Raw genomic sequence first — 55,750 nt, 5'->3', positions numbered from 1 at the left:
GTTATCGGTACAGTTGCTGGTGTAGATCCAGCCCCTCTTATTGATCCCCCGCACCTGTTCTCCCAGTCCGTAGACAGGAGCGCCCTTTTCCAGAGTAAGAACAAGGCTTTCCTCTGTGTTTGTAAAATAGGGGAGTGTTCCTTCCTGGGCAGGATATGTTTTTACCACTGCGTCTGTAGGGAAGGGACGTCCGAACGTAAATTTGCGTACCATAAGATTTCTCCTTTTCTAATGATTTGTAATGTGATACGATGATGCTGTAATACCAATCTAAGGACAGACTGGAAATTTACAGCTTTGATTCTAACGATATTTTACTTTGGAAGGAAAAGAAAGTCTTGTATATTTCCAACTTATTTTGACACAATCCTGCGGTTGTGGAGGAAAAGTGAACAATGAAGGAAAAGAAAATGTATCGGGAAGAGAACCAGCATGGAAGCCCTCTTTTTCCCATTGAATATTATAATTGTGTGTACCCGGCAAGGCTTCCCGGCCTGCCGGTCCACTGGCATGAAGAGTTTGAGATCACCTGTGTCCGGAGAGGGCAGGGGACGTATCTGATCGATCTGGAGCCTTGTCCGGTAAAGGAAGGAGATGTGCTCTTCCTTACGTCTGGCATCTTACATGGAATCCCGGCGGGAGGCACAGATTTCCTGGAGACGGACAGTTTCGTGTTTCATCCTTCCCTGCTGGGCGGTCCACTGGATCTGTGCAGCGTGAAATATCTGGCTCCTCTGGAACAGGGGGAAGTCCGGTTTCCGGCGGTGATCTCTGGTGAGAGAGAACCTCGTCTGGCTGCAGAACTTGCCGGGATGTTTGCACGTCTGAAAAAGGAGTTTGATTCAGAAGAAGAAGGCCATGAACTGGCGGTTAAGGGAGAACTTCTGAAGGCGCTGGCGGCCTTATACCGGGAAGCACCGTTTGAACGAAAAGAGAAGCAGAATCAGGAAGTATTGGAGAAATTAAAGACGGTAACCGGATATATCAAGGAAAATTACCAGCGCCCCGTCAGTGTGGCGGAACTTGCGGATCTCTGCCATTTCAGCGAGTATTATTTCATGCGTTTCTTTAAACAGTACATGAATATGACCTGTGTAGAGTATATCAATCAGTGCCGGATGGAGGAGGCGGCAGCCAGACTGGCATCCGGAAGAGAGAGCGTAACAGAAGTGGCGCTGGATACAGGGTTTGGCAATCTTTCGTATTTCAACCGGGTATTTAAAAAGCGGTTCGGCATGACGCCGGGAGCCTACCGGAAAGATGGCAGATATGAGGGGGAGAAATAAAAGAACAGGTGGATAATATTGGGTCATGAAGAAAAGTGTAAAAGTTGTAATTATGATTGCCATGATACTGGTAAGCCTGGCAATTGCGTTTATTTGTGTTTTGAAAATCACGGAAAAAAAGAAAGGACAGTTGACGGGGGATCCGATGAGGGCAGTCTATCTGGAAAAGGATGACGGGGAGGGTATTTTTGTGAATCTGGAAGCGGAATATCCTTTTTACGGGACAGTACCAGAGGATGCAGTTTATGATGAATCAGGGAAGAAGATGGCCGCAGATAATCTGGATAACGGGGATGTGGTGGATATCTACGGAAACGGAATGATCGCGGAATCATACCCCGCACAGTATCATGGAATCACAGAGATCAGGCGGACAGAGCAGGCAAATCAGGAATACATCGGACAGTATGGACATTATCTTGATGAATTTTTTGTAGAAAAAGATCCATCTGAACGCCCGTATCTGAATGTATGCTATACGGATGAGCTGGCGGCAGCTTCGGTCATGATTTCGGAACCGCTAAGCTATACATGGACGTATGAAGAGAATGGAGAAAGCAACACGGTTACTACGGATGCGCCGCATATTCTGCAGACAAGTCCCGTGGAAGTCAGAAAGCTCTCTGCGCCCATGCAGATGGAGCTGCAGTTTGATGAGATGCCGGAGCGTATACAGATCCTTTCATGGGAGGATGCACTTCTGGGGCAGGAACAGAATGAAGCAGAGCAGATGCCGGAAGGAGAGGCAGTTGCTGTGCAAACGAATGATAAGGGCAACCCGGAATTCGTTGCACGGCCAGGCCGGGTATATCTGGCGTGCGGCGAATGGGAGAATGGAACGGTAAGTTATGCGTTTTGGACACCGGATAAATAATAAATCCAGGATGTGAAATGCAGGCTCTGATGAAAGAGTGAGACTTATGAACAGACAGAAAATACAGGCATGGCTGAAGGAAAGAAATATGCATCTGATCACGAAAGATGATGACGCTGTGATCGCCGCGATTATCCGTGCGAATCTGGAACGATACCATCTGGATATCCCCGGGACGGCGTATTTCGATCCGGAACTGGATCATCTGAGCAGGTATTATGACAGCGGGTCAGAGGCGAGGACATACTTTATCCTGACGGAAGAGAGCGGCCGGGTGATCGGCGGGGTTGGGATGGAGAAGTTTTCAGGGTTTGATCGGTGTGCGGAAGTGCAGAAGCTTTATGTGGCAGAGGGCTGGAAAGGCCGGGGATATGGGAAACTCTTAATGAAAACGATAGAGGAATATGCCAGGGCCGCAGGTTTTCGTAGATTGTACCTTGAGACGCATTCCAACCTGGAAGTGGCCATGAGGATGTATGAAAAGTATGGATTTCATTTGATCGGGCGGCCTGAGAGCGTAGTGCACAGCACCATGGACCGGTTTTACATGAAGGAACTATAATAATGAATGAAAAGGAGAGGAAGGCATATGATCAATTATTCAGAAGATCAGGAAAAGCTGTATCATCTGCAGGTGGGAAAGGGAGATGTGGGGCGCTATGTAATCCTACCCGGCGACCCGAAGCGGTGTGCAAAGATCGCAAAGTATCTGGATGATGCCAGATTGATAGCGGACAGCCGGGAATTCGTTACATATACGGGGACACTGGATGGTGAAAAAGTCAGTGTTACCTCCACCGGAATCGGCGGACCATCGGCGTCCATTGCCATGGAAGAACTGGTGATGGCCGGGGCAGACACTTTTGTGCGGATCGGCACCTGTGGCGGAATGCAGCTGGATGTTATGGGCGGCGACCTGGTGATCGCGACCGGAGCCATCCGTATGGAAGGAACCAGCCGGGAGTATGCGCCGGTGGAGTTTCCGGCAGTGGCGGATATCCAGGTTACGAATGCACTCATTCGAGCAGCAAAAGAAATGGGACATACTTATCACACCGGAGTGGTGCAGTGCAAGGACTCTTTCTATGGACAACACTCTCCGGAGACAAAACCGGTGAGTTATGAGCTTTTGAATAAATGGGAGGCATGGAAAAGACTGGGATGCCTGGCATCAGAAATGGAATCGGCCGCGCTGTTTGTTGTGGCAAGCAGTCTGCATGTCCGCGCCGGCTCTTGTTTCCTTGTGATGGCCAATCAGGAACGGGCGGCAAAGGGGCTTGACAATCCGGTTGTTCACGATACAGATGCGGCAGTGCGGACAGCGGTAGAGGCCGTAAGGAATCTGATCCGGGAAGATCGGAGAAATTAAGGTTTTGGAAAATAACAGGACGGAGAGGATACAATATGACAGGAAGTGATTCTGTGAATATTTGGATTGGCAAAGAAAGGATTCAGGAACTGATCCGGGAGGCAAAAGAGCAGATGACCCGTGCCTATGCGCCATATTCTCATTTTAAGGTGGGGGCTGCGCTACTGACAAAAACAGGAAAAATTTACACCGGATGTAATATCGAGAATGCGGCATATACGCCGACAAACTGTGCGGAACGGACGGCATTTTTCAAAGCAGTCAGCGAGGGGGAACGAGAATTTGCAGCAATCTGCATTGCAGGAGGTATGGACGGAAAGATTACGGATTATGTGGCTCCTTGCGGAGTATGCAGACAGGTAATGACAGAGTTCTGCTCACCAGAAGAATTTCAGATCATTCTGGCGAAAAGCGAAAAAGACTATCAGATCTATACATTGAAGGAATTGTTCCCGGCAGGATTCGGACCAGAAAATCTAACAAAGGGGACGGGGGATTTCTAGAAATCCCCCGTCCCCTTTGCAGGCGGCAAGAGGAATAATCCCCGAAATGTGGATAACCAGTGTGAATTACACATGGATAAAATGTGGAAAAAATGATATGAATCAATAGGGGACGGGGGATTTTCAGAAATCCCCCGTCCCCTATTGATTATGAATTTAAATCTTCTGTTACAGATTTGAGATTCAGGAAGTTGGTCAGGTAATCGCTGGTTCCTGTCTTGGCGTCTGTTCCGGACATGTTGAATCCGCCGAAGGGGTGCTGCAGGACAACGGCTGCAGTGGATTTGCGGTTGAAGTAGAGGTTTCCTACCTGGAATTCTACTTTTGCCTTCTGGATATGTTCTCTGGTCTCACTGTATACAGAGCCGGTCAGCCCGTATTCTGTCTGGTTGGCGATAGCCAGAGCTTCGTCAAAGGAATCTACTTTTACAACAGCAAGCACAGGCCCGAAGATCTCCTCGTTGGCAATCCTTGCGTCTTTGTCCACATCACGGATTACGGTCGGGTCAATGTAGAAGCCTTCGGTATCGCTGTAGGTTCCGCCGTAGACGATCTTGCCTTCTTTGCGGCCTACTTCTATGTAGCCGGTGATGCTGTCATATGCGGCCTGATTGATGACCGGACCCATAGGAGCGTTGCTTGCGCCGCTTCCCTGATGTTCTTTTAAGTCTTTGGCGCATTTTACGACTTCTTCTACAAATTCATCATAGACATCGCTCATTACTAATGCGCGGGAGCATGCGGAGCATTTCTGTCCCTGGAAGGTAAATGCAGAGCTTGCCACACCTGCGGCTGCTTTTTTGATGTTTGCAGTGGAGTCAACGATGATAGCGTTCTTTCCGCCCATCTCTGCAACCACGCGTTTCAGCCAGATCTGGCCGTCAGCTACTTTGGCTGCTTTTTCGTTGATCCTGCATCCTACGGCTTTGGAACCGGTGAAGTTGATAAAACGGGTGCGTGGATGCTCTACAATATAATCGCCGATCTCTGAGCCGGAGCCGGGGATGTAGTTGATGGTTCCTGCCGGGAATCCTGCTTTCAGACAGAGCTCAACGAATTTGTATGCTACGATCGGTGTGTCAGAAGACGGTTTGCAGATCACGCTGTTGCCGGTAACCAGAGCGGCGGTGACCATGCCTCCGCAGATAGACAGCGGGAAGTTCCACGGCGGGATGATAGCGCCTACACCGATAGGGATGTAGATACATTTGGTCAGTTCATCGGTAGGAACCAGTTCCAGTCCTTTGTCCAGGTTGGCCATATGCATAGCGTAGGAGTTAAAGAAGTCCAGCGCTTCGCAGAGTTCTCCGTCTGCTTCGCCCCAGTTCTTGCCGCTTTCTTCCACATTCCATGCGTCCAGGATGAAACGGTTTTCTTCGATCAGTCTGGTCAGGCGGCGCAGGCACCGGATCCGTTCTTCAGCCGGTGTGCGGCTCCAGGTTTTAAAAGCTTCGTCTGCAGTCTGGATCGCTTTATCTGCAAGCTCGCGGCTGCAGGAGCAGGCATATCCAAGGACTTCTTTTGTAGCGGGAGAAAGAGAAGTGATCTTTTTCTCGGTCTCAATCTTTTCACCGCCGATGATCAGAGGATAAGTTTTTCCCTTTTCTGCATTTACCTGCTGGAAAGCTTCTTCCAGTTTCCGGCGGTTTTCTTCTACAGAAAAATCAAGTTCCACTGCATTTTTAAATCCTTTTATCATTGCATTGTACCTCCTAAATATAATTTCAAAACGAATCCTAACAGGGGGATCCTGATAGAAGTCTGTTCCAAGTATAGCAAAAAAGCCGCTTTAACACAATAAAAAATTAAAATATTAAAGTTGTGCCGGAATCTCTGATCTGTGACAGGAACTTTTCCGCGATCGGAGAGAAGACCTGATATTTCTTCCATATAAGATACATTTTGTTCTCAAGCGGCGGATCAAACGGAAGAAAAACGAGACTTGCTGAGAAATAGGAGTATCTGTTTTTCTAAGTTTTTGCTATAATAGGGGAAAGGCTTTTTGAGCCGGAAAATGTAGGAATTCTTATCAAAGAGTAGAAGTCAGGAGGGGAGAAAGATGGACAGATGTCCCTGGTGTACCTGCAATGAAAAAATGATCCGTTACCATGATGAAGAATGGGGCGTTCCGGTGTATGACGACCAGAAACAGTTTGAGTTTCTTATGATGGAGGTCATGCAGTGCGGACTAAACTGGAACATGATGATTCAGAAAAGAGAAATTTTCCGGGAGTGTTTTGACCGGTTTGATTACAATAAAGTGGCCGAATATCAGGAGGCAGAGATAGAAAGAATCCTGAACACAGAAGGAATGATCCGTTCCAGAAGAAAAATTGAAGCCGTGATCCACAATGCCAGGTGCTTTCAGAAGATCCGGGAAAAATTTGGATCTTTCAGCGACTATATCTGGGGATTTACCGGGGGAAAAACCTATCTCTATACCGGACATCAGAAAGGAGAGATCCCTGCAAGAAACGGGTTGTCAGACCAGATCAGCAAGGATCTGAAAAAAAGAGGCCTGAAATACATGGGATCGATCACTGTATATTCCCATCTGCAGGCCTGCGGCATCATCAACGATCATCTGGAAAGCTGCGGGCGCTACCGGGAACTTCTGGCTGTTACCGATGCGGTAAAGAAGCGAAGAGACAAGGAGTGAGGAATATGAAAGTAGAATTAAGAAAATGGACGATGGACGACTGTGCAAGAATGGCTGAGATCTGCACTTTGCTGGACCGGTCTTATCTGTCGGATCAGCTTCCTGATCCCTATACAGAAGACAGCGCGGCCTGGTGGATCAATATGGCGTTGGAAAAAGAAGGAAAGGAAGGAGTCTTCCGTGCGATCCTGGCAGATGGAACGGTGGTAGGAAACATTTCCGTAGAACGGAAACAGGATGTATACCGGCAGGATGCGGAGATAGGATATTTCCTGCTGACAGAACGCTGGTCAAAAGGAATCATGACAGAGGCTGTGCGAAAGATCTGTCAGGAAGCGTTTGAACAGCTGGATATTATCCGTATCACAGGACTGGTATATGCTCCCAATATTGCTTCCCGGAGAGTATTGGAAAAGAACGGATTTGAACTGGAAGGGGTGCTGAAAAACGGAGTTCTGAAAAATGGAGCCGTTTATGATCTGTGCATTTACGGGAAACAGAAGGAGCCGGCATAATATTTAGATTTAGTAAAAGGATGAAAAAGATGACAGAACGAGAGAAAATGCTTGCCGGAATGTTATATGACTGCGGCGATCCGGAACTTTTAGAACAATGGCATAAAGCCAAAAATCTGGTGCGGATTTATAACAATCTTCCATCTGAAGATCTGGAAGGAAAAGACAAGATCCTTGGAAGCCTTCTGGGCGGGAAAGGAAAAAATCTTTGGATCACACCGCCTTTTTATGTAGATTATGGGAACAATATTTATTTTGGCAACAATTGCGAAGTGAATATGAACTGCATCTTTCTGGATGACAACAAGATCCATATCGGTGAAAATGCACTGATCGCTCCGAATGTTCAGATATATACGGCGTTTCATCCGACGAATGCTGTCGATCGTTTTGGAGAGCCAAAGGAGGACGGATCCTTTGAATTCTGCAAGACACAGACGGCACCGGTTCATATCGGAGACAATGTGTGGATCGGAGGAGGCGTCATCATTCTTCCCGGCGTGACGATCGGCAATAATGTAGTGATCGGAGCGGGCAGCGTTGTGACCAGAGATATTCCGGATGATGTGGTTGCTTTTGGAAATCCTTGCAGAGTTGTGCGGGAGAATAAGAAACATGTGCAAGGAGGAGACCAGCTATGACAGAGACGACTCTATTTATGGATCATTTTTATATTCTGGATGACGGGCGGGTGCGGCAGTTTCTGATCGCCGGAGAACGAGGAGGATTATAATGGGTATGGACGAGAAGGCAAGACTGGATGCGTTTGAAAAAATGTTGCATGCGATCCGGGAAAATTATCAGAATACGGACCAGAAAATGAAACGTCTGAAAGAAGAGGGAAAAGAAAAAACTGCGACTTACCGCCAGCTTATGGGAAATAAAATGCAATATCAGAATATGCTCTCTTTGTATCAGATATACGGATTGACAGACGAAGAATAACAGTATCTGGAAGGGGAAAAATGAGGTATCAGGAGAACGAATTAAAAGATATTTGGAAAACAGAAGAGGAAATGGCACATATCAAAGGTTGGGATTTTTCTCATATCCATGGCAGATATGAAGAAGAGAATGACCTGCCCTGGAATTATAAAGATGTTTTGAGGCAATATCTCAGGGAAGATGCGGATATTCTGGATTATGACACTGGTGGTGGAGAATTTTTACTATCGCTGAATCATCCATTTCATCGAACAGCGGCAACAGAAGGGTATCAGCCTAATGTAGAATTGTGTCGGGAAAAATTGCTGCCACTGGGAATCCAATTTAGGGAATGCAGTGACCCCTCTGCGATTCCGTTTGAAAAGGAATCCTTTGATCTGATTATCAACCGTCATGGGGATTATGATGCGTCGGAAATTTACAGACTTTTACGCAAAGGCGGGATATTTGTGACGGAACAGGTTGGTGGAGACAATGACAGGGATCTGGTGGAAATGGTTTTGCCGGGGACGCCTGTGCCATTTCCCCTCCACCATTTGGAGGAACAAAGTAGAGTGTTTGAAAAAGCGGGTTTTGAGATTTTGAGGGCTGAAGAAGCATATCGGCCGATCATTTTCAATGATATCGGAGCTTTCGTCTGGTTTGCTCACGTCATCGAGTGGGAATTTCCGGGGTTTTCTGTAGACAAGTGCTTTCAAAGGTTACTGAAAATGCAAGAGTCCATTGAACGGGAAGGGAAAATAGAGGGGACGATCCATAGATTTTTGCTGGTTGTCAGAAAATAGACGAGGGAGAATGAGCATGAAGAAAGTGATGGTGATCGGATGTCCCGGAGCGGGAAAGAGCACTTTTGCCAGAAAACTTCAGGAACTGACAGGGCTTCCACTGTATTATCTGGATATGATCTGGCATAAACCGGATCGCACCAACATTTCCAGAGAAGAATTTGACCGACGTATCCGTGAGATCGTCAGCCAGGATGCCTGGATTATCGATGGTAATTACAACCGGACGCTGGAACTGAGGATGCGGGAATGTGACACCGTGTTTTTTCTGGATTATCCGCTGGAGGTCTGCCTGGAAGGGGCAACTTCCCGCATCGGAAAGGAACGGGTGGACATCCCCTGGAAGGAAGAAGAATTTGACGAAGAGTTCCGGCAGTGGATCCTGGATTTTCCGAAAGATCAGCTGCCGGAAATCTATGCGCTGTTGGAGAAATACAGGGGCAGCCGGGACATTTATACTTTTCGGAGCCGGGATGAGGCAGAACAGTATCTGGAGAGAGAAAGAAAAAGGAAAATGGGATAAAAATGGATGTTTTACAGTTATGTGAGAGGATTGGTATACAGCCTGAAGTAAAGCTTCGGATAGAAAAAATACTTTCAGAGACGGATTTTGCCTTCCTGGAGGATATCAGGCAGGATTTCTTTGAGTATGAAAAAATGAAAAGCGTACACACCAGGCTGGAACAGAAGCTTTCGGACGACAAAGACCATATGAAAATGCTGGTCTGCATGCTGAAGGTTGCAGCGGATTCTTATGAGGTTTACAGCAGGAAGGGGATCGAGCCTTCCGTTTACACTGCTACGATGAAATGTTTTCCCAGGTTTCTCAAGGAGACATATGAGAGGACAGGAAGATATGAATTCGACAGATACTGGTGGACGGCCCGACAGGCCGGATGTCATGAGTTCCGGATCGGAGCCCTGGAGTATGAACGAAAGCTCTTTGATGACGGCCCTGGAATAGCGGTTCATATCCCGTCAGATGCGGATTTTTCTCCGGAATCTGTGGAAAAATCTTTAAAAGAAGCGAAAGATTTTTTCGGGAAATATGAGCCGGAGATGGAAGGATGCGAATATCGCTGTCATTCCTGGCTTTTGGATCCGCAGTTAAAGAACATGCTGCCGGAGGACTCGAATATCCGGAAGTTTCAGGAGCGATTTGAAATCTATGATCCGGGAGAACCGGGACGTGATTTCCTGGAATGGCTCTTTCAATGCCAGGATGTCCCGGAGACAGAGTATAGGAATCTGCCGGAGAAAACATCCCTGCAAAGGAACGTAAAACAGCATATCCTGGCGGGCGGAAAGATATATATTGCCTGCGGGAGATTAAAGTAAGAAGGTGTGCGAATGAAAAAAGAGAAAAACTGCCGGATCAGGGCCATGACAGAAGAAGATCTTGATTCGGTAGCGAAAATCTGGCTGGATACCAATGTGGAAGTCCATTCTTTTATTCCGTCAGAGTATTGGAAGGGAAATCTTACCTCGGTAAAAGGAATGTTTTTACAGGCTGAGATGTATGTCTATGAGGAAAACGGAGAAATTCTGGGATTTATTGGACTGGATCAAAGCTATGTTGCAGGGATTTTTGTAAAAAGCCAGTACAGATCTTTGGGAATCGGCAAAGCTCTGCTGGATTTTGTGAAAGAACAGAATGAAGAGCTGACACTTCATGTCTACCAGAAAAATGAAAAAGCAGTTCATTTTTATAAGCGAGAAGGATTTCGGATTCAGCGGAAAATGACAGATAAAGATACCAGAGAAGAAGAGTATCTAATGGAGTGGTCAAAAGGATCAGGAGTGGAAGATCATGCACAGATTCTGCTTCGTACCGCCAACCTTTCGGATGCACCACGCCTTCTGGAAATCTATGCGCCTTATGTGACGGATACCGCCATTACATTTGAATATGACGTGCCCACAGTGGAAGAATTTCGGGAAAGGATGGAAAGAACCCTGGAAAAATATCCTTACATTGTGGCTGTCAGAGACGGTCGGATCATTGGTTATGCCTATGCGTCTGCCTTTGCAGAGCGCGCTGCATATGGATGGTCCGTGGAATTGTCCATCTATGTGGATATGGAGGAACGCCGCAGCGGAGCCGGAAGAAAGCTTTACGACGCACTGGAGACGATCCTGAAGGAGATGCACATTCTGAACGTGAATGCCTGCATTGCCTGCCCGAAGGAAGAAGATGAGTATCTGGACCGGAACAGCGTGCAGTTCCATGAACATATGGGATTTCGCCTGGCAGGTGAGTTCCATGACAGCGGCTACAAATTCGGATGCTGGTATAACATGGTCTGGATGGAAAAAATGATCGGGGAACATACGGATCAGCCCTTGCCGGTTCTGACATTTTCACAGGTGAAAGATAAAGTTACAGGAAGAATTCTGGCAGAATAAGATCAGGAGCAGAAGTATAGACGGAAGGGAGAAAAAAGCATGGGTCTTACAGAAGCATTGAAACAGGTGTTATATGAGCAGGGCGCAGACCTGGCCGGAGCCGGTGATATGACAGGTATCGGGAACTGCAGGTATCCGGTAGGAGTCGCGGTGGCGGTTGCCCTTCCGAAAAAAGTGGTCCGCGATCTGAAAGATGGACCTACGGTGGAATATTATCATTTGTACGATGAGTTAAACAAGAAATTAAATCAGATCGTCCTGGCAGGGGAGGCGTTTTTAAAAGAACGGGGATTTCAGGCTTACGCACAGACCACAGACCGGGTAAAGGTAAATGACGACTATGTCTCGCCGGTTCCCCACAAGACCGTGGCGGCAAGAGCAGGCCTTGGCTGGATTGGGAAGAATTGTCTGCTGGTCACGCCGGAGTACGGACCGGCAGTCAGGATCTCTTCTTTATTCACAGATGCTCCCCTGGAAACGGAGGAGCCCTACACAAAGTCCAGGTGCGGGAAGTGTACAGCGTGTGTTCAGAACTGTCCGGCAGGAGCGTTAAGAGGAACCTTCTGGGAGGCCGGAATGACAAGAAATGAGATCGTAGACGTAAAAAGCTGTTATGAAAAACAGCTGGAGATTATGTATGAACGGACCGGGATCCGCACAGATCTTTGCGGGAAGTGTTTTGCAGTGTGCAGGTATACCCGAACACAGGATTGAACATCCTGTCCGGCCGTGGTAAGATGAAGACAGTATGAGGAAAGGACATAACATACATGAAAGCTGATAAGAAAGAGACTTTAAACAAACTGAGAACATCACAGAATCTTTACCTGGTATTTTCTCTGTGTTCCCGGATGCCGTTTGTCTATTGCGATCCGGAAACCTTTGATGATCAGGTGCTCTTATATTTTGATAAGGAGACGGCGGAGAAAGAGATCCAGACATTGTCGGATGCAGGGGAGCGGGTCCAGCTCATCGAGATGAAAAATCAAATGTTTCTGCCCTTCTATACGGGACTTTTTCCTATGGGCGTTAATGCGCTTCTGGTGGATCGTGGGACGGATAGCGAGATCTGTGTCCAGCTTACGGAACTGGTGCGCCGTCAGGATGAGGAGAAGCTGCCCGAGGGACAGATGCGGATTGAGAATCCGCAGATGCATTTGACAGCTTTGTATTTCGTACAGGAATTTCGCAAAAAAGACGGCGGGAAAATGACGGAAAAACTGCAGGAACTGAATGATGAGATGCTGGCGCATTTCCAGAAAGGGCGCTATATCGTAGCTATGCATGAAAAAGAGGGAATCCCGGTGCTCAAGCAGAAAGATGGCAAGACATATCAGCCGGTGTTTACCGATATCCCGGAGTTTCGTAAGTTTGATAAGGAGAAAAAATTCAAGGCTTCCGTGGTTGAGGCGTCCAAGATCCCGGATATTATCCTGAACGGAGTATCCGGTGTAGCGGTCAACCCGCTGGGAGTGAATATCATTTTAAACATCAGGAAAAGTCCGGCAAGACAGCAAAAGGAGGATACTCATGAGGAAACAGTTTAGCGAGGAAGAGGAACGCCGCCGTATGATGGAAGGGAAACTCTATCTTCCCACAGGAGAGGAGCTGCTTGCGGATCAGGCAGTCTGCCTGGAACGCCTGTATGAGTATAATCATACCAGACCTTCCCAGAACGAGGAAAGGGAAGCGCTTTTAAAAGAAATGTTTGCAGAGATCGGCGAGGGCGTCTATCTGGAACCGCCGTTTCATGCGAACTGGGCAGGGCATCACGTACATATGGGGAAAAACGTGTACGCGAATTTTAACCTGACTCTGGTGGATGATGGAGAAATCTATATCGGAGACTATACTATGATCGGCCCCAATGTGACGATTGCGACAGCGGAGCATCCGGTCCTGCCGGAACTCCGGCAGGAAGCCTATCAGTTTAATATACCGGTGCATATCGGGAAAAATGTATGGATCGGCGCCGGAGTGATCATCCTTCCGGGCGTGACGGTGGGCGATAACACTGTGATCGGAGCCGGAAGCGTCGTGACAAAAGACATTCCGTCAGATGTAGTGGCAGTGGGAAATCCCTGCCGGGTATTAAGACCTATCGGAGAAAAAGACAGGATCTACTATTATAAAGATCAGAAGATCGATCTGTAAAGATGAAAAAAGGAGATGTTCGCCAATGGCAAAACGTGTATTTTTGATCGTTCTGGACAGCGTAGGGGCAGGAGCCGCGCCGGATGCTGACAGATTCGGTGACAGCGGATGCGATACACTGGGCACCTGTGTCAGAAGCGGGAAGCTGCAAGTTCCCACACTGGCTGAACTCGGCCTTTATCAGATTGAGGGGACTTCTTTTCAAAAAACGAAAGAAGAAACGATCGGATGTTATATGAAACTTCAGGAACAGTCGGCCGGAAAAGATACCACAGTGGGACACTGGGAGATTGCAGGTGTAATCTCGCCAAAGCCGCTGCCTGTTTATCCGGAAGGATTTCCGGATGAGGTCATCCGGGAGTTTGAAAAAGAGACCGGCAGAGGAGTGCTTTGCAACCGACCTTATTCCGGTACGGAAGTCATCCGCGATTATGGAAGGGAACATCTTAAGACCGGGAAGCTGATCGTGTATACATCGGCAGACAGTGTCTTTCAGATCGCAGCTCATGAAGAAAAGGTTCCGCTGGAAGAACTTTATGCGGACTGCCGGATCGCCAGAAAGATCATGACAGGAGAACACGGAGTCGGCCGGGTGATCGCCAGACCTTTTGTGGGAGAATATCCTGATTTTACGCGGACGGTAAACCGCCATGATTTTTCCGTGGAACCCCCGAAGGAAACACTTCTGGATGCGCTGAAAAAAGCCGGAAAATCTGTGATCGGCGTAGGGAAGATCCATGATATTTTTGCCGGACGCGGGATCACGGAGACATTTCCCAATAAAGGAAATACCCGGAATATGGAGCAGACGCTGGAACTGATGGATAAAGAGTTTGAAGGCCTTTGCTTTGTAAATCTTGTGGATTTTGATATGATCTACGGGCACCGCAACGACATTGACGGATATGTGAATGCGTTGAATGAGGTGGATCCGAAGATCCGGCAGCTGATGGGAAAGATGCGCCGGGAAGATGTGCTGATCCTTACAGCGGATCATGGATGCGACCCCGGATTCCCGGGAACAGATCATACCAGGGAGTATGTGCCCTGTCTGTGTTTCGGCGAACATTTGAAAAAGGGATGCGGTCTGGGCATTCGGCACAGTTATGCAGACATAGCAGCCACGATTGCCGACATATTTAACATAAGTTTTCAGGGTGACGGAAAAAGCTTTTGGTCAGATATCACAGAAAATGTTGACGATTCCTACAGGTATCTGTTATAATTTCCTAAGAACAATGAAAACAGACCGAGTATTTTTAATGAATTGTGTGATTAATACAGGGCGTAGGCTTTTTAAGGCCTGCGTCCTGTGTTGGTTAGAGAGGTTTGTCAATGATTTGTCATAAGAGAGTGAAAAGGAGTGAAGATGTATGAGCAGATTGGAAATCGATTTGCCGAAAAGAGCGGAAGTCGTGATGGAAGGTCTCTATAAGGATCTGGAACGAAGAATCGAATCCAGCCCTCCGGGATTATGTCCCGTGGACATGGCCCGTGCGTTCCTGGAGCTCTGCCATGCCCAGACCTGCGGAAAATGTGTACCCTGCAGGATTGGTCTTGGCCAGCTCAACCAGTTTATCAAGGATGTTCTGGACGGAAATGCTACGATGGAGACGCTGGATGTGATGGAGCAGACAGCCAAGTCTATTATGGAGTCCGCAGACTGTGCCATTGGCTATGAAGCTGCAAGGATGGTTTATAAGGGTCTGATCGGCTACAGAGATGATTATGTGGAGCATATCCAGAACGGCCGGTGTACCTGTGCATACAGCCAGCCGGTACCCTGCGTATCCTTATGTCCGGCACATGTGGATATTCCGGGATATGTGGCTTTGGTGGGCGCCGGAAGATATGCAGACGCGATCCGCCTGATCCGCAAGGACAATCCGTTCCCCACAACCTGCGGCTTTATCTGCGAGCATCCCTGCGAAGCAAGATGCCGCCGGAATATGGTGGACGATTCCGTAAATATCCGCGGCTTAAAGCGGATGGCTGCAGATTATGCAGGCGAGGTGGATCCTCCGGCATGTGCGCCGTCTACAGGTAAGAAGATCGCGGTTCTCGGCGGAGGCCCGGGAGGACTTAGCGCGGCTTATTATCTGCAGCTGATGGGACATCAGACGACCGTGTATGAGATGCTTCCGGAGCTGGGCGGAATGTTGAGATACGGTATCCCGAATTACCGGCTTCCCAAGGACCGGCTGGATGATGACATCAAAGCAATCCTGAAGACAGGCGTGGAAGTAAAATACGGATTAAAGATCGGACAGGATATTTCAATCCAGGAACTGAGAGATCAGTATGACGCGGTACTGATCACCATCGGAGCCAGCACGGATAAAAAGCTGGGGCTGGAAGGGGAAGATGCGGACGGCATCCTTTCTGCGGTACAGTTCCTGCGTAATGTAGGAAAGAAACAGATTATGGATCTTTCCGGTAAACATGTGGCAGTTATCGGAGGCGGAAACGTTTCCATGGATGCGGTCCGCACAGCGAAGAGACTGGGCGCGGAGAAAGTCAGCATCGTATATCGCAGAAGAGTGGCGGATATGACAGCGCTTCCGGCAGAGATTGAAGGAGCGGTGGCAGAAGGTATTGAACTTCAGACTCTGAAAGCACCGGCTTCCCTGGATGTAGACGAAAACCATCATATCAGAGGTATTTATGTGACTCCGCAGATGGTCAGCGCTATCAAGGACGGACGTGCGAGCATCCGGCCTACCGGAGAAAAGGATATTTACATACCATGCGACGTACTGATCGTGGCGATCGGACAGAATATTGAGACCAAACACTTTGAAGAGGCCGGCATCCCGGTAGCCCGCGGCAAGATCGTAACCCAGAGCTCAGGCACCTTTGAGAACATGCCGGGTGTATTTGCAGGCGGCGACTGTGCCAGCGGACCGGCATCCGTGATCAAGGCGATCGCGGCGGCCAAAGTCGTAGCGGCAAACATCGATGAATATCTGGGATATCATCATCAGATTTCCTGTGATGTAGAGATTCCGGAGCCAAGTCTCCATGACCGCACACCTTGCGGAAGAGTAAACCTTACAGAACGCGAGGCCTGTGAGAGAGTCTGTGACTTCGACGGCGTGGAAAACTGCATGACAGAAAAAGAAGCAAAACAGGAGGCATCCAGATGTCTGCGCTGTGATCACTTCGGATTCGGAATATTTAAAGGAGGCAGAGAAACATTATGGTAAATCTTACAATAGATGGAAAACAAATATCTGTAGAAGAAAACACCACCATTATGGAGGCTGCCAAACAGAATGGCATTCCGATCCCCAATCTTTGTTATCTGAAAGGGATCAATGAGATCGCAGCCTGTCGTGTGTGTGTGGTAGAAGTAGAAGGAAAAGACAGACTGGTTACGTCCTGTAACAATGTGGCACAGGAAGGCATGGTGATCCATACCAACAGCCCCAGAGTGCGTCGCGACAGGAAGACCAATGTGGAACTGATCCTGTCCCAGCATGACTGTCAGTGTGTGACCTGTGCAAGAAGCGGAAACTGCAGTCTCCAGACAATAGCCAATGACTTGAATATTATTGACATTCCTTTTAAAAAAGAGCCTAAAAAGATGCCCTGGAATAAAGACTTCCCGCTGATCCGGGATTCTTCCAAATGTATCCAGTGCATGCGCTGTATCCAGATCTGTGAAAAGGTACAGAGTATGTGCGTATGGGATGTGGAGGGCACCGGTTCCAGAACGAATGTGAATGTGGCAGGACATAAGACTATTGAAGAAGCAAACTGCGTACTTTGCGGCCAGTGTATTACCCACTGTCCGGTAGGCGCGTTGAGAGAGCGGGACGATACAGAGCAGGTATGGGAAGCAATCGAGGATCCGGAAAAGATCGTAGTAGCCCAGGTAGCTCCTGCAGTGCGTACCGCATGGGCAGAAGAACTGGGGCTGACTCCGGATGAGGCTCCAGTAGGAAAGATCCTGGATGCATTAAAGAAGATGGGCGCAGATTATGTATTTGACACCACCTTCTCTGCAGACCTGACGATCATGGAAGAGGCCAATGAATTCGTGCAGCGTTTTGTTACAGGCGAGTTTAAAGAGCGTCCCATGTTTACCTCCTGCTGTCCGGGCTGGCTCCGGTTTATCAAGTCCCAGTATCCGCATCTGGTGAAACAGCTGTCTACGGCGAAATCGCCGCAGCAGATGTTTGGAGCGGTGATGAAGACCTATTTTGCAGATAAGCTGGGAGTTGCGCCGGAGAAGATCTATACGCTGTCCATCATGCCCTGCGTGGCAAAGAAGGGCGAGCGTGAGATGGAGATGTTTTATGAAGAATACGCGGGCCATGATATTGACGCGGTACTGACGACCAGAGAACTGGCGAAAATGATCCGTTCCGCTCATATCAGTCCGGAGACACTGGAAGATATCGAAAGTGACCGACCGATGCAGGAAGGCACCGGCGCAGGCGTGATCTTTGGAGCGACCGGAGGCGTAATGGAAGCAGCGCTTCGTACAGCTTACTATATCCTGAAAAAGGAAAATCCTCCGGCAGATGCCTTTAAGATGGTCAGAAGCCCTGGATTCCAGGAAAACCACGGGGTTATGGAAGCAGAACTTGCTATTGATGATATCACTGTACGGATCGCTGTAGTCAGCGGACTGGGAAATACCAGGAGACTGCTGGATATGATCGAGCGCGGAGAAGTGCACTATGATTTCGTAGAAGTGATGGCCTGTCCCGGCGGCTGCGTAGGCGGCGGCGGACAGCCAATCCACGACGGCGAAGAGTGGGCCTTTGACCGGGGCAAAAAGCTGTACTGCCTGGATGAAAATGCAGATCTTCGGTTCTCTCATGAGAATCCGGATATCAATCAGTTATATGCGGAATATTTTGGAGAGCCCAATTCTCATAAAGCGCATATGCTTCTGCATACCGATCATCTGGAAGCTATGGCAAAGACCGGTATCGGATATAAATAACAGTTAGAAATTAGAGCAGGAAAGAAGGGCGTTCCCCATGACAGGGGAGCGCCCTTTTCGCATATATTTTTTTATGCCTGTTTTTTCCTGATGTAAATGCGGAAGCTTTCGTATTCTTCCGTTGCCTTTGGAAGCGGAATGCCGGCGCGCATCAATACATCACCGGGATATTCCTTTCCATCAATCTCATAGATACCATCCGGATCCAGTCCGCGAAGTCTGGTCCAGCATCCGGGGCCGTTGGGACGGATCTGTAAAGCTACGATACAAAGAAGCGCTTCGCTCCTGTCCTCAGCAGCAAACTGCCAGCAGTGATAGTCCTTGGTTTTCAGAGGATCTGTCAGGCGGTAATAGTTGCCATACTGGATCAGGTCATAGTATTTTTTGAATTCAAAGATCTGAGCCTTTACCACTTCTTTTTCTACAGGCGTCATATGGTTGACATCCAGTTCATATCCAAAGGTGCCGGACATGGCTACCGTTGCCCGGGTATTGATAGGAGCGTAGCGACCGGTCTGCTCGTTGGGGCATTGAGATACATGGGAGCCCACAGCGGAAATCGGATAGCAGAAGGAAGATCCGTACTGGATCGACAGCCGTTCGATGGCATCGGTGTTGTCGCTTGCCCAGATCTGGGGCGAATAGTACAGCATGCCGGCGTCAAAGCGTCCGCCTCCTCCGCAGCAGCCTTCGATCAGCATGTCCGGATAGCGTCTGCCCAGTTTGTCCAGCATATCATAAAGGCCGAGAATATACCGGTGTGTGACTTCTCCCTGCTGATCTGCAGGCAGAAGAGCACTGTAAATATCGGTAATACTGCGGTTAAAATCCCATTTCAGGTATTCAATCTTTGCAGAGTCCAGAACCTGGCACATCTGGCCGAAGATATAGTCGCGCACATCCTGTCTGGAGAAATCCAGAACTAACTGATACCGGGACCGGGTGGGAGCTTTCCCGGGAATCTGCAGCGCCCAGTCGGGATGCGCCCGGTAAAGGTCACTGTCTTCACTGATGCCTTCCGGCTCAAACCAGATGCCAAACTGCATGCCGAGTGCATGGATCTGGTCGGAAAGTTCTTCCAGCGTACAGCCAAGTTTTTTCTCATTTACGACCCAGTCGCCCAGGCCGGATACATCTTTATCCCGCTTGCCGAACCAGCCGTCGTCCATGACAAAGAGTTCAATGCCCATGGAAGCGGCGTCCCTTGCCATCTGCACCAGCTTTTCTCCGTTAAAATCAAAGTATACACCTTCCCAGCTGTTTAAGAGTACCGGTCTGCGGGCCTTTTTAAATTTCCCTCTGCACAGGTTGTTGCGGAAGGCTCTGTGGAAAATGTGGGAGAGATGTTCCAGTCCCTCTCCGGAGTAGGCCATGGCTACTTCCGGAGAACAGAAGGTTTTTCCCGGGTCCAGGCGGTAGTTGAAATTGCCGGGGTTGATGCCAAGAAGCAGCCGGGTCTGATTATAGGTATCATATTCGGCGCTTCCCAGGAAATCTCCGCTGTACAGGAAAGAGAAGCCATAGCAGTTTCCAAAGGTCTCCGTGGTTCTTTTATCGGAAAGGATCAGGAAAGGATTGTACTGATGGCTGGACATTCCGCGTGTGCTCCCGACAGATTGTACTCCGTGATGGATTGGAGCGCGCTGATAATTGCGCTCTTTGATGTGGCGCCCGTAAAAGGTGTGCAGATCAAATTCTCCGTGCAGATAGTCAACACAGGTACTTTGCACATTTTCCAGAAAAACAGGTTTGTCACTGTGGTTTTCAATGCGGACAGACCGGGTAATGATATCCAGGTCTTCCATAACTCCATAGTATAAATGCACATAAAAGGTTTTCCGGGTGTCCTCCAAAGTGATCACCAGAGTGTCGGCCTTGTTTTCTTCCATCTGGTAGATGGCCGGCAGTCCGGGGATGCTGTATTTTCCCTCCAGGACCTCATAACCCACATAGCGCAGTTCGCAGGAAGTGGTGCCGTCCGGATAGCATACTTTCAGGGCGCTGCCCCGGTAATCGCCGCTTCCGTAGGTGGGATACTCCTGCGGCAGAGCGTCCAGAGAATAGGTGCGCTCGTCGTCCACATCATAAGGGTTGCCGGAGAACCCGCGGTCCGCGTAAGTGATCAGATAGGAGTAATCAAAAACGGATCCCTTTTCGCCAAACAAGGTATGGAGTAATACTCCATACCTGTCTGCTTTCATCTGGTACATACTATGGTTTGTCTGTAATGTAAATACACGATTTTTAGTGTCAAGTAAGATTGCCATAAGTTTGCCCTCGTTTCAATGTTGATTCTGGTTATTTGACTGCACCGTTTACAACACCGTTCAGAATCTGTTTCTGGCAGATCACGTAGAAGATCAGGATCGGGATCAGCGCCAGCAGATAAGAGGCAAATGCCAGGTTGTAGTTGGTACCGAACTGTGTCTGGAAATTCAGCTGTGCCAGAGGCAGTGTGTTCTGTCCGGTACCGGCCATAATGATCAGAGGCGTCATTACGTCGTTCCATACGGCCAGTGCAGTGATGATCGCGACTGTCGCATGCATGGGCTTCATGATCGGGAAGATGATCTTCCAGTAGGTGCTCCATGTGGTGGCTCCGTCAACCTCGGCAGCTTCTTCCAGCGCGATCGGAATATTTACCAGGTATCCAGAGTACAACAGTACGTTCATCGGCATATAGAATACCACATAAAGGATGATTACGCCAGCCCAATTTGCAAGTTCCATCTCAGCGGTCTGTTTTGCCAGAGGCATCATCAGGATCGCGAACGGAACAAACATGCCGCTTACGATAAATAAGTATACGAATTTGTAAAATTTACTGTGCGCCCGGTTTCTTCCGATGGCATATCCCATCAGGGAGTGGATCAGTACGGAGAGAACTACGGTTACTACAGTGATCAGGATACTGTTAGTCAGGGAGCGCCAGAAATCTGTCACTTCCATGGCCTGTGAGAAATTGCTTAAACTGAAGCTTGCCGGAAGTGAGAGGATACCGGAAATGCTGTTTGTCATTTCGGACGGCTGCTTAAACGCAATTACAACAGCCATGTATAATGGAAAAACTACAGTGCTTAATCCCAGGATCAATAAGATCACAACAGTCCAGTTGGTCTGATTTCCAATTCTTGCTTTTTTCATTATAACTGCTCCTCCTTCCTGCTGGATATGGTCATCTGTGCGCCGGAAAGTACGACGATCACGATGAAGAAGATGACGGCGTTAGCGCTCTGGAATCCGAACTGTCCGCCTGACATACCATTGTTGTAGATCAGGTAGGAGATGGATTCGGTACTCTGTGCAGGACCGCCTTTTGTCATGGCCATGATCTGGTCGAATACCATCAGGAAGTTCTTGACACACAGAACCATGTTGATGGTAAAGAACGGGATGATCAGGGGGAAGGTCAGGTGGCGGAAGCGCTTCCATCCGGTGGCGCCGTCCAGGTCGCCTGCTTCGTACACATCTTCCGGTACGGTCTGAAGGCCGGAGATATAGATGATCGTGTTCATGGCAACTGCCTGCCAGCAGCAGACGATCACGATGGCGAACCATGCCAGGTTTTCATTGGAAAGCATACTCTGGCTTAAGGTCGGGCTTCCGATCATCTCGCCCAGCGCCGGGATGATGTAGGTAAACAGATACTGGAAAATGTAACCTACAACCAGCGCGCCCAGAACATTCGGCAGGAAATATGCCGCGCGGAAAAAGCTTTTTGCACGGATCTTGCCGTTCAGGCCAAGAGCCAGGATCAGGCTAATCACGTTGGTCAGAACTGTGGCGCAGATGGCCAGCTTAAAGGTAAACAGGTAAGAACCGCCAACGCGGGAATCACCAAACAGGTCAATATAGTTACGGAGGCCTACCCAGTCGTAGGAACCAAAACCTCTGAAGTTTGTGAAACTGTAGATCACACCACGGATCAGAGGGATGGTGTTAAAACATACGAACAATGCCAGGATCGGTATTGTGATCAACAGATACGTCCGTTTTTTATCATTTTTCATTCTATCCCCACTCCTTTCCTACTCGGCACTGCCGTTTTCTTCTTCATATTCCTGTACAGTACGGATGATGTCGCGGTTGTAACGCTGCCAGTCTGTATCGAATCTGGACAGGAACTGTTCGATGTCGCCATTTACCACATAGGTCTGCAGGATCGCGTCAACAGCCATCTCAGACGGATAGTAGTGATCCTGGTAGTCGGTCATGTTGCCGGATTCGATGTACTCGCTCATGCCGTCCAGCATGGAACCCAGCTGATAGTCTCCTTCCTTGCAGGAGATTGCGTTCTGGTCGTCAATGTATGCCTGGATGTTGTCATCTTCATACAGGAAGTCCAGAACCTCGTAAGCAGCCTCCTTGTTTTCGCAGGCAGCAGTAACTGAGAATCCAAGGTCAATACCGGAGTTCAGAGTATTTCCATCAGAGCTGTCGCTTGCGGGCATGACGAAGGAATCAATGTTCATGTCCGGATTTACGGACTGGATCTGAGGAACCGCATAACTTCCGATGGGGTACATAGCAGATTCTCCGTTGGCAAAAGAGGTACATGCGTCATTGTAACCATAGGCCAGCGGATCGTCCGGACCGTAATCCATCAGCTGGAGATATTTTTCTGCGGCTTCGCGGTATGCATCCGTAAAGGTGGCTTCGCCTCTGTTGACCTGTTTACAGATATCAGCAGGAGCCAGGTCTACGGCAATCGCATTCCAGGGAGCCAGACAGGTCCAGGTATCACGGAAGCCGAAGTAGAAGGGAAGGATCCCTTCGGACTGAATCTCTTCGCACAGAGAGATCAGTTCGTCCCAGTTTGTGGGGATCTCCCAGCCGTGTTCCTCAAACATATCCTTATTATAGAGAATGCCGGCGGCGTTCGCCATGTAGGGAGCAATGTATGTACCGTCGGTAGGTACAAATTCCAGAGCCTCTGCGATATCAAGATAGGCTTCTTTGATATTGCTCATGCCGTCCCAGTCGGACAGATCGGCAAGGATCTCGGCATCCACATAGTAAGAGTAGTTGATGTCGCCGCCGATACCGATGATATCCGGATAATCTTCGCGGATGAACCGGGTTTTCATGATGGTGGACGCATCATTGGGGGAATCAATGGTCAGATGAATATCATCGTGGGTCTCATTGAATTCTTTTTCCAGTGCGTCAAAGTAGTCGGTCGCTTCCATTTTGTACTGTATGATCTCGATCTCGGTCTTCCCGTCAGCAGAGGAATCGCTGCCACATCCGGCGACAGCGGCCATACTGAGAAGGAGCGTCAATACAAGAAATACAGCGGTCACTTTCTTTTTCATTCCACACCTCTCCTTTTTGGTTTGTGCAATATACAGATTGCACGAAGATTATGCTGTAAGCTATTTAAAATGATAGCATTTTAACGAATAGGGGTAAATGTATTTATGAGTCTGAATATTACCCAAATGCGTTATTTACAGCAAATAGTTGAAGTGTAGACGCATTTTGGTATATAATTGTAAAAGAAGAAGAAAGTTTATGAAAAATATATAAAAAGCACGGTTAGAATTTAGTAAAAAACACAATATAAAGACGGAGAGAAGGTGCAAGATGGGGGATACGAAATTTTCCATTTTCCGGGATGAACATTTCATCGATCTGACGATCATACAGTATGGGTATGAAAAGTGCAGTCCGCTGCACGCATTCGGTCCTTATGTCAGAAATAATTATTTATTTCATTATATTATTTCCGGCAAGGGGAAACTGCGCGCCAATGATAAAAAGGATAATATGCAGGAATTTCAGCTGCAGGGTGGATCCGGGTTTATCATCGAGCCCGGATATGTGAACACCTATATGGCGGACGAGCAGGATCCATGGACCTATATGTGGGTGGAGTTTAGCGGCTTGCGGGCAAAAGAATGCATCGAGTCTGCCGGGATTTCCTACAAGCACCCGGTTTATCTTCCGGATACCAAAGAGCATGGAGAGGAACTGGAGCAGGAGATCAGGCAGCTGGTCTACGGTGAAAACACTTCTTCCATGGAAATGATCGGACGGTTGTATCTTCTGATGGATAAACTGATCCGTTATTCCAGTACCCGGAAAAAGCGGCAGGAAGGGAAGCTTCGGGAATTTTATTCCAAGGAGGCAATTACTTATATTGCCAATCATTATGCGGAAAATATTACGGTAGAGGAACTGGCCAGACACTGTCAGCTGGAGAGAAGTTATTTCGGAAAAATATTTAAAATGGTGATCGGCCAGTCCCCGCAGGACTTTCTGGCCCATTACCGGATGGCAAGGGCCGCGGATTTTCTCACTACTTCGGACCGGCAGATCAGTGATATCGCCGTGATGGTGGGATATCCCAATGCGCTGCATTTTTCCCGGGCATTTAAGCAGATTTACGGAATGTCGCCCCGGGAATACCGGCAGATCCACCGGATCATTTCCTAGACGTCACAGCTTCTTCTCATGATGAATATATTAGTTTTGAATCTATTCTTTGCCGGCGGGGCATATGCCGGCAGAAGTCATGAGGAGGACGATTATGGAAAAGTGGATGAGGAAGCGTCTGATGGGAGCGGGTCTGGCGCTGATGCTGCTTTCAGGGATCCTGGCCGGGTGCTCCGGCACGGAAGAAGCCGGAAAGGAACTGACAGAAGTTACGTTAAATGAAGTTGCTCATTCTATCTTTTATGCGCCGATGTATGTGGCGGTGGAAGAAGGATACTTTGAAGAAGAAGGGATCGCGCTGGATCTGGTATGTGGATTTGGTGCTGACAAAACGATGACGGCTGTGATCTCTGGTGAAGCCGATATTGGCTTTATGGGGTCGGAAGCCTCCATCTATACTTACAATGAGGGCGCTACAGATTATGTAGTAAACTTTGCCCAGCTGACCCAGCGCGCCGGGAACTTCCTGGTGGCAAGAGAAGAGATGCCGGACTTTACCTGGGAAGACCTGAAAGGGACGCAGGTGCTGGGAGGCAGAAAAGGCGGCATGCCTCAGATGGTATTTGAATATATTCTCCGAAAAAACGGGATGGACCCGGCGGCGGATCTTACGATCGACCAGAATATTGATTTCGGCTCTACGGCGGCTGCTTTCGCAGAAGGCAAAGCTGATTTTACGGTGGAATTCGAACCGGGAGCGACCAGCCTTGAAGCAGAAGGCAAAGGGTATGTAGTGGCTTCCCTTGGTACGGACAGCGGATACGTTCCTTACACTGCTTTTTCTGCAAAGAAAAGCTATATGGAGAAAAATCCGGAGATCATCCAGGGATTTACGGACGCCCTGCAGAAGGGCATGGATTATGTGCAGGATCATACGCCGGAGGAGATCGCGCAGGTGATTGAACCGCAGTTTGAGGAAACGGATCTGGAAACCATTACCACGATCGTAGCAAGGTACTATGATCAGGATACCTGGAAGGCAGATCTGATCTTTGAAGAAGATAGTTTTGAACTTTTACAGGATATTCTGGAAGAAGCAGGTGAACTGAAGGAACGGGCTCCTTATCAGGATCTTGTGACTACGGAATTTGCTAAAAAGGCAGTAAAATAAGGTTGACATCCCCTTTCAAAAAAGGTATAGTTACTTTAACGATTAAAAGCGCTAAAGTGATGTGCCAGAAAGGGGATTTTTATGCCTATTACAGATATTTTGGAAAAAAACTGCCGGCTGTACGGAGATGATGTGGCGCTGGTAGAGATTAATCCGGAGATGCCGGAAACCCGCAGAGTGACTTGGAAGGAATATGAACTGATCGAATCTGTGCGGGCATCCTATTATAGAAGAGAGATCACCTGGAATGTATTTAATGAAAAGGCAAACCGTTTTGCGAACCTTCTGCTGGAGCGGGGAGTTCACAAAGGCGACAAGGTGGCAGTCCTGTTGATGAATTGTCTGGAATGGCTGCCGATTTATTTTGGGATCCTGAAGACAGGAGCGTTGGCCGTTCCTCTGAATTTCCGGTATTCCGCAGAGGAGATCAAGTACTGTGTGGAACTGGCAGAGGTAGACGTGCTGGTGTTTGGTCCGGAGTTTATCGGCCGTATCGAAGAGATTGCAGATGATATCAGCCGGCACAGGCTGTTGTTTTTTGTGGGAGACGGATGCCCCGGATTTGCAGAAGATTACACCATGCATTCCGCGAACTGTTCCAGCCAGTCCCCAAAGATTGACGTGACAGATGAAGATTATGCGGCGATTTATTTTTCATCTGGAACCACAGGATTTCCCAAGGCCATTCTGCATACGCATCAGGCGCTGATGCACGCGGCGAAAGCGGAGCAGAATCACCACGGTCAGACAAAGGACGATGTGTTCTTGTGTATTCCGCCGCTGTATCATACCGGAGCAAAGATGCACTGGCTGGGAAGTCTGTTGACAGGCGGCAAAGCAGTGCTTTTAAAAGGCACGAATCCGGAGTTTATCCTGCGGGCGGTTTCCGAAGAAAAGTGTACCATCGTCTGGCTTTTAGTGCCGTGGGCTCAGGATCTTTTACTGGCGCTGGACAGTGGAAAGATCGACCTGTCCATGTATCAGCTGGATCAGTGGCGGTTGATGCATATCGGCGCACAGCCGGTGCCGCCAAGCTTGATCAAGCACTGGCTGGAATATTTCCCGGATCATCAGTATGACACCAACTATGGACTCAGCGAATCTCTGGGTCCCGGATGCGTCCATCTGGGAATTGGGAATATTGAGAAGGTAGGAGCCATCGGCAAGGCCGGATACGGCTGGAAGACCCGGATTATTGACGAGAATGGCAATGACGTAAAACCGGGAGAAACCGGAGAACTGGCGGTCAGCGGCCCGGGAGTCATGGTCTGCTATTACAACGATCCGAAGGCCACAGCGGATGTGCTTCACGGAGAATGGCTGTATACCGGAGACATGGCAGAAGAAGACGAAGATGGATTCATTTTCCTGGTAGACCGTAAAAAAGACGTGATTATCAGCGGTGGAGAAAATATCTATCCTGTACAGGTGGAAGATTTCCTGCGTACCAACGAAGCGGTTCATGATGTGGCAGTGATCGGGCTGCCGGATCACAGGCTGGGAGAAATCTCGGCCGCGATCATTGAATTAAAGCCGGGTGTCTCCTGCGATGAAGAGACGATCAATGAATTTTGCAGAAAACTGCCAAGGTATAAGAGACCCAGAAAAATATTCTTTGCCGATGTGCCGAGAAATCCCACCGGGAAGATTGAGAAACCCAAGCTTCGTGAGCGGTATGGGGCATTGCATCTGGTAGAAGTGCAGAACAGAAGTTAGTGAAAAAAATAACAGGGGACGTAGTCCTTTTGCAAAGGACTACGTCCCCTGTTATTTTTTTAGCAAATCACGATGATCTTCCGGGGTGTGGTCTGAGCCGGTATGCTCCGGGTGGTCTCGCTGTAATATACGATCAGGGTATGCCCGCCCGGCGAGCACTGGAACGTCTGGCCGTTAGCAGTTACCACGCTGGTGGAGGTGTCAATGTTTAGCTGCAGTGATCCGTCGGACGAAGTGAGGGTTTCGTCAAAATAACCGGCGTATACTTTTTCGCCGGGATTTCGCCGGCCGATAAAGACGGCGCGGTACTGGGGCGGGTAGATGAGCGGGACAGCCTGTTCTCCGTCGTACAGGGCAGTGACGTTCATCCCCGGGCGCAGGCGTACATTGTTTTGCACATAGGTTTCCGGTCCGACGATGAAATTGTTGATTCCTTCCGTGGTGCGGATGCTGACCTGTTGCTCGCAGCAGTCGTCTCCAAAAGGTGTGATGCTTACAATGATCCCGTTTACCGGAATAAGATTCATAGCTGGCATGATAAAAACTCCGTTTTTTGATTAGTATATGCCGCCTTTTTACTCTTGTGCGTGGCGCGGTTTGCGTGTGCCTTCGGACAATCCGGCATGCCTGGAAGTCTCTGAACCGTTCTTTTCCGGACGGATGGACTGCGCATTTCCTCCGGGCGGCAGGAAGGGATACAACTCTTCATAGGATTCCAGTTCTCCCGGGGACACCGGTGCGGAAGGGATCAGTCCCGTCAGGTCCTGGCTGGATGCCGCGCTGGACAGATAATCGCAGGCGTCTATGAGTTTCTGATTTTTCTCTTCTTCTTTATTCATAAAATATGCCTCCTAAACTGTGTAATAGATATTCTGATGATATTCTGATTGAATTGCGGGCGATATGATTTAGAATGTGTAGAAAAAGGAAAAAGTATGCGGTATAATAATTGCGTGTATCAGAAATGATGAATCGTTTGCAGGAAAGAAGGACAGAATGATGAAAATTGAAATTGACACGCATTGCCATACGATCGTAAGCGGGCATGCCTATAATACGCTGCGGGAGATGGTGTCCATGGCGGCTGAAAAAGGGCTTGCCGGCCTTGCGGTTACTGAACATGCGCCGCAGATGCCGGGAGCCGCTCCATTATATTATTTCCAGAACTTCCAGGTGGTGCCGCGTTCGATGTGCGGCATTCATCTTTTGCTTGGGGCGGAAGTGAATATTACGGACCGGACGGGAGGACTGGATCTGCCGGAAGCAACATTGAAAAACCTGGATCTTGCGATCGCCAGCATGCACATGCCCTGCTTTTTGGAAGAGCGGACCATTGAAAATGTCATGGAGGCATATTATGCGGTGATGCAAAATCCCTATGTGGACATTATCGGCCATCCGGACGACGGAAGATTCCCGGCCGATTATGAGGCACTGGCAAAAGAGGCAAAACGTACAGGAACACTGCTTGAGGTGAACAATTCTTCTCTGCGGCCGGAAGGGTTCCGGGTAAATACCCACGAAAACTGTAAGAAAATGCTGGAAGCATGTAAAAAAGAGGGAACCATGATCGTATGGGGAAGCGACGCCCATGTGGATGTGGATATCGCAGAATATCCAGAAGCAGAAGAGTTGTGCCGGGAAACTGGTTTCCCGGAGGAACTGGTCGCCAATACCTCTTATGAGAAACTGCGGTCTTTGTTAAAACACGGGAAAAAGGTGTAGACTTCAAGAATTTACTGTGTTAAAATGTAACAGTAATGAAATATTGTTACAAAGGAGCGTATGTTATGAGTAAGAAGATCAGGACAGAAGCAGTGGATTATCTGTTTTCTGCGATACTGAGCTTAGAGAATAAAGAGGAGTGTTATACTTTTTTTGAGGATATCTGTACGATCAATGAACTGCTTTCCCTTTCCCAGAGATTTGAAGTGGCAAAGATGTTAAGAGAGCACAAGACGTATCTGGAGATTGCGGAAAAGACCGGAGCCTCTACAGCTACCATCAGCCGCGTGAACCGCTCGTTAAATTATGGGAACGATGGATACGATATGGTATTTGAAAGAATTGATGCTCCGCAGGAAGAAGCATAGAAAAGATAAAAAGAAGAAATAAGCGCTGCTTATTTCTTCTTTTTCGCGTCATTTTCAGAGGATGGAAGTTCATCGATCAGTTTTTCAATGATCAGCTTTTTCACATACACGTCAAAACTCAGGTTGCAGATAAAAGCAAACAGCCGGAGATAGTCCTGCTGGTCTTCCGGAACGTCAGGGAAGCTTTCCAGGGCAAGCTGATAGGATCTGGTTACGTCTTTCTGAAGCCCTTCGATCCGGGATTTTTCCATCTGGCAGATCTCTTCATAAACAGCAGTCATGTCAAGAGGATCTTCCTCATCAAAAGCTTTGTCCGTGATGGGAGCAAGCAGTGTCTCGATATCTTTGATGGAAAGAATATTTTTGAAATAATAGATGAAGATCATCACCAGCACATGTTCTTTGGAATATTTCTTCTTCACCGGAGGGGGAAGAAGGTTGTTTTTGGCATAATTGTTGATCATTGTTTTGGTCAGGATCTTATCGTCATCGTGCCGTTTGGTCCGCTTCAGCTGTTCTTCCATAAAAGTTGTCACCTGATCCATGTACAGATCGATGTTGGGGATCTCTCCCGGTCTGATATAGTCAATCCGTGAAATGCTGGACAGGATACTGTTCAGCAGATCTTTTGTATCTATCGTCATAAAATCACCTCAATATAATCATTATATAGTTTCCGAAACTATATGACAAGAAATATTTCTTTAATTTTTTCCCGGCTTGCACTTCTATTTGAAAACCCATATAATGAGAACATACTGTTGGGGAAAGGAAGTTGTATGCTATGAGATCAGCAGTGCTCTGTTATAATCTGAAAGGAACCGGGAAAGGGAAAAAGATCGGGATGATCTTTGGATTTCTCGGTTATAAGGTCCGGCATGTGGAGACGGAGGAGTATGGTCTTCCTATCGGTGCGCTTGCCGGGATCCGGGAAAAGGAGGATCTGGAAGATACAGATACCGGATGTGAATACAAAGGAGAAGGATTTCCAGAAGAGATGATGGTGATCAGCGCAGCTACAGAGGAAATGCTGGACAAGGCTTTGTTTTTGATGAAAAAGGAGAAGGTTCAGGTGGATCTGAAAGCGGTGGTAACCCCGACCAATCAGGAGTGGGATTCCCTGTCTCTTTATGAGGAGATCAAGAAGGAACATTTATATATGAAACAGAAGGACGCAGAAAGGAAGCAGGAAGATTGAGCATTTACGATACATTGAATGAACAGCAAAAGGAAGCGGTATATCATACAGAAGGACCGCTTCTGATCCTGGCGGGGGCGGGCTCCGGAAAAACGAGAGTGCTGACTCACAGGATCGCTTATCTGATCGAGGAAAAAGGAGTAAATCCCTGGAATATCCTGGCGATCACCTTTACCAATAAAGCGGCCGGTGAGATGCGCGAAAGAGTGGACCGCCTGGTGGGCTTTGGCTCGGAAAGCATCTGGGTCAGCACGTTTCACTCTATGTGTGTACGGATCCTTAGAAGACATATTGAACTTCTGGGATATGACAACAGTTTTACGATCTATGACACAGACGATCAGAAAACTCTGATGAAAGACATCTGTAAATTGCTGCAGATTGATACAAAGATTTACAGGGAAAGATCTCTTCTGGCAGCCATCTCACAGGCAAAAAACGAGCTGATCACGCCGGAAGAGTACCGGATCCAGGCACAGGGAGACTACAGCCGTCAGAGGATCGCTTCGGTATACGAAGAATATGAAAAACAGCTTCGGGCCAATAATGCCCTGGATTTTGATGATCTGTTGCTGAAGGCGGTGCAGCTTTTCCAGACGCAGAAAGATGTGCTGGAGTACTATCAGGAGCGGTTCCGTTATATTATGGTGGACGAATATCAGGATACTAATACTGTGCAGTTTGAACTGGTCCGCCTGCTGGCCGGCAAATACCGGAATCTCTGCGTGGTAGGGGACGACGATCAGTCGATCTATAAGTTCAGAGGGGCGAATATCCGTAATATTCTGGATTTTGAGCAGGTATTTCCAGATGCAAAGGTCATCAAACTGGAGCAGAATTATCGGTCTACGGAAAATATCCTGAACGCGGCGAATGCGGTGATCCGCCATAATCACGGGCGGAAGGAGAAAACGCTCTGGACAGATAACGGGGAAGGAAAGAAGATCAATGTCCGTCAGTTTGACACGGCTTTTGACGAGGCGGAATATATCGTGGACGATATCCGTAAGCGGGTGGAAAAAGGAGAATCGGCGTATCATGACCACGCCATTTTGTACCGGACTAACGCCCAGTCCCGTTTATTTGAGGAGAAGTTTGTGACTGCCAATATCCCGTATAAGATCGTGGGCGGCGTGAACTTCTATGCAAGGCGGGAGATCAAGGATCTGCTGGCTTACTTAAAGACCATTGATAACGGTCGTGACGACCTGGCGGTGCGCCGGATCATCAATGTACCCAAAAGAGGGATCGGCCTTACCAGCATCAACCGGGTACAGGAATATGCGGCAGGAAGGGAGATCGGATTTTATGAGGCCCTGCGGGCGGTGGATCTGATCCCGGGGATTGGAAGAGGGGCTTCCAGACTGGAATCATTTGTGGCATTGATCGAACATTTTAAGACGGATGCAGAGGAGATGACCATCTCCGAACTGATGCAGGAGATCATTGAGGAAACGGGATACATAGAAAGTCTGCAGCAGGAAGGTGAGGAAGAAGCCCAGAGCCGGATAGAAAATATTGACGAGTTATTAAGTAAGATCTCCGCTTATGAAGAGGTCTGTGACGAACAGGATGAACCGGCCACATTAAGCGGTTTTCTGGAAGAAGTGGCGCTGGTGGCAGACATTGACAGTCTGGATGAATCCAGCGATTATGTGGTGCTGATGACCCTTCACAGCGCCAAGGGACTGGAATTTCCTCATGTATATCTGGCCGGGATGGAGGATGGGATTTTCCCCAGTTATCTGACGATCACTTCGGACGATCCGGAAGAAGTGGAAGAAGAGCGGAGACTCTGCTATGTAGGGATCACAAGGGCAGAAGAGGAGCTGACTCTGACGTGCGCGAGACGCCGGATGATCCGGGGCGAGACCCAGTATAACAAAATGTCCCGGTTTTTAAAGGAGATCCCCATGAACCTGGTGTCTACAGGCGCGGTTTTCGAAAAGGAAAAGGAAGAACCGGTGAAAACGTCCGCATACCAGCAGGCGAGACAGGCCTTTCGGACAAAAGCATTTGCAACCGCGGCGCCGGCCAGGGAGTTTGGATCGCCAAAGGGAGAAGGACCTGGATACCAGGTGGGCGACCGGGTCCGGCATGTCAAATTCGGCCCCGGGACGGTGACAGCCATGGTAAAAGGCGGCCGGGATTACGAGGTGACCGTAGATTTTGACGGCCCGGGTACAAAGAAAATGTTCGCTGCTTTTGCAAAATTGCAGAAAATTGAGTAAATTGGCATAAAGTTATAGTAATCTGAAAATGTTAGTGATATAATGTCTTTAATTAATGAACTTGCTGTGACAGCATAAGAAAGGATGTGGGAGCATGAGTAAGGTAGAGGATATCATTGCTGCAACAAAGTTGAACGAACTGATCAATAAGAAGGAGGAAAGCAGCCAGTGCAAGACAGTACTCTGGGTACTTGCCATTGTAGGAGCTGTAGCTGCGGTTGCAGCCATCGCTTATGCGGTATACTGCTTCTTTACACCGGATTATCTGGAAGATTTTGAGGAAGATTTCGACGATGATTTTGACGATGATTTCTTCAATGATGATGATCAGGTATAGAAGAGATTACAGTTTCAGAACGCAATAAAAGAGCAGGTTGGAAGCCCCATCTGTGAGAGGAAGGGCGTCCTGCCTGCTTTTATCTTGAAAACATTTCTTACTATTTTCGGAGGACAACTATGGAAGAACAATGTTACGCACTGCTGATCGATGCGGAAAATGTATCGGCAAAGTATATCAAGCCTGTTCTGACAGAACTTTCTAAATACGGTGTGATCACATATAAGAGGATATACGGGGACTGGACAAGCACCCAGCTTTCCGGATGGAAGGAGCAGCTTTTAAGCAACTCCATCACTCCGATCCAGCAGTTCAGTTATACTCAGGGGAAAAATGCCACGGATTCCGCTATGATCATTGATGCGATGGATATTTTATATACGAACGATGTGGATGGTTTCTGTATTGTATCCAGCGACAGCGATTTTACCCGTCTGGTCAGCCGTCTCAGGGAGAGCGGAAAGACTGTGATCGGCATGGGAGAAAATAAAACGCCGGAGCCCTTCCGCAAAGCCTGTGATAAATTTACGATCCTGGAAAATCTGATGGACGAGCAGGAGCCGGGCGCAGGCAAGGCCAGAGTGCAGCATGAGCGCCTCAGTATTGGAAAGATCGAGGATGCGGTGATTGATATGATCATTGAAAATCAGGACAGCAATAAAGGCACTGGTCTTGGAGAAGTGGGAAGCCGTCTGGTCAGCCTGTATCCGGATTTTGACGTGCGAAGCTACGGCTACAACATGCTGTCCAAATTCCTGGAGCAGTTCCCCAGGATCCAGCTGGTGAAGCATGGACACATTGTGACCGTGACGCTGAAAGAGGATCAGAGACGCAAAGCTGATATAGACAATTATGTGGTAAGTCTGGTGAAAAAAGCCGGGAAGAACGGTATCGAGCTGAGCACGCTTGGAAATAGGGTCTATGATAAATACAAAGATTTTAAGATCAGCGATTATGGCTACGCGCAGTTTAATCAATATGTGAAGAGTCTGGATCATGTGAAAGTAGAGCAGGACGGGACGATCCTGAATGCAAAATACCACAGGCTTTCCGGAGACAGGCGGCAGTAAGAAAAGAAGAAACGGAGAGTATGGATGAAAAAAGGACAGATCTATGAAGGCCGGATCCAGGAAGTGGAATTTCCGAACAAAGGAAAGATCCTTATTCCGGAGGAGGAAAAAACGGTTGTTGTAAAGAACGGGGTGCCGGGGCAGCTGGTACGGTTTTCGGTAAATAAGATCCGTAAAGGAAAGGCAGAGGGACGGATCCTGGAGGTTTTGGAGCCTGCGGCGAACGAGATCACACCGCCCTGTCCGCATTTCGGGCAATGTGGCGGATGCACCTATCAGAATCTTCCGTATGAGGAACAGCTGCAATTAAAAGAGACCCAGATCAGAAACATGATGGATGAGGCTGTGGACGGGGAATACATCTGGGAAGGGATCCATCCAAGCCCCCGGCAGGAGGCCTACCGCAATAAGATGGAGTTTTCCTTTGGAGATGAGTATAAAGACGGGCCGCTGGCTCTCGGGATGCATAAAAGAGGCAGTTTCCATGATATTGTCAATGTGCCGGAATGCCGGATCGTAGATGAGGATTTCCGAAAAATCCTCATCAGGACACTGGACTATGCAAAAAGTACCGGTCTTCCTTATTATCACCGGATGCGTCATACCGGATTTTTCCGGCATCTGCTGGTAAGAAAAGCGGTAAAGACCGGAGAGATCCTGATCGATCTGGTGACTACGACGGAAGAAGGAGACCGTGAGTTTGACGGTCACGGATTTGCGGAAGCGCTTCTGGAACTGGAACTGGAGGGAACCATTGCAGGCATTCTCCATACAAGAAACGACAGTGTGGCGGATGTGGTGAAAGATGAAGGAACAGATATTCTTTACGGACAGAATTATTTTTATGAGGAGCTTCTGGGACTGCGGTTTAAGATTACGCCGTTTTCCTTCTTCCAGACCAATTCTCTGGGGGCGGAAGTCCTGTATGAGACAGCCAGAAGCTACATCGGTGACACAAAGGATAAGGTGATCTTCGACCTGTACAGCGGTACCGGCACCATCGCCCAGATCCTGGCTCCGGTGGCCGCAAAAGTCGTGGGCGTGGAAATCGTGGAAGAAGCTGTGGAAGCGGCAAAAGAGAATGCGGCATTAAACGGTCTTAATAACTGCGCTTTCTGGGCAGGGGATGTACTGAAGGTGATCGATGAACTGGGAGAAGTGCCGGATCTGATCGTGCTGGATCCCCCAAGAGATGGCGTGAATCCCAAAGCGCTTGAGAAGATCATCCGGTTCGGGGTACAGAAGATGGTATATATTGCATGCAAGCCCACCAGTCTTGCAAGAGATCTGGAACTTCTGCAGGGGAGAGGATACCAGGTGGAACGGTTGGCGTGCGTCGATTTATTCCCCGGCACATATCATACAGAATGTGTCTGCCTTCTGAATAAAAAATAAGGCTGTTTACCAGTAATGTACGCGCTGGTTGCGGAATTGTAAAGTCTGGTTGCTGGCGCAGGATGGCCCAAAACAGTATACTTTCCTTAACAAAGACCAGTGCGGCGCGTCAGACAGGCCGTCTGGCAGAAGGAGAAAGCATATGATCTTAGCAGACAAAATTATTTATTTACGAAAGAAGGCCGGCTGGTCCCAGGAGGAACTGGCGGAGAAAATGGAAGTAAGCCGGCAATCCATTTCTAAATGGGAAGGGGCTTTGTCGGTTCCGGATATGAACCGGATCCTGAAACTGTCAGAACTATTTGATGTCAGTACAGACTATCTTCTTCGCGACGAGATGGAAGAAGAGGAGAAAAACCCGGCAGCAGATGAGAAGATTGCAGACGAGACCGGAGAGAAGCTGGTGCCGGTGTCCATGGAACTTGCCAACGATTATCTGGCTCATTGCCAGAAGGTCTCTGTTCCCTGCGCTTTTGGCGTGTTTTTATGTATTATGTCTCCGGTATTTCTGCTTCTTCTTTCCGGCGCCGGAGAAGCGGGATTGCTTCCGTTGACGGAAGATCAGGGCGCCCTTCTGGGGACTACTATCCTGATTCTTCTGATCGTTGCAGCAGTATCTATCTTTGTGATTACCGGTCATTATGACGAAAAGTATGATTTTCTGGAGAAAGAGGCGCTGGATACAGCCTACGGAGTAGATGGCATGGTTCGGGATCGGAAGCAGAAATATGAGAGAGGTCATGTCATTGAACTGGCAGCGGGAGTAGCGCTGTGCGTGGCCTCCTGTATCCCTATTTTCCTGATGATCCTGCTATTTGGAGAAGAAAATGTCATGGCGCTTACCGGGGCGATCAGTCTGCTGCTGTTCCTTGTGGCAACTGGAGTTTTTCTCATTGTGCGCACCTGCATTATCTGGGACGGTTATCAGGTTCTTCTGGAAGAGGGAGATTATACCCGCATCGCCAAGAAGCAGAATAAACGGATCAGCGGGATTTACTGGGGCTGTGTGATAGCTGTATATCTGCTGGTCAGCTTTCTGACCATGGAGTGGCATATTACCTGGGTGATCTGGCCGGTGGCAGGAATCGTGTGGGGTGTAGTCAGCAGCATTTACCGGAATCAGGTGGAGCGGTAAGCAGAAATCTGAAAATACTTCTTTTCACTCCCAGAGGGCAGGATTATAATAAAGGCAGAAAGAAAAAGGAGGAAGTGCAGAATGGAATTTTCAGAAGTTGTAAGAGAACGGTATTCTTGTAAGAGTTATGAGAGCCGGCAGATTGAACAGGAAAAGCTGGATCAGATCCTGGAGGCAGGACGCCTGGCTCCTACTGCCAAGAACCTGCAGGAACAGCACATTTACGTGATACAGTCAGAGGAAGGGCTGGCAAAGATTGATAAGCTGACCCGGTGTCGGTATGGGGCGCCCACAGTGTTGCTGGTTGCCTTTGACAAAAACAATGTGTTTACTTATCCGGGAGGGAAGAGAGATTCCGGGATTGAGGATGCGGCCATCGTAGCGACCCATCTGATGCTGGCGGCTAAAGATGCAGGAGTGGAGAGCTGCTGGCTCAACCTGTTTGATCCAGAAGAGGCGGCAAAAGAATTCGGACTTCCCGAGCAGGAGGAAGTGCTGATGCTTCTGGACCTGGGGTATCCGACGGAAGATGCGGGTCCTCTGCCAAATCACAGCAACCGCAAAGAACTTTCAGAGACAGTCAGCTATCTGTAAGATATTATGAAGAAAAGCAAGAGATCCCGGCCGGGGTGTTCCCGGTCAGGATCTCTTGTTTAATATTCGCAGCTTCCCGGTGTTCTGTGGAAGGGGATAACATCCCGGATGTTTTCCATTCCTGTCACATACATCAGTAACCGTTCAAAGCCCATGCCAAATCCCGAATGGTCGCAGGAGCCGTATTTGCGAAGGTTCAAATACCAGTCCAGGCTGTCTGTGGAGATGCCAAGTTCCTGCATTCTTGCCAGAAGCCGGTCATATCGCACTTCACGCTGGCTGCCGCCCATCAGTTCGCCGGCACCCGGGACGAGCAGATCGACTGCGCCGACAGTTTTGCCATCGTCGTTCTGATACATATAAAATGCTTTGATGTCCTTTGGCCAGTCATAGATAAATACGGGTGCATGAAAGTACTTTTCGGTGAGATATTTTTCGTGTTCCTTTGCCGTGTCTTCTCCATACTCAGGTTCAAATTCAAATGATTCACCGGATTCTTTTAGGATGCGGATGGCATCCTCGTGGCGGATCCGGACGATGTTAGAGTCAATCACTGCCTGCATTCTTTCCCGGAGCGGTAATTTGGTAAAGCCTTCCAGGAATGTAAGCTCTTCTTTGCATTGTTTCATGATCTGTCCGAGAATGGTTTTCAAAAAATCTTCTTCCACATCCATGAGACGGTCCAGGTCGCAGAACGCCATTTCCGGTTCCACCATCCAGAACTCAGCCATATGTGTCTTCGTATTTGAGTTTTCTGCGCGGAACGTGGGCCCGAAGGTATATACGTCGCCAAAAGCCATCGCAAATGTTTCGGCTTCAAGCTGTCCGGTTACTGCAAGCGAAGCGGGGATTCCGAAGAAATCCTGTTTAAAGATCTCTTCAGAAGCTTTCTTTGCCTGTTCTTTGATACCAGTGATATCGAGTGTCGTCACGGTAAAGGTGTTGCCGGCGCCTTCTGCGTCATTTGCGGTGATTAAAGGAGTGTTTACATATAAGAAACCTCTGTCCGCAAAATAGGCGTGGATCGATTGTGCAGCCACGCTTCTGATACGGAATACGGCCTGGAACAGACGTGTTCTCGGACGAAGATAGGCTTGTTCACGCAAAAATTCAAGAGAATGTCTTTTGGGCTGCAGGGGATAGTCCTCGGGACAGTCTCCCAGCAGTGTAACATGGGAGAGATTCAGTTCGATCAATTCCTTTTGAAATCCCTGCTGTACGGTTCCCGCCGCTTCGATGCAGGCGCCGTTGTGCAGAGTTTTCAGCCTGCCATCTTTGTCACTTTCTGTTGTGTATACCAGCTGCAGAGACTGGAAACAGCTTCCGTCGTACAATTCTATAAACCCCATATTTTTCTGCTTGCGATGGTTGCGGATCCATCCCCGGACCGTGACTTCGTGTCCGATGTGCGCGTCCTGTGCAGAAAAGAGTTCTTTGATTTTCGTACATTCTTTGCTCATTGTGTATCCTTCCTTTCAAAAATAGTTTTGCAGGGCGGAATTTTGAGCATAAAAAAATCCGTCCCTGTTTCCAAGGACGGATGGTAGATCCGTGGTGCCACCTTAGTTCGTCTGTGTCTCGCGGCACAGACCTTTCCAGGTACGGACGTCTGTATGAACACAGGAAATGTTATACATGGCATCGATACCCTTACGCTGTAATGGGCGTTCCCATCATAGTCTCAACATTGTCAGACAATGTAGTCGGTATGCGGCTCCGAGGCGTTATTCGATTCCTTTGCAGGAACTTTGATCTCTCAAAATATCTTTCCCTGTATCCACTCTCAGCAAACGGGACTCTCTGTAACAATTTCAGATACCTACTGGTTCTCTTCCTTGCCTTATCTTATTTTTCTTTGAGACGCATCTTAGCATATTTTTATGGAAAAGTCAACGAAAGTTTTGATGCTTACTTGGAATCTGATAGTTCACTTGTAAATAAATTACAGCAGGCATGACATGCCTGCTGTAATTCATACATGGCTGGCGCTGGGATTAAGCCTGTTCCAGCGCCAGCAGTTTTTCTTTTCTCCAGATGCCGCCGGCATACCCGGTGAGGCTTCCGTCTGCCCCAATCACACGATGGCAGGGAACGATAATAGAAATCTTGTTGTGGCCGACCGCACTGCCCACTGCCTGGGCGGACAGATGCGGAAGGCCTCTTTTTGCAGCCAGCTGCTTTGCAATGGTTCCGTAAGTGGTGGTTTTGCCGTAGGGAATGGATAAGAGAATCTCCCATACCTCCTTCTGAAAGGCGGTTCCCTGAAAATGAAGAGGAACCTGGAAGTCAGGAGCCTGCCCTGAGAAATAAACATCCAGCCAGCGGCGGGCTGTTTGAAATACGGAGAACTCTTTTTCTTCTGTTTCTTTATCAAGTCCCTGGGCAAAATATTTCTGGCCTTCAAACCACAGGCCGGTAAGGCCGGTATCATCAGCGGCAAGAAGGATCGTGCCAAGGGGAGAGTGGTAATGGTTTATATAATGCATGTATGCTTCCTCCTCGTTGTTTCTGCCTTTATCGTACCACAGGAGGGATTATTTTTCCATTCTATCTCCTTACCGCATTCCCACATTGCTGCACGCCAGGATGATGCTGTCGGTCCCAAGGAGGATCAGGTAGAATCCGGCGATAAACCCAATCGCTGCCAGAGAAAATGCCGGACGAAAGAGCATCAGGATCCCAAGGGCCAGGCCGACGCCGTTGAGGATCAAAGTGGTATAGTACATCCCGTTTCCTGAAAAGAGCCGTATCGTTCCTGCGTGGGACAGTCTGGAAATACAGTGGGCGATGAACCAGATAGGAAACAGGACAGATAAGACCATTACTCCTGCACCCGGATATACCACAAGCATGATGCCGGCCATTACGCTGACGATACCGGAAATCAGCGATATGACAGGGCCAAAGCCGATGAATCGTTCCATGCGGATATACAGAAGGATATCTCCGATACCCATGATCACGGCAGCGAAACCAAACAGGACGATCAGTCCCCCGAATACTTTTCCTGGCAGAAGAATCGTGGCGACGCCGAGAAGGATCAGCAGGACGCCAAGGATCAGTTCAAGCCACCCAAGTCTGGAACGTCTTTTCATTGTGCATCGCCTCCTTTTTGATTCAGGATCGCCATGAATTCTTCCCCGGTGATCGTTTCTTTTTCATAGAGATATTTTGCCAGTTCATGAAGTTTTCTTTCATGTTCGAGAAGCAGTGCTTTTGCCTTCTCATGCTGGGCCTTTACCAGTTCCACCACCTTGCGGTCAATTTCTTTCTGCGTGGCCTCGGAGCAGGCAAGGGAAGTGTCTCCGCCCAGATACTGGTTGTTCACAGTCTCCATGGCCACCATGTCGAAGTCGTCGCTCATGCCGTAACGGGTGATCATGGCACGCGCCAGTTTTGTGGCCTGTTCGATATCGTTGGACGCGCCGGTGGTGACTTCTCCAAAGATCACTTCTTCTGCGGCACGTCCGCCTGTGAAGGTGGCGATCTTATTTTCCAGTTCCTGCCTGGTCAGCAGGTACTTGTCGCCGGTGTCCACCTGCATGGTGTATCCCAGTGCGCCGGAGGTGCGGGGAATGATCGTGATCTTCTGGACCGGAGCAGAGTCAGACTGCAGCGCGGCAACCAGTGCGTGGCCGATTTCGTGATAGGAGACGACCAGCTTTTCTTTGTCGGATAAAACGGCATTTTTCTTCTGGTAACCGGCAATAACCGTTTCAATGCTTTCTTCCAGGTCCGCCTCGGTTACCACCACCCGGCCATTCCGGACAGCACGAAGAGCAGCTTCATTGATGATATTGGCAAGTTCCGCCCCGGAGGCGCCTGCGGCCATACGGGCAATGGTGTGGAAATCCACGTCCTGGGCCAGCTTGATTTTTTTGGCATGGACTTTCAGAATGGCTTCCCGGCCTGCAAGGTCCGGCAGTTCCACAGGCACACGCCGGTCGAACCGGCCTGGTCTTGTCAGGGCAGGATCCAGGGATTCCGGCCGGTTGGTGGCAGCCAGAATGATGACGCCTGTATTTTCCTCAAACCCGTCCATCTCTGTCAGAAGCTGGTTCAGTGTCTGTTCACGCTCGTCATTTCCGCCGTAGCCTCCGCCGTTTCGCTTCTGGCCGATGGCATCGATCTCATCGATGAAGACGATACAGGGGGCTTTTTCCTTTGCCTGGCTGAAGAGATCCCGAACTTTGGAAGCGCCCATACCTACAAACATTTCGACAAACTCCGACCCGGAGATAGAGAAGAAGGGAACATTGGATTCCCCGGCGACCGCTTTTGCCAGCATGGTTTTGCCGGTTCCGGGCGGCCCCACCAGCAGGATGCCTTTGGGCATGGAAGCGCCGGCTTCCGTATATTTCTGCGGGTTGTGGAGATAATCCACGATCTCAGTCAGATTTTCTTTGGCCTCGTCCTCCCCGGCCACATCGCTGAAGCGGATACCCTGGGTGGACTGAACGTAGATCTTGGCGTTACTTTTCCCCATGCCAAAGGCCATGGAATTCTTGCCGCCCGCCTGCTCCATCAACTTTTTGCTCATATAGCGTCCCAGTGCAATGAAGATCAGGATGGGAAGGACGGTAGTGAGCAGGATACTGAAGAGCGGCGAAACAGGCTCCTCTATGATCCGCTCAAACTCCGCGCCGCAGTTGTGGAGACGCTCTGCCAGTCCAGGATCTTCCATAGCGGTGGTCTCATAGGTTTTGCTCTGTTCTTTATTCGTAAAAATAATTTCTGTGTCCTCGATCTGTACCAGTCCGATGTCCTTTTCATCGATCATATCCATAAAGGTGTTGTAGCCAACCTCTGTCACCTGGGAGTGCCCAAGCAGAGGAGCGATAAGTATATTAAAGAGGAAAATGATCAGAAGGACCATACAGTAGTAGAAGATCATAGGTCGTTTTGGTGATCTGACTTCTTTCATAGTTATAAATTCTCCTTTTCTGACGTCTGAGTATTTTTTGTCATTTTCTATTCTATGGAGCCGGAACGAAATCTACAATGATCAGATCAGAAAAAGTGTATAGACAAAAAGACTGAAGTGTAAAAAAATACACTCCAGTCTGTGAACAGATCTTTTATAGAAATATTAGGAAGAAGGGGAAATTCCTTCGCTGATCAAAAGGTAGACCAGATGAACAATCTGCTCCAGATTTTTTGTATCTGCATCTGTCCAGTTTTGCAGTAGTCCGATGATCGCATAACTGTGATAGCGAAGGATCAGACCTGCTTCTAAGCGTGTACAGTTTTTGTACATGTCTTTCTTCTCGGCCAGCTGCTCAAACAGTTGACAGAAATAGTGTGAGAAAAGCGCTTCCAGTTCATTGCCGTAATTGCTTTCCAGTCCTTTTTTCACATAAGGCATAGTGTGGATCGCCATCAGGAAAAAACGGCGGAGTTCCTCCTCCGGATCACTGCTTTCTCTTGCCTGCGCCAGGATATGCTCCTCGCTTTTCTCGAATATCCATCGGAAAAGATGGGGGATATCTTCAAAATGATAGTAGAATGCCTGCCTGGTGATTCCGCATTCTTCGACAATATTTTTTACAGTCAGTTTTTTGACATTTTTATCCATCAGAAGAGTCATGGCGGCTTCTGCAATTTGTTCTTTTGTATTGATCGGCATGTGTTCTTCTCCTTTCGCGAGAATTATACTTCCGCAGGAGAAGAATTTCAACCGTTTCCTTTCATTGGAAAACCGGAAGAAGACAACTTGACGCTGGACATGGAAAGCAGTAAGATAAGCAGGGTAAATGGAGGGTACAGAAGTTGAAGAAGAATAAATACGAAATCGATATGTGCAATGGCACAATTATGGATAAGCTGATCTCATTTTCACTGCCGCTGATGCTGACCAGCATCCTGCAGCTGATGTTTAATGCAGTGGATATTATTGTGGTGGGGAGATTTACCGGAAGCCAGGCGCTGGCGGCTGTAGGATCCACCACTGCGCTGATCAATATTTTTACAAATCTATTTATCGGCGTTTCCCTTGGCGCCAATGTGCTGGCGGCCAGGTATTACGCAGCCGGACAGGAAAAGGAAATGTCAGAGTCCGTACATACGGCCATCACCCTGGCTCTGATCAGCGGCGTGGTCATGGCTTTTGTAGGATTTGCGTCTTCCGGAGCGGCCCTGTCTTTGATGGACACGCCGGAAGATGTGATCGGGCAGGCTACTTTATATATGCAGATTTATTTTCTTGGCATGCCGTTTTTCATGTTGTATAACTACGGTGCTGCCATTCTGCGTGCGGTAGGGGACACCAAGAGGCCCTTGATGTTTCTGGCAGTGTCCGGCATGGCAAATGTGGTGCTGGACCTTCTGCTTGTGATCGTGATCCCGCTTGGAGTAGCCGGAGTGGCGATCGGCACCGTATCTTCCCAGATGATCTCTTCAATCCTGGTGATCCGCTGCCTTCAGAAAACAGAAGGAAGTTACCAGCTTTCTTTCCGGAAACTGGGAATCAAAAAAATATACATGATCCGTATATTTCAGGTAGGGATCCCGGCGGGGATCCAGAGTACGGTTATCAATTTTTCCAATGCGCTTTTACAGTCTTCTGTCAATTCTTTTGGCGCTACCGCCATGGCAGGGTATACCGCGGCCAATAATATCCTGGGATTCTTATATGTATCGGTCAATGCGGTTACTCAGGCCTGCATGAGTTTTACCAGCCAGAATTACAGCGTGGGCAAACAAAAACGGATGGACCGGGTGCTGTTAGACTGTATGATCCTGTCCGCAGGCGCGGCGGGGCTTCTGGGCGTAGGAGCCTATGTATTCGGGGATCAGGTGCTTCGGATCTATACGGCTGAGCCGGACGTGATCCGGTGCGGTCTGGAGATCCTTTCTATCACTACGGTGCCTTATTTCCTCTGCGGGGTTATGGATCTTTTCCCCGGAGCCCTGCGTGGGATGGGCCGTTCAGCAGTGCCGATGGTGTTGTCGGTGATCGGTACGGTGGGAACCCGGATCCTTTGGGTTTATGTGTTCTTCCCGCATCACAGATCCCTGTATTTCCTGTTCATTTCCTATCCGGGATCCTGGATTATTACCATCGCCATGCAGGCTGTATGCTTCTTCTATGTGCGGAAACAGTGTATCCGTCAGCTTGAAAAGGAGTAAAAGAACATGCAGAAACCAGAGCTTTTTGAAAAAGAAAGTATTAACGAGACGTTTGTCAGGAAATATTTCAATCAGGAGACAGAAGGACTTTCGCTACAGGTCTTTCCGGTTGTGGATTCTACCAATGTTCTGTTGCGGGAGCAGGCAAAGGAAGGAGCGCCAGCCGGGACTGTAATCATTGCCGGAGAACAGACAGCGGGGAAGGGAAGACTGGGACGCTCGTTTTATTCGCCTTCCGGAACCGGCGTGTATTTGAGCCTGCTGTTAAGACAGGAGGAGCCGGATGCGGATTTGACTGGAAGGATCACTACTATGGCGGCAGTGGCTGCCAGTGAAGCCATTGAAAAAGTATCCGGAAAAAAGGCCGGGATTAAATGGGTCAATGATATTTATATGGAAGGGAAAAAGGTCTGCGGTATCCTGGCGGAAGGCAGCTTCAGCCAGGCCAGGGGGATCCTCGATAGTGTGATCCTGGGGATCGGATTCAATGTATTCTTGCCGGGAAAAGGATTTCCGGAGGAACTGTCCGAAAAGGCAGGGGCAATACTTGACAGCTATCGGGATCAGGCAAGAGAACAGCTGGCGGCAGAATTTTTGAACCGTTTTTTCTATTATTATCATTTGCCGGATCACAAAAGTTATGTGGAAAAATACCGGGAGAGATGCTTTGTGACCGGACAGAAGATCGATGTTGTGACACCGGCGGGAAGGCGCAGGGCACTGGCTCTTTCCCTGGATGAGAACTGCCGCCTGAAAGTGCGGTATGAGGACGGAAAAGAGGAAGATCTGTCTTCTGGCGAGATCAGTATCCGGCCGGTTGGAAACTGGGGAAAATAAAAAGGACAAAGAGGAGAAAAAATTGTGAAATATATCCGACAATTTGCAGTGATATTGGGATTTACCTGCGCAGGGGAGATCCTGCATTATTTGATTCCGCTTCCCATTCCGGGAAGTGTATACGGCCTGGTGCTGTTATTTGCATTTCTGGCCTTTGGATGGCTAAAGCTGGAAGATGTCAGGGAAACCGGACAATTTCTGATCGAGATCATGCCGCTGATGTTTATCCCGGCGGCAGCAGGACTGGTCGCGTCCTGGGGACATATGAAGGCTATGCTTGTGCCCGCCTGCGTGATCACAGTGGTGTCCACGATCGTAGTGATGGTTACAGCGGGAAAAGTGACGGATGCCTGTATCAGGAAATCAGAAAAAGGAGAAAAAACACATGCTGGAAGAAGTGATTCTTAATTCTGCGGCATCGGGAGTATTTATCAGCCTGGCCGCTTACGGGATCGGAGTGCTGGTAAAACGCAGATGGAATACTGCGCTTGCCAATCCGCTGATGATCGCCATCCTCCTGGTGATCCTGTTCCTTTTGGCAACGGGAACCGATTATGAAACCTATAACGCCAGTGCAAAATATTTGTCTTATCTGCTTGCGCCGGCTACAGTGAGTCTGGCAATTCCCATGTATGACAGACTTCATCTTTTGAAGGAAAACTACCGGGCGATCCTGACCGGCATCTTGTCCGGAGTTGCAGCGAGCCTTTTGACCGTATTGGCGCTGGCGCTTTTATTTGGCCTGACCCGGGCAGAGTATGTGACGCTTCTGCCGAAATCTGTCACCACGGCGATCGGTATGGGCGTGGCGGAAGAACTGGGCGGACACAGTGAGATCGCGGCGGCTGTGATCATTATCACTGGAGTGCTGGGAAATATGATGGCAGAGCCAATCTGCCGGATCTTTTCCATCCGTCATCCGATAGCAAAAGGGATTGCCATTGGCACTTCCGCTCACGCCATCGGCACAGCAAAAGCCATGGAGATGGGTGAGACGGAAGGCGCCATGAGCAGTCTGGCGATTGTGACTGCGGGCATCTGTACCGTGGCAGGCGCGGCAATATTTGCCGGGCTGATTACTTAAGTTTCCACCCGGCGCTCTGTCTCTGCAGCTCCACCATATGGCGGAAGAGGCCGCTTTGTTTCATCAGTTCCGAAGGGGTTCCTTGCTCTGTCACCCTGCCCTCAGAGAGAACAACGATCTTGTCTGCCGCTTCCACGGTGCGCATCCGGTGGGCGATGACCAGAACCGTCTTGCCGGCGAGGAGGCGGGAGAGGGCTTCCTGAACAGCGCTCTCATTTTCCACGTCCAGGCTGGCGGTTGCCTCGTCCAGAAGGATGACCGGCGCATCTTTCAGAAGCGCGCGGGCGATGGAAATCCGCTGGCGTTCGCCGCCGGAGAGGGTGGAGCCGTTCTCGCCGATCATGGTCTGATAGCCCCGGGGCAGTTCCCGGATAAATTCATCACACCGGGCGGCTCTGGCGGCTGCGATCACTTCCTCGTCCGAAGCGCCTCGGCGGCCAAGACGGATATTTTCCATCACCGTATCCCGGAACAGCACCACATCCTGGAATACCATGGAGTAGGAGCGAAGAAGCGTTTCCGGGTCCACTGTGGATACATCCGTTCCGCCTAAGAGAACTTTCCCGCCGGTGACGTCCCAGAACCGGGCAGCCAATTTGCAGGCAGTGGATTTCCCACCGCCGGAGGGGCCGATCAGGGCGGTCACTTCGCCCTGCTTTGCAGTGAAGCTTACATCCTCAAGTACGCCGTCCCCCTCCCGGTAGGCGAAGGAGACATGGTCAAAGGTGATGTCATAGTTCTTCGGTGTAAATTCTTCCGTCCCCTTCTGCACCGGCTGTTCCAGAATGGAGCGCATCCGCTCGATCTGCAGTTTGGCGTTGAAGGTGGCGGCGATATTCTGGAGCACAAGCCCCAGCGGGTCGTACAGCCTGGCGGCGGCAAAGAGGAACCCGAGGAAATAGAGGAAAGAAAGTTTTCCGGCCGCAAGAAGAGCTCCGCCGGTCAGGATGGTGGTTGCCAGACCCAGCCGGAGAAACGCCTGGGCGGAGCAGACGAACACGCCGGTTGCCAGCTCTGAGCGGATGGAGCCTTTCTCCATGGCTGCAAGTTTCTTCTCCAGTTTTTCCATGTACGCGTCCTGCCGGCTGCATGCCTTGATATCCCGGATGGTTTCCAGTCCTTCCTGGATACAGTCGGCGACCGCCCGTTTATTTAAAATATTCTTTGTGCCGAAGGAGTCCTGGATCTTCCTGCTCCCTGCCGTCAGAAGGACCGCAGCAGGCACGACCCATAAGATGGCCAGCGCCATCCGCCAGTCGCAAACGAACATGGCGACGCCGATCACCAGCGTGGAGAAGACGGACGCAAATAACTGCGGCACGTAGTGGGAGAACATCTGGTCCAGACTGGAGCAGTCTGCGATCATGGTGGAGGTCAGGTCGCTTAAGTCCCGGTTTCCGAAAAAGCTTAAGGGAAGCCGCCGCAGTGTTTCCGCCAGGCTCACCCGCCGGCTGGCGCTCTCTTTATAAGTGGCCAGATACAGGGAAGCATACTGGAACCAGTGGAGGACAAACAAAAGGACCAGGACCGCCAGGGCAAAGCCTGTGTAGATCCAGAAGCCCTCCATGGGACTGCCGCCGGTTTCCATAGCATCCAAAAGGTGCTGCGCCGTGAACAGGACGGCCCCCACCGGAAGCATCAGGCTTAAGTTGCATACAAAACACCAGATAACGGCCTTTACAAGATCTTTTGCTCCTTTCTCACTGAGCGCGAATACGTGCTGTAATTTCTTTGTCATACGGTCTTTTCCCCCTTTCCGCTTTTCGGATCTGTCCGCCCGACTTTCCACCGGGCGCTGCGCTGATAGTCTTCCCACATGGCGGCATACACGCCATGCTGTGCAAGCAGGCTCTCATGGCAGCCCTGTTCTGCGATCTTTCCGCCGCTTAAGACAATGATGTGGTCCGCATCCTGCACGGTGGACAGCCGGTGGGCGATCATCAATACGGTTTTATTCCGGATCAGCGCTTCAAACGCCTTCTGGATCTGGTGCTCATTTTCCGGGTCGGCAAAAGCAGTTGCCTCGTCCAGCACCACGATGGGCGCGTCTTTTAAAATGGCGCGGGCAAGAGCGATCCGCTGCTGCTCGCCGCCGGAGAGGTACACGCCCCTGGCGCCCACCATAGTATCCAGACCCTGGGGAAGTTTTTCCAGAATATCATCGCACTGGGCAGCGTGTGCGGCGGACAGGACTTCCTCTCTGGAAGCGTCCGGCCGGGCTGCCCGGATATTTTCCAGAAGGCTCTCTTTAAATAGCCGGGTATCCTGAAACACAAAGGCTGTCTGTTTCATCAGGTCTTCCGTATCCATTTCTTTGACATTGACGCCCCCGATGGAGACGGCGCCGCTGTCTGCATCCCAGAAGCGGGGAATGAGGCTTGCTGCTGTCGTCTTGCCTCCCCCGGAGGGCCCTACCAGCGCTGTCACCTGACCGGGCCGGACAGCAAACGATACATCGGAAAGAGCCGGGCGGTCCGCGCCGGGGTAGGTAAAGGTCACGTGGTCAAAGGATACAGCGGCGTCTGCCGGCTGTTTCTGTACCCCTGTGTTTTCCATCGGTTTCTGGCTCAGGATCTCATCCAGGCGTCCCACGGCTTCATCCGCCTCCATGACAGCTTCGCTCATGTACATGATGCGGTTGATCATCTGGCCGCAGGCAGGAGCGAACAGGGCATAGAAGATAAAGTTGACAAGCACCGTGCGCACGTCCCCGCCGGAGGCAAGCAGCAGAGCCGCCGGGATCAGCAGGGCGAAAGCTCCGTTGATAAATGTCAGGAAACAGGTCTGCCCCACACGGCAACTCATGGCGTACTGGCTGGCAAGGTCGCTGTAGTCCCTGATGGCTGCATAGAAAGCTTTGAAAGAGTACACGGTCTGCTGGAACATTTTTACCACGGGGATGCCCCGGACATATTCCACCGCCTCGCCGCTCATGCGCTCGATCTCCTTCTGATAGCGGTGGAAAAAGCCGGCGTTCTTTCCGCCCATCATCAGGCACATGGACAGCAGCGCCAGCACCATGGTGAGCAGGCACAGAAGCCCCATTTTCCAGTCAAAGAGGAAGAGCATCAGGACGGCGGCAATGGGAGTGACGATCGTTCCCGCCAGGTCAGGCAGCTTGTGGGCCAGCAGATCTTCTGTAAGACCGGCATTGTCATCGATCAGTTTCCTGAGCCGTCCGGACTGACTGCCCGTGAAGAATCCAAGCGGTAGCTTCAGCACGTGCGCCATGGCAGAGCGCCGGATATTCCGGGCCGTGCGGAAGGCTGCGATATGAGTGGACATGAGCGCTGCAAAATACAGAACGATACTTATGACTGCGGTCCAAACCGCCGTCCAGCCCCAGCGGGCAGACCCGGACACTCCGGTGAGCGCGGGCCAGGTTTCCAGGACGTCCCTTGCCGCAAGCCATACGCACACATAGGGGATCAGCCCCAGTACCGCGGACAGGGCGGAGAGGATACAGCCCAGCAGGGTGAGATTTCTGTGCCCGCCCGCATAACCCAGGATGCGGGCAAGGCTGCTTTGCTTTTTCTGCTTCAAATGATTACCTCCCTTTTGGTTAAAATATGTATCATGAAGTTAGAAATGACTAACCGCCATGCAAAAAAGATGGGGGCTACGGCCCCATCAGTTTCAGCCATCCGGCTGTATAAAAGTCCCTGAGCTGGTCTACATAGCGCAGGGCCCTGCCTTCCGGCATATCGTGGATCACGATCTCAAAGATCCCGTTAAACATGCCGCTGGCAATGATATGGCACATCTGTTCATCCAGTTCGGGGATCTCCCGCCCGAGGCGGCGGAGGACATCCATATATTTCAGTGTATATTCCACTTCCACCTCAACCATGTTATGGACAAAATGTTCATAGCTGGTGCCTTCTGACCGGCAAAGCAGCAGCTTTACCGGTTCCCGGTGCCGGCAGATATAATCCACCATCCAGTGGACGCAGTCCGAGGATTCTACGCCCATGTGATCCGGCTGCTGTTCTTCGGGCAGTTCCGCGAAGGAAGTCTGGGCTTCCATAAACCTGCCCATAAGGGCAGCGGCATGAGGTTCCACGATGGAGGCGAACAGGGCTTCCTTGCTGGAAAAGTAGCCGTAGAAGGCGCCGGTGGTCACACCGGCATTTTTCACGATCTGGCGCAGGGAAGCGCCCAGGAATCCCTTTTCTGCAAATTCGTCCAATGCGGCCTGCTGGATCCGCTCTAATGTAGATACTGTGTTTTCATCCATGGCGACCTCCATATAACAGTGATATATAACAATGTTATATTATGAAAGTAATTCGCTGCTGTCAAGTGGGTTTTGGAGATTATATGGGATAGTGAGAAGTTTTATCGACAAGGCCGGTTAGCTTTGACTACCCTGGGAGAGTGTTGCTATGCTGATATAGTATTCTTATTGCAATCTAGTAAAACAGAAGGAAGTGATGGCGCATGAAACAGCACAGATTCTGGGCATGGGCTGCCGTGTTCTGTTTCATAATGGTATTTTATACCGGATACAGACACAAGTGATCAGCCGGCGGCAGAGCAGTAAAAAGTATTATCAGGAGGTAGAAGTATATGTTCAGTGAGTCATTGATGAAAAAGATCGGAATATTTGCAGGAGGAGTTCTCTTTGGGACGGCAGGCGTTAAGATTTTATCCGGCAGGGACGCAAAGAAAGTATATACAGAGTGTACGGCAGCGGCGCTGCGTGCAAAAGACTGTGTGATGAAAACGGTCACGACTGTGCAGGAGAACGCTGAGGATATCCTTGCGGAGGCCCAGCAGATCAATGAAGAGAGGGCGGCGCAGGAAGCGGCGGCTGTGCAGGAGACAGAGGAAGACGGTGCGGATCCTTCCGAAGAAGGAACGATGTAACCGCCCATGAAATTTATCATAAAGCATGAGATCAGGGGCCGTCTCCGCATCCATGTCGTTCAGGAGAAAATGACATGTGCGGAGGCGGATACTCTTTTCTGGTATCTGGACAGGCAGGGCAATATAACAGATGTGAAAGTGTATGAGCGCACCGCAGACGCTGTCATCTGTTATACTGGAGAGCGCGCTGCGCTGATCCGTCTGCTGAAGAACTTCCGGTATGAAGAGGTAGCCGTGCCGGAGACCATTGTCCGCAATTCCGGAAGGGAGCTGAACGCGTCTTATAAGGAAAAACTGATCGCGAAAGTGCTGCTGCACTACGGCGGAAGGCTTCTGGTGCCTGCGACCCTGCGCGCAGGGATCGTGACGCTTAAGTCGCTTCGATATCTTGCGGCGGGGCTGCGCTGCATCCGGGAGAGGAAGATCGAAGTCCCGCTTCTGGATGCAACCGCCATCGGGGTCTCCGTCCTGCGGCGGGACTTTAATACCGCCGGTTCGGTCATGTTCCTTTTGGGAGTGGGAGAACTCCTGGAAGAGTGGACCCATAAAAAGTCCGTGGGAGATCTGGCGCGGAGCATGTCCCTGAATATTAAAAAAGTCTGGCTGAAACGGGACGGGCAGGAGATCCTGGTAAAGGCGGATCAGATCCGAAAGGGCGACGTTGTGACCGTACATATGGGAAATGTGATCCCCTTTGACGGAGAGGTGTCCGGCGGGGAAGGCATGGTAAACCAGGTCTCCCTTACAGGGGAGGCCATGCCCGTGCGCAGGGTGCCAGGGCAGTCCGTCTATGCGGGAACCGTGGTGGAGGAAGGCGAACTGGACATCCTGGTAAAGGCGGTTTCCGGCTCCACCAGATTTGAAAAGATCGTGGCCATGATCGAAGATTCGGAGAAACTGAAGTCTTCTATGGAGAGCAGGGCGGAGCATCTGGCCGACCGGCTGGTGCCGTACACTCTGCTTGGCACGGCGGCAGCCGGACTCCTGACCAGAAATGTGACAAAGGCGTTGTCCGTGCTTATGGTGGACTTTTCCTGCGCCCTGAAGCTTGCCATGCCCCTGACTGTGCTCTCAGCGATCCGGGAGGCCGGCGGGTACGGGATCACCGTGAAAGGCGGGAAATTCCTGGAAGCGGTCGCGGAAGCGGATACCGTGGTCTTTGACAAGACCGGGACGCTCACAAAGGCGAAGCCCACGGTGAAAGCAGTGATCCCGTTCGGAGAGGAACCGGAGGAAGAATGCCTGCGGATCGCAGCGTGCCTGGAGGAACATTTCCCCCATTCCATGGCAAAGGCCGTGGTGGATGCGGCAAAGAAGCGCCGGCTCGCCCATGAGGAAATGCATTCGAAAGTAGAGTATGTGGTGGCGCATGGGATCTCCTCATATATTGACGGGAAAAAGGTGGTGATCGGAAGCAGTCATTTTGTATTTGAAGACGAAGGCTGCACGGTCCGCCCGGAATGCCGGGAAAGATTTGAGGCGCTGCCGGAAGAGTACTCCCACCTGTATCTTGCCATTGAAAAGGAACTCGTCGCGGTGATCTGCATCGAAGATCCCCTGCGGGAAGAGGCGGCGGACATGATCCGGGCGCTGAGAGCGGAAGGGATACAGAAAACGGTCATGATGACCGGGGACAGTGAGAAGACCGCTGCTGCTGTCGCCCGCCGGGTCGGCGTGGACGAGTATTACGCGGAGGTGCTGCCGGAAGAAAAGGCAGGATTTGTGGAGCGGGAAAAAGCGCTGGGACACAAGGTCATCATGATCGGGGACGGGATCAATGATTCCCCGGCCCTGTCCGCCGCTGACGCGGGCATTGCCATCAGCGACGGCGCGGAGCTTGCAAGAGAGATCGCCGATATTACCATTGCGGCGGAAGACCTGGCGGAACTGGTGGTACTGAAGCGTCTCGCAAACGGGATGATGAAACGGATCGGGAAAAATTATCACCAGATCATCGGGATCAACGCGGCGCTGATCGCGCTTGGGATCACCGGACGGATCAGGCCTACATCCTCGGCGCTGCTTCACAACACATCCACACTGCTGATCAGCCTGCAAAGTATGAGAAATCTTTTGACGGAAGAATAGCGGGCCGGTTTAAAAAGTTGACTGATGTTTTCAGTGACGATTTGTCGCAGAAAACATCAGTTTTTTGTTTTTGAGAAAAAATATCAATAAAATCCACCTGGAGTTATTGAATACTAACCGTAGTTAGCATATACTAATCAATAGAATGACAGGAACAGGATGGAGGGATAGTGATGGGTGACGCGATTATTATGGTGGTGATCCTGATCGTTCTCATCTTTGCGGTGAAGGGATCGTTGAAGCATTTCAAAGGAGAGGGGGCATGCTGCGGTGGCGGATCCGGCAGCGTGAAGCCGAAAAAGCCGAAAAGGAAGACGCTTGATGGTTCTGTGATCGGACGCCGCACGATCCGCATTTCAGGCATGCACTGCCAGAACTGTGTGAACAGTGTGACAAATGCGCTTAACGCGATAGACGGGGTTTCCGCAAAAGTAAACCTGAAAGATAACCGAGCGGAAGTGTCTTACGACCGTGCGGTAGATGAGAGTGTTCTGAAACAGGCTGTAGAAGGAGCGGGATTTGAAGTTGTCAGCATTTCCTGATATGAGGCGGCGGTATGGTGAGCAGAAAAGATGAAATCATAGAACAATTAAAAGAAAATGGATGTCGTATCACAAAGCAGAGAAAACTTCTGATTGATATCATCCTGAAGGATGACTGTGCAAGCTGCAAAGAAATCTATTACAAGGCTTCGAAACAGGACAAACGGATCGGGGTGGCGACGGTTTATCGCATGATCAACGCACTGGAAGAGATTGGAGCGATCAGCAGGCAGAACCTGTACAAGATTGAGTGCGGGGAAGGGTGCTGTAATGACGGCGGATGTGAGATTATCCTGGAGGATGATACGATCTGCCGGCTGTCAAAAGAAAAGCTGGACCAGATCATCCGGGAGGGAATCAGACAGTACGGCTATCTAAGTACTGGAAAGAAAGTGTCAAAGATTATATATCACTGCCGGTAGCAGCAGGGAAGTTTCTTTTCATTTCCTATTGTATTATGCGGACTTTTGTGCTAAACAATAAATGGGTTGTTATGAGATAACAAAAGCAGGAGGCAAAATAGGATGAAACTGATTATGTATGGAACCAACGCCTGTCCCGATTGCGTGCATGCAGAAGAAGTGCTGAAGGACAAGAATATTTCTTATATCTATCTGGACTGGACAGACAGTACCGCAAATCTGAAGCGTTTTTTGAAACTCAGAGATCATGAGCCACTCTTTGATGAAGTGAAAAAAGAAGGGAAGATCGGAATCCCATGCTTTCAGCTGGAGGACGGAACTCTGACGCTGGATCTGGACCTGGTACTGGCGAAGGTGCAGCCATGAAGAAACAAAGACTGCGGGAAGAGCTGTTAGAGAAAAGAAAATTTCTTTCCGGCGCCTATTATCAGATGGCAGATGAGAGGATCTGTATGCTGGCGGCGGAACTTCCGGAATTCCAACAGGCAGAAGTGGTGTTCTGTTATGTGGGGATGGAAGGGGAGATCAACACCCGCCCTCTTCTGGAAAAAGTGCTGGCGGAGGGAAAACGGCTGGGCGTGCCGCGTTGTGAGAAAAAGGGCGTGATGCAGGTTTATGAGATCCACTCTTTACAGGACCTTGCACCCGGGACTTTTGGAATTTTGGAACCGGCGCCGGGAGCCGGACTGATCCGCCCGGAAGAGATAGACCTGGCGTTGATTCCCTGCCTGACCTGTAATGAACAGGGAGCCCGCCTGGGATACGGAGGCGGATATTATGACCGGTATCTGGAACAGACTGCCTGCACCAGAGCGGCCCTTTGCAGGGAATTGTTCCTGACAGACGATATACCGGTGGAAGAACATGATCAGCAGATGGATCTGATTGTTACAGAAACAGGCGCGATACATGTAGGAAAATAGTCAAAGATAATGATCAATATTAATATGGGGACGGGGGATTTTTGAAAATCCCCCGTCCCCATATTAATATTGATCAAGTTAAATAA

Annotated in this window: 59 protein-coding genes (1 of these 59 cut by a window edge); 42 read left to right on the top strand and 17 right to left on the bottom strand. The window is 49.6% G+C overall.

What is annotated here, in order from left to right:
* Positions 1-213 carry the beginning of a TIM-barrel domain-containing protein gene (locus H6A13_RS03895; protein ID WP_204908309.1) on the bottom strand. 1,848 nt of this gene lie to the left of the window's left edge, so only the first 213 of its 2,061 coding nucleotides appear in the window; it begins with the start codon at positions 211-213; its stop codon lies off the left edge, out of view.
* 182 nt (positions 214-395) lie between these two features.
* Here H6A13_RS03895 and H6A13_RS03890 point away from each other — a divergent pair, with 182 nt between their 5' ends.
* From H6A13_RS03890 to cdd, 5 genes are read left to right on the top strand one after another with little or no spacing between them, the layout of a single operon-like run.
* The gene (locus H6A13_RS03890) at positions 396-1,286 is read left to right on the top strand and encodes an AraC family transcriptional regulator (protein ID WP_204908308.1); all 891 of its coding nucleotides are present in this window, start codon (positions 396-398) and stop codon (positions 1,284-1,286) included.
* 25 nt (positions 1,287-1,311) lie between these two features.
* Entirely contained in the window at positions 1,312-2,160 is an 849-nt protein-coding gene (locus tag H6A13_RS03885) for a hypothetical protein (RefSeq protein ID WP_204908307.1), read from the top strand.
* Positions 2,161-2,206: 46 nt separating this feature from the next.
* Positions 2,207-2,722, top strand: coding sequence for a GNAT family N-acetyltransferase (locus H6A13_RS03880; RefSeq protein ID WP_204908306.1), 516 nt, complete (start codon positions 2,207-2,209; stop codon positions 2,720-2,722).
* 27 nt (positions 2,723-2,749) lie between these two features.
* Entirely contained in the window at positions 2,750-3,529 is a 780-nt protein-coding gene (gene udp, locus H6A13_RS03875; RefSeq protein ID WP_204908305.1) for a uridine phosphorylase, read from the top strand.
* Between the two features lie 53 nt (positions 3,530-3,582).
* Positions 3,583-4,032 (top strand): cytidine deaminase, encoded by a 450-nt coding sequence (gene cdd / locus H6A13_RS03870; protein WP_420827216.1) that lies wholly within the window; start codon positions 3,583-3,585, stop codon positions 4,030-4,032.
* Positions 4,033-4,180: 148 nt separating this feature from the next.
* Here the strand turns inward: cdd and H6A13_RS03865 are convergent, their stop codons facing one another.
* Complete coding sequence (locus H6A13_RS03865) at positions 4,181-5,731, bottom strand: L-glutamate gamma-semialdehyde dehydrogenase (protein ID WP_204908304.1); 1,551 nt, start codon at positions 5,729-5,731, stop codon at positions 4,181-4,183.
* A 360-nt stretch (positions 5,732-6,091) separates the two neighbouring features.
* Here H6A13_RS03865 and H6A13_RS03860 point away from each other — a divergent pair, with 360 nt between their 5' ends.
* From H6A13_RS03860 to H6A13_RS03795, 14 genes are all read left to right on the top strand, one after another.
* Complete coding sequence (locus H6A13_RS03860) at positions 6,092-6,691, top strand: DNA-3-methyladenine glycosylase I (protein ID WP_204908303.1); 600 nt, start codon at positions 6,092-6,094, stop codon at positions 6,689-6,691.
* A 5-nt stretch (positions 6,692-6,696) separates the two neighbouring features.
* Entirely contained in the window at positions 6,697-7,206 is a 510-nt protein-coding gene (locus tag H6A13_RS03855) for a GNAT family N-acetyltransferase (RefSeq protein ID WP_204908302.1), read from the top strand.
* Between the two features lie 29 nt (positions 7,207-7,235).
* Entirely contained in the window at positions 7,236-7,847 is a 612-nt protein-coding gene (locus H6A13_RS03850) for a sugar O-acetyltransferase (protein WP_204908301.1), read from the top strand.
* Positions 7,848-7,938: 91 nt separating this feature from the next.
* A complete protein-coding gene (locus H6A13_RS03845) occupies positions 7,939-8,151 on the top strand; it encodes a hypothetical protein (RefSeq protein WP_204908300.1) in 213 nt (70 codons plus the stop codon).
* Between the two features lie 20 nt (positions 8,152-8,171).
* Positions 8,172-8,936, top strand: a complete 765-nt coding sequence (locus H6A13_RS03840; protein ID WP_204908299.1) for a class I SAM-dependent methyltransferase — start codon at positions 8,172-8,174, stop codon at positions 8,934-8,936.
* 16 nt (positions 8,937-8,952) lie between these two features.
* Complete coding sequence (locus H6A13_RS03835) at positions 8,953-9,459, top strand: P-loop NTPase family protein (RefSeq protein ID WP_204908298.1); 507 nt, start codon at positions 8,953-8,955, stop codon at positions 9,457-9,459.
* 2 nt (positions 9,460-9,461) lie between these two features.
* Positions 9,462-10,274 carry an acyltransferase domain-containing protein gene (locus tag H6A13_RS03830; RefSeq protein ID WP_204908297.1) on the top strand — a complete coding sequence of 271 codons (813 nt, stop codon included), beginning with the start codon at positions 9,462-9,464 and terminating at the stop codon, positions 10,272-10,274.
* 12 nt (positions 10,275-10,286) lie between these two features.
* Positions 10,287-11,342, top strand: a complete 1,056-nt coding sequence (locus H6A13_RS13475) for an N-acetyltransferase (RefSeq protein ID WP_204908296.1) — start codon at positions 10,287-10,289, stop codon at positions 11,340-11,342.
* A 39-nt stretch (positions 11,343-11,381) separates the two neighbouring features.
* Positions 11,382-12,056: a 4Fe-4S double cluster binding domain-containing protein gene (locus tag H6A13_RS03820; protein ID WP_204908295.1), complete on the top strand. Its 675-nt coding sequence runs from the start codon at positions 11,382-11,384 to the stop codon at positions 12,054-12,056.
* A gap of 56 nt (positions 12,057-12,112) precedes the next feature.
* The gene (locus H6A13_RS03815; RefSeq protein ID WP_204908294.1) at positions 12,113-12,889 is read left to right on the top strand and encodes an SseB family protein; all 777 of its coding nucleotides are present in this window, start codon (positions 12,113-12,115) and stop codon (positions 12,887-12,889) included.
* Entirely contained in the window at positions 12,873-13,496 is a 624-nt protein-coding gene (locus H6A13_RS03810; RefSeq protein WP_204908293.1) for a sugar O-acetyltransferase, read from the top strand. The genes H6A13_RS03815 and H6A13_RS03810 overlap by 17 nt, the downstream gene beginning before the upstream one ends.
* 25 nt (positions 13,497-13,521) lie before the next feature.
* A complete protein-coding gene (locus H6A13_RS03805) occupies positions 13,522-14,721 on the top strand; it encodes a phosphopentomutase (RefSeq protein WP_204908292.1) in 1,200 nt (399 codons plus the stop codon).
* A gap of 148 nt (positions 14,722-14,869) precedes the next feature.
* Complete coding sequence (locus tag H6A13_RS03800; protein ID WP_204908291.1) at positions 14,870-16,702, top strand: NAD(P)-binding protein; 1,833 nt, start codon at positions 14,870-14,872, stop codon at positions 16,700-16,702.
* Positions 16,696-18,453: a [FeFe] hydrogenase, group A gene (locus tag H6A13_RS03795; protein ID WP_204908290.1), complete on the top strand. Its 1,758-nt coding sequence runs from the start codon at positions 16,696-16,698 to the stop codon at positions 18,451-18,453. Before H6A13_RS03800 ends, H6A13_RS03795 begins: the two co-directional genes overlap by 7 nt.
* A 71-nt stretch (positions 18,454-18,524) precedes the next feature.
* On the opposite strand, the gene H6A13_RS03790 is transcribed toward H6A13_RS03795, so the two are convergent.
* From H6A13_RS03790 to H6A13_RS03775, 4 genes are read right to left on the bottom strand one after another with little or no spacing between them, the layout of a single operon-like run.
* The gene (locus H6A13_RS03790) at positions 18,525-20,720 is read right to left on the bottom strand and encodes an alpha-galactosidase (RefSeq protein ID WP_204908289.1); all 2,196 of its coding nucleotides are present in this window, start codon (positions 20,718-20,720) and stop codon (positions 18,525-18,527) included.
* Positions 20,721-20,751: 31 nt separating this feature from the next.
* The gene (locus H6A13_RS03785) at positions 20,752-21,597 is read right to left on the bottom strand and encodes a carbohydrate ABC transporter permease (RefSeq protein WP_204908288.1); all 846 of its coding nucleotides are present in this window, start codon (positions 21,595-21,597) and stop codon (positions 20,752-20,754) included.
* Positions 21,597-22,463, bottom strand: coding sequence for a carbohydrate ABC transporter permease (locus H6A13_RS03780; RefSeq protein ID WP_204908287.1), 867 nt, complete (start codon positions 22,461-22,463; stop codon positions 21,597-21,599). The genes H6A13_RS03785 and H6A13_RS03780 overlap by 1 nt, the downstream gene beginning before the upstream one ends.
* Before the next feature lie 18 nt (positions 22,464-22,481).
* Positions 22,482-23,768, bottom strand: coding sequence for an ABC transporter substrate-binding protein (locus tag H6A13_RS03775; RefSeq protein ID WP_204908286.1), 1,287 nt, complete (start codon positions 23,766-23,768; stop codon positions 22,482-22,484).
* A 271-nt stretch (positions 23,769-24,039) separates the two neighbouring features.
* Between H6A13_RS03775 and H6A13_RS03770 the strand changes: the two genes are divergently transcribed.
* The 3 genes from H6A13_RS03770 (at position 24,040) to H6A13_RS03760 (ending at position 27,718) form a co-directional block, all read left to right on the top strand.
* The gene (locus tag H6A13_RS03770) at positions 24,040-24,891 is read left to right on the top strand and encodes an AraC family transcriptional regulator (protein WP_204908285.1); all 852 of its coding nucleotides are present in this window, start codon (positions 24,040-24,042) and stop codon (positions 24,889-24,891) included.
* 106 nt (positions 24,892-24,997) lie between these two features.
* On the top strand, positions 24,998-26,002 hold the full coding sequence (locus H6A13_RS03765) for an ABC transporter substrate-binding protein (RefSeq protein ID WP_204908330.1): 1,005 nt from the start codon (positions 24,998-25,000) through the stop codon (positions 26,000-26,002).
* Between the two features lie 81 nt (positions 26,003-26,083).
* Entirely contained in the window at positions 26,084-27,718 is a 1,635-nt protein-coding gene (locus tag H6A13_RS03760; RefSeq protein ID WP_204908284.1) for a class I adenylate-forming enzyme family protein, read from the top strand.
* Positions 27,719-27,777: 59 nt separating this feature from the next.
* Here H6A13_RS03760 and H6A13_RS03755 read toward each other — a convergent pair whose 3' ends face one another.
* Together H6A13_RS03755 and H6A13_RS03750 are read right to left on the bottom strand one after the other, a co-directional pair.
* Entirely contained in the window at positions 27,778-28,254 is a 477-nt protein-coding gene (locus H6A13_RS03755) for a hypothetical protein (RefSeq protein ID WP_204908283.1), read from the bottom strand.
* Positions 28,255-28,293: 39 nt separating this feature from the next.
* Positions 28,294-28,557 carry a hypothetical protein gene (locus H6A13_RS03750; RefSeq protein WP_204908332.1) on the bottom strand — a complete coding sequence of 88 codons (264 nt, stop codon included), beginning with the start codon at positions 28,555-28,557 and terminating at the stop codon, positions 28,294-28,296.
* Positions 28,558-28,714: 157 nt separating this feature from the next.
* On the opposite strand from H6A13_RS03750, the gene H6A13_RS03745 reads away from it, so the two are divergent.
* Together H6A13_RS03745 and H6A13_RS03740 are read left to right on the top strand one after the other, a co-directional pair.
* Entirely contained in the window at positions 28,715-29,443 is a 729-nt protein-coding gene (locus tag H6A13_RS03745; RefSeq protein ID WP_338043002.1) for a phosphatase, read from the top strand.
* Positions 29,444-29,508: 65 nt separating this feature from the next.
* Positions 29,509-29,811 carry a YerC/YecD family TrpR-related protein gene (locus H6A13_RS03740; RefSeq protein ID WP_204908282.1) on the top strand — a complete coding sequence of 101 codons (303 nt, stop codon included), beginning with the start codon at positions 29,509-29,511 and terminating at the stop codon, positions 29,809-29,811.
* Between the two features lie 29 nt (positions 29,812-29,840).
* Here the strand turns inward: H6A13_RS03740 and H6A13_RS03735 are convergent, their stop codons facing one another.
* Positions 29,841-30,455, bottom strand: coding sequence for a DUF1836 domain-containing protein (locus H6A13_RS03735; RefSeq protein WP_204908281.1), 615 nt, complete (start codon positions 30,453-30,455; stop codon positions 29,841-29,843).
* A 140-nt stretch (positions 30,456-30,595) separates the two neighbouring features.
* Between H6A13_RS03735 and H6A13_RS03730 the strand changes: the two genes are divergently transcribed.
* The 7 genes from H6A13_RS03730 to H6A13_RS03700 all read left to right on the top strand — a co-directional run bounded on the left by H6A13_RS03730 (position 30,596) and on the right by H6A13_RS03700 (position 37,771).
* Entirely contained in the window at positions 30,596-31,009 is a 414-nt protein-coding gene (locus H6A13_RS03730; RefSeq protein WP_204908280.1) for a DUF3783 domain-containing protein, read from the top strand.
* Positions 31,006-33,240: a DNA helicase PcrA gene (pcrA, locus tag H6A13_RS03725; RefSeq protein ID WP_204908279.1), complete on the top strand. Its 2,235-nt coding sequence runs from the start codon at positions 31,006-31,008 to the stop codon at positions 33,238-33,240. The genes H6A13_RS03730 and pcrA overlap by 4 nt, the downstream gene beginning before the upstream one ends.
* A gap of 94 nt (positions 33,241-33,334) precedes the next feature.
* Entirely contained in the window at positions 33,335-33,577 is a 243-nt protein-coding gene (locus H6A13_RS03720; protein WP_204908278.1) for a DUF4366 domain-containing protein, read from the top strand.
* 119 nt (positions 33,578-33,696) lie between these two features.
* Positions 33,697-34,647, top strand: a complete 951-nt coding sequence (locus H6A13_RS03715) for an NYN domain-containing protein (protein WP_204908277.1) — start codon at positions 33,697-33,699, stop codon at positions 34,645-34,647.
* 24 nt (positions 34,648-34,671) lie between these two features.
* Complete coding sequence (gene rlmD / locus H6A13_RS03710) at positions 34,672-36,042, top strand: 23S rRNA (uracil(1939)-C(5))-methyltransferase RlmD (protein WP_204908276.1); 1,371 nt, start codon at positions 34,672-34,674, stop codon at positions 36,040-36,042.
* Positions 36,043-36,184: 142 nt separating this feature from the next.
* Positions 36,185-37,177, top strand: a complete 993-nt coding sequence (locus tag H6A13_RS03705) for a helix-turn-helix domain-containing protein (protein ID WP_204908275.1) — start codon at positions 36,185-36,187, stop codon at positions 37,175-37,177.
* Positions 37,178-37,258: 81 nt separating this feature from the next.
* Positions 37,259-37,771 carry a nitroreductase family protein gene (locus tag H6A13_RS03700; protein ID WP_204908274.1) on the top strand — a complete coding sequence of 171 codons (513 nt, stop codon included), beginning with the start codon at positions 37,259-37,261 and terminating at the stop codon, positions 37,769-37,771.
* A gap of 59 nt (positions 37,772-37,830) precedes the next feature.
* On the opposite strand, the gene asnS is transcribed toward H6A13_RS03700, so the two are convergent.
* From asnS to H6A13_RS03675, 5 genes are all read right to left on the bottom strand, one after another.
* Positions 37,831-39,231 (bottom strand): asparagine--tRNA ligase, encoded by a 1,401-nt coding sequence (gene asnS, locus H6A13_RS03695; RefSeq protein ID WP_204908273.1) that lies wholly within the window; start codon positions 39,229-39,231, stop codon positions 37,831-37,833.
* A 534-nt stretch (positions 39,232-39,765) separates the two neighbouring features.
* Entirely contained in the window at positions 39,766-40,257 is a 492-nt protein-coding gene (locus H6A13_RS03690; RefSeq protein WP_204908272.1) for a methylated-DNA--[protein]-cysteine S-methyltransferase, read from the bottom strand.
* 69 nt (positions 40,258-40,326) lie between these two features.
* On the bottom strand, positions 40,327-40,866 hold the full coding sequence (locus H6A13_RS03685) for an HdeD family acid-resistance protein (protein ID WP_204908271.1): 540 nt from the start codon (positions 40,864-40,866) through the stop codon (positions 40,327-40,329).
* Complete coding sequence (ftsH, locus tag H6A13_RS03680) at positions 40,863-42,695, bottom strand: ATP-dependent zinc metalloprotease FtsH (protein ID WP_204908270.1); 1,833 nt, start codon at positions 42,693-42,695, stop codon at positions 40,863-40,865. Before ftsH ends, H6A13_RS03685 begins: the two co-directional genes overlap by 4 nt.
* A 165-nt stretch (positions 42,696-42,860) precedes the next feature.
* Positions 42,861-43,397: a TetR/AcrR family transcriptional regulator gene (locus tag H6A13_RS03675; protein WP_204908269.1), complete on the bottom strand. Its 537-nt coding sequence runs from the start codon at positions 43,395-43,397 to the stop codon at positions 42,861-42,863.
* A gap of 143 nt (positions 43,398-43,540) precedes the next feature.
* Here H6A13_RS03675 and H6A13_RS03670 point away from each other — a divergent pair, with 143 nt between their 5' ends.
* The 4 genes from H6A13_RS03670 to H6A13_RS03655 are packed head-to-tail and all read left to right on the top strand — an operon-like array spanning position 43,541 to position 46,820.
* Positions 43,541-44,899, top strand: coding sequence for an MATE family efflux transporter (locus tag H6A13_RS03670; RefSeq protein WP_338043001.1), 1,359 nt, complete (start codon positions 43,541-43,543; stop codon positions 44,897-44,899).
* A 6-nt stretch (positions 44,900-44,905) separates the two neighbouring features.
* The gene (locus tag H6A13_RS03665; RefSeq protein WP_204908268.1) at positions 44,906-45,736 is read left to right on the top strand and encodes a biotin--[acetyl-CoA-carboxylase] ligase; all 831 of its coding nucleotides are present in this window, start codon (positions 44,906-44,908) and stop codon (positions 45,734-45,736) included.
* 24 nt (positions 45,737-45,760) lie between these two features.
* Entirely contained in the window at positions 45,761-46,144 is a 384-nt protein-coding gene (locus tag H6A13_RS03660) for a CidA/LrgA family protein (protein WP_204908267.1), read from the top strand.
* Complete coding sequence (locus H6A13_RS03655; RefSeq protein ID WP_204908266.1) at positions 46,122-46,820, top strand: LrgB family protein; 699 nt, start codon at positions 46,122-46,124, stop codon at positions 46,818-46,820. Before H6A13_RS03660 ends, H6A13_RS03655 begins: the two co-directional genes overlap by 23 nt.
* Here H6A13_RS03655 and H6A13_RS03650 read toward each other — a convergent pair.
* The 3 genes from H6A13_RS03650 to H6A13_RS03640 form a co-directional block, all read right to left on the bottom strand.
* On the bottom strand, positions 46,813-48,558 hold the full coding sequence (locus H6A13_RS03650; RefSeq protein ID WP_204908265.1) for an ABC transporter ATP-binding protein: 1,746 nt from the start codon (positions 48,556-48,558) through the stop codon (positions 46,813-46,815). The genes H6A13_RS03655 and H6A13_RS03650 overlap by 8 nt on opposite strands.
* On the bottom strand, positions 48,555-50,363 hold the full coding sequence (locus tag H6A13_RS03645; RefSeq protein ID WP_204908264.1) for an ABC transporter ATP-binding protein: 1,809 nt from the start codon (positions 50,361-50,363) through the stop codon (positions 48,555-48,557). Before H6A13_RS03645 ends, H6A13_RS03650 begins: the two co-directional genes overlap by 4 nt.
* A 76-nt stretch (positions 50,364-50,439) precedes the next feature.
* Positions 50,440-51,057 (bottom strand): TetR/AcrR family transcriptional regulator, encoded by a 618-nt coding sequence (locus H6A13_RS03640; protein ID WP_204908263.1) that lies wholly within the window; start codon positions 51,055-51,057, stop codon positions 50,440-50,442.
* A 196-nt stretch (positions 51,058-51,253) separates the two neighbouring features.
* On the opposite strand from H6A13_RS03640, the gene H6A13_RS03635 reads away from it, so the two are divergent.
* From H6A13_RS03635 to H6A13_RS03605, 7 genes are all read left to right on the top strand, one after another.
* Positions 51,254-51,400 (top strand): hypothetical protein, encoded by a 147-nt coding sequence (locus H6A13_RS03635; RefSeq protein WP_204908262.1) that lies wholly within the window; start codon positions 51,254-51,256, stop codon positions 51,398-51,400.
* Positions 51,390-51,689: a DUF6110 family protein gene (locus H6A13_RS03630; RefSeq protein ID WP_204908261.1), complete on the top strand. Its 300-nt coding sequence runs from the start codon at positions 51,390-51,392 to the stop codon at positions 51,687-51,689. The genes H6A13_RS03635 and H6A13_RS03630 overlap by 11 nt, the downstream gene beginning before the upstream one ends.
* 6 nt (positions 51,690-51,695) lie before the next feature.
* Positions 51,696-53,777 (top strand): heavy metal translocating P-type ATPase, encoded by a 2,082-nt coding sequence (locus H6A13_RS03625; protein ID WP_204908260.1) that lies wholly within the window; start codon positions 51,696-51,698, stop codon positions 53,775-53,777.
* Between the two features lie 173 nt (positions 53,778-53,950).
* Entirely contained in the window at positions 53,951-54,319 is a 369-nt protein-coding gene (locus tag H6A13_RS03620) for a heavy-metal-associated domain-containing protein (RefSeq protein WP_204908259.1), read from the top strand.
* A gap of 14 nt (positions 54,320-54,333) precedes the next feature.
* Positions 54,334-54,741, top strand: a complete 408-nt coding sequence (locus H6A13_RS03615; protein WP_204908258.1) for a Fur family transcriptional regulator — start codon at positions 54,334-54,336, stop codon at positions 54,739-54,741.
* Between the two features lie 102 nt (positions 54,742-54,843).
* Positions 54,844-55,107: a glutaredoxin domain-containing protein gene (locus tag H6A13_RS03610; RefSeq protein ID WP_204908257.1), complete on the top strand. Its 264-nt coding sequence runs from the start codon at positions 54,844-54,846 to the stop codon at positions 55,105-55,107.
* On the top strand, positions 55,104-55,664 hold the full coding sequence (locus H6A13_RS03605; RefSeq protein ID WP_204908256.1) for a 5-formyltetrahydrofolate cyclo-ligase: 561 nt from the start codon (positions 55,104-55,106) through the stop codon (positions 55,662-55,664). Before H6A13_RS03610 ends, H6A13_RS03605 begins: the two co-directional genes overlap by 4 nt.
* Positions 55,665-55,750 lie beyond the last annotated feature (86 nt).

It is taken from the genome of Mordavella massiliensis, from assembly GCF_016902415.1.
GTDB lineage: Bacteria > Bacillota > Clostridia > Lachnospirales > Lachnospiraceae > Merdimonas > Merdimonas faecigallinarum.
The sequence above is the reverse complement of the archived record's forward strand: the minus strand, read 5'-3'. Positions and strand labels throughout refer to the sequence as shown.

What these genes read in the sequence shown, in the direction of transcription:
- H6A13_RS03880 (WP_204908306.1), top strand. Translation starts at nt 2,207, where the DNA reads ATGAACAGACAGAAAATACAGGCATGGCTGAAGGAAAGAAATATGCAT.
- H6A13_RS03750 (WP_204908332.1), bottom strand. Translation starts at nt 28,557, where the DNA reads ATGAATAAAGAAGAAGAGAAAAATCAGAAACTCATAGACGCCTGCGAT.
- H6A13_RS03865 (WP_204908304.1), bottom strand. Translation starts at nt 5,731, where the DNA reads ATGATAAAAGGATTTAAAAATGCAGTGGAACTTGATTTTTCTGTAGAA.
- H6A13_RS03820 (WP_204908295.1), top strand. Translation starts at nt 11,382, where the DNA reads ATGGGTCTTACAGAAGCATTGAAACAGGTGTTATATGAGCAGGGCGCA.
- H6A13_RS03840 (WP_204908299.1), top strand. Translation starts at nt 8,172, where the DNA reads ATGAGGTATCAGGAGAACGAATTAAAAGATATTTGGAAAACAGAAGAG.
- H6A13_RS03630 (WP_204908261.1), top strand. Translation starts at nt 51,390, where the DNA reads ATGTTCAGTGAGTCATTGATGAAAAAGATCGGAATATTTGCAGGAGGA.
- H6A13_RS03890 (WP_204908308.1), top strand. Translation starts at nt 396, where the DNA reads ATGAAGGAAAAGAAAATGTATCGGGAAGAGAACCAGCATGGAAGCCCT.
- H6A13_RS03665 (WP_204908268.1), top strand. Translation starts at nt 44,906, where the DNA reads ATGCAGAAACCAGAGCTTTTTGAAAAAGAAAGTATTAACGAGACGTTT.
- H6A13_RS03640 (WP_204908263.1), bottom strand. Translation starts at nt 51,057, where the DNA reads ATGGATGAAAACACAGTATCTACATTAGAGCGGATCCAGCAGGCCGCA.
- H6A13_RS03720 (WP_204908278.1), top strand. Translation starts at nt 33,335, where the DNA reads ATGAGTAAGGTAGAGGATATCATTGCTGCAACAAAGTTGAACGAACTG.
- H6A13_RS03620 (WP_204908259.1), top strand. Translation starts at nt 53,951, where the DNA reads ATGGGTGACGCGATTATTATGGTGGTGATCCTGATCGTTCTCATCTTT.
- H6A13_RS03605 (WP_204908256.1), top strand. Translation starts at nt 55,104, where the DNA reads ATGAAGAAACAAAGACTGCGGGAAGAGCTGTTAGAGAAAAGAAAATTT.
- H6A13_RS03845 (WP_204908300.1), top strand. Translation starts at nt 7,939, where the DNA reads ATGGGTATGGACGAGAAGGCAAGACTGGATGCGTTTGAAAAAATGTTG.
- H6A13_RS03735 (WP_204908281.1), bottom strand. Translation starts at nt 30,455, where the DNA reads ATGACGATAGATACAAAAGATCTGCTGAACAGTATCCTGTCCAGCATT.
- H6A13_RS03685 (WP_204908271.1), bottom strand. Translation starts at nt 40,866, where the DNA reads ATGAAAAGACGTTCCAGACTTGGGTGGCTTGAACTGATCCTTGGCGTC.
- H6A13_RS03655 (WP_204908266.1), top strand. Translation starts at nt 46,122, where the DNA reads ATGCTGGAAGAAGTGATTCTTAATTCTGCGGCATCGGGAGTATTTATC.
- H6A13_RS03625 (WP_204908260.1), top strand. Translation starts at nt 51,696, where the DNA reads ATGAAATTTATCATAAAGCATGAGATCAGGGGCCGTCTCCGCATCCAT.
- H6A13_RS03860 (WP_204908303.1), top strand. Translation starts at nt 6,092, where the DNA reads ATGGACAGATGTCCCTGGTGTACCTGCAATGAAAAAATGATCCGTTAC.
- H6A13_RS03755 (WP_204908283.1), bottom strand. Translation starts at nt 28,254, where the DNA reads ATGCCAGCTATGAATCTTATTCCGGTAAACGGGATCATTGTAAGCATC.
- H6A13_RS03785 (WP_204908288.1), bottom strand. Translation starts at nt 21,597, where the DNA reads ATGAAAAAAGCAAGAATTGGAAATCAGACCAACTGGACTGTTGTGATC.
- H6A13_RS03855 (WP_204908302.1), top strand. Translation starts at nt 6,697, where the DNA reads ATGAAAGTAGAATTAAGAAAATGGACGATGGACGACTGTGCAAGAATG.
- H6A13_RS03690 (WP_204908272.1), bottom strand. Translation starts at nt 40,257, where the DNA reads ATGCATTATATAAACCATTACCACTCTCCCCTTGGCACGATCCTTCTT.
- H6A13_RS03850 (WP_204908301.1), top strand. Translation starts at nt 7,236, where the DNA reads ATGACAGAACGAGAGAAAATGCTTGCCGGAATGTTATATGACTGCGGC.
- H6A13_RS03830 (WP_204908297.1), top strand. Translation starts at nt 9,462, where the DNA reads ATGGATGTTTTACAGTTATGTGAGAGGATTGGTATACAGCCTGAAGTA.
- H6A13_RS03650 (WP_204908265.1), bottom strand. Translation starts at nt 48,558, where the DNA reads ATGACAAAGAAATTACAGCACGTATTCGCGCTCAGTGAGAAAGGAGCA.
- H6A13_RS03615 (WP_204908258.1), top strand. Translation starts at nt 54,334, where the DNA reads ATGGTGAGCAGAAAAGATGAAATCATAGAACAATTAAAAGAAAATGGA.
- H6A13_RS03700 (WP_204908274.1), top strand. Translation starts at nt 37,259, where the DNA reads ATGGAATTTTCAGAAGTTGTAAGAGAACGGTATTCTTGTAAGAGTTAT.
- asnS (WP_204908273.1), bottom strand. Translation starts at nt 39,231, where the DNA reads ATGAGCAAAGAATGTACGAAAATCAAAGAACTCTTTTCTGCACAGGAC.
- H6A13_RS03790 (WP_204908289.1), bottom strand. Translation starts at nt 20,720, where the DNA reads ATGGCAATCTTACTTGACACTAAAAATCGTGTATTTACATTACAGACA.
- H6A13_RS03800 (WP_204908291.1), top strand. Translation starts at nt 14,870, where the DNA reads ATGAGCAGATTGGAAATCGATTTGCCGAAAAGAGCGGAAGTCGTGATG.
- H6A13_RS03775 (WP_204908286.1), bottom strand. Translation starts at nt 23,768, where the DNA reads ATGAAAAAGAAAGTGACCGCTGTATTTCTTGTATTGACGCTCCTTCTC.
- H6A13_RS03795 (WP_204908290.1), top strand. Translation starts at nt 16,696, where the DNA reads ATGGTAAATCTTACAATAGATGGAAAACAAATATCTGTAGAAGAAAAC.
- H6A13_RS03715 (WP_204908277.1), top strand. Translation starts at nt 33,697, where the DNA reads ATGGAAGAACAATGTTACGCACTGCTGATCGATGCGGAAAATGTATCG.
- H6A13_RS03760 (WP_204908284.1), top strand. Translation starts at nt 26,084, where the DNA reads ATGCCTATTACAGATATTTTGGAAAAAAACTGCCGGCTGTACGGAGAT.
- H6A13_RS03885 (WP_204908307.1), top strand. Translation starts at nt 1,312, where the DNA reads ATGAAGAAAAGTGTAAAAGTTGTAATTATGATTGCCATGATACTGGTA.
- H6A13_RS03730 (WP_204908280.1), top strand. Translation starts at nt 30,596, where the DNA reads ATGAGATCAGCAGTGCTCTGTTATAATCTGAAAGGAACCGGGAAAGGG.
- ftsH (WP_204908270.1), bottom strand. Translation starts at nt 42,695, where the DNA reads ATGAAAGAAGTCAGATCACCAAAACGACCTATGATCTTCTACTACTGT.
- H6A13_RS03745 (WP_338043002.1), top strand. Translation starts at nt 28,715, where the DNA reads ATGATGAAAATTGAAATTGACACGCATTGCCATACGATCGTAAGCGGG.
- H6A13_RS03740 (WP_204908282.1), top strand. Translation starts at nt 29,509, where the DNA reads ATGAGTAAGAAGATCAGGACAGAAGCAGTGGATTATCTGTTTTCTGCG.
- H6A13_RS03805 (WP_204908292.1), top strand. Translation starts at nt 13,522, where the DNA reads ATGGCAAAACGTGTATTTTTGATCGTTCTGGACAGCGTAGGGGCAGGA.
- H6A13_RS03675 (WP_204908269.1), bottom strand. Translation starts at nt 43,397, where the DNA reads ATGCCGATCAATACAAAAGAACAAATTGCAGAAGCCGCCATGACTCTT.
- H6A13_RS03780 (WP_204908287.1), bottom strand. Translation starts at nt 22,463, where the DNA reads ATGAAAAATGATAAAAAACGGACGTATCTGTTGATCACAATACCGATC.
- H6A13_RS03835 (WP_204908298.1), top strand. Translation starts at nt 8,953, where the DNA reads ATGAAGAAAGTGATGGTGATCGGATGTCCCGGAGCGGGAAAGAGCACT.
- H6A13_RS03765 (WP_204908330.1), top strand. Translation starts at nt 24,998, where the DNA reads ATGAGGAAGCGTCTGATGGGAGCGGGTCTGGCGCTGATGCTGCTTTCA.
- H6A13_RS03610 (WP_204908257.1), top strand. Translation starts at nt 54,844, where the DNA reads ATGAAACTGATTATGTATGGAACCAACGCCTGTCCCGATTGCGTGCAT.
- H6A13_RS03815 (WP_204908294.1), top strand. Translation starts at nt 12,113, where the DNA reads ATGAAAGCTGATAAGAAAGAGACTTTAAACAAACTGAGAACATCACAG.
- H6A13_RS03705 (WP_204908275.1), top strand. Translation starts at nt 36,185, where the DNA reads ATGATCTTAGCAGACAAAATTATTTATTTACGAAAGAAGGCCGGCTGG.
- rlmD (WP_204908276.1), top strand. Translation starts at nt 34,672, where the DNA reads ATGAAAAAAGGACAGATCTATGAAGGCCGGATCCAGGAAGTGGAATTT.
- H6A13_RS13475 (WP_204908296.1), top strand. Translation starts at nt 10,287, where the DNA reads ATGAAAAAAGAGAAAAACTGCCGGATCAGGGCCATGACAGAAGAAGAT.
- udp (WP_204908305.1), top strand. Translation starts at nt 2,750, where the DNA reads ATGATCAATTATTCAGAAGATCAGGAAAAGCTGTATCATCTGCAGGTG.
- H6A13_RS03810 (WP_204908293.1), top strand. Translation starts at nt 12,873, where the DNA reads ATGAGGAAACAGTTTAGCGAGGAAGAGGAACGCCGCCGTATGATGGAA.
- H6A13_RS03635 (WP_204908262.1), top strand. Translation starts at nt 51,254, where the DNA reads ATGGCGCATGAAACAGCACAGATTCTGGGCATGGGCTGCCGTGTTCTG.
- H6A13_RS03770 (WP_204908285.1), top strand. Translation starts at nt 24,040, where the DNA reads ATGGGGGATACGAAATTTTCCATTTTCCGGGATGAACATTTCATCGAT.